Below are 46,598 nucleotides of genomic sequence, written 5' to 3' on the forward strand. Positions count from 1 at the left end.
GTGCACGGTGTCACGTCGTGGCTGCCGGTGCACCGTGACGGCCAGGTCGTCGGCTGGACCCTCGACTTCATGAGGCGACGCTCCGAAGGGTTCCGGCCCGCGATGGAGTTCCTCATCGCTTCTGCCGCACTGAAATTGGAGGAGGAGGGTGTCGAGTTCCTCAGTCTGTCCGGTGCACCGTTGGCAACAATCGCCGCCGACTCCACTACGGACGCAGCCGAACCTGCGGCCACGACCTTCTCGGCGATGATGGACAGCGTCCTCGATCTACTCGGTCGCACACTGGAACCGGTGTACGGCTTCCGATCGCTGCTGGCCTTCAAATCGAAGTTCCAACCCCGGTACGTGCCGATGCACATGACTTTTGCCGATCCGGCCGCGCTACCGAGCATCGGCAACGCGGTCGGGCGGGCGTATCTGCCGACCGTGTCGATCGGTCAGGGATTCAAACTCGTTCGGACGATTCTGGGTCGCTGATTCGCGATCTTCAGGCGGGCTTGGCCGGCCCGCCGACAGCGCCGAAGACGTGTCGGGTGCCGATCGGGACGATCAGGGGCCGATCCGAGACCGGATCGTCGATGACTGCAGCTTCGAGACCGAAGACCTCGAGCAGAAGTTCCGCGGAAATGATGTCCTTGGGGACGCCCGAAGCGACGACGGCGCCGTCGCGCATCACGATCAGATGATCGCTGTACCGGACTGCGAGATTGAGGTCGTGCAGAACCATCACCACGGTGCGCCCCATTTCCTCGTGGAGTTGATCCACCAGGTCGAGGACTTCCATCGAGTGCGCAAGGTCGAGGTACGTGGTGGGCTCGTCGAGGAGCAGGATGTCGGTTCCCTGGGCGAGAGCCATCGAGATCCAGGCCCGCTGACGTTGGCCGCCGGACAATTGATCGACCGGCCGATCCGCAAGGTCCGAGACTCCGGTCAGCTCGAGTGCTTCGGCGACCTCGCCCTCGTCGTCCGCAGACCACTGCCGAATCCACGACTGATGCGGGTGGCGTCCACGTGAGACCAGATCGGCGACGGTGAGCCCTTCAGGCGCTACCGGCGTCTGGGGGAGCATGCCGAGGACCCGCGCGACTTCCTTGGTCTTCATCGAACTGATCGCTTTGCCGTCGAGGATGACCGATCCGCCCTTGGGCTTGAGTAGACGGCCCAGCGCGCGGAGAAGTGTCGACTTGCCGCATCCGTTGGGTCCGATGACCGTCGTAATCACGCCGGTGGGGATCTCGAGATCGAGTCCGTCGACGATGATGCGATCCCCGTACCCGAGCGTCAGATTCTGCGCGACGAGACGCGAAGGAGCATCGGTGGACTGGGCGATGGTGGTCATGCTGTGACCTTCCGATTGTTACGAACCAACAGGTAGAGCAAGAACGGACCACCCAGTGCGGAAGTCACGATTCCGACGGGGAGTTCCACAGGCAGAATTGTTCGAGCGATGACGTCGCTGCCGACCACCAGTACAGCACCGGTCAGCGCAGAAGCCACGATGGGCGGGCCGGCAGAGCGCACCAGACGCATGGCGACCTGAGGCGCAGCCAGGGCGACAAAGCCGACCGGACCTGCTGCGGCGGTTGCGATGGCGGCCAGCGCCACGGCGGAGAGCAACAGTTTGGCCTGCGACGATTGCAAGCGAACACCGAGTGAGGTGGCGTTGTCGTCGCCCAACCGCAACGCTCCCATGGTGAACGAGGCGATCACCGCGTAGCCGCCGACCACCGCGACAGCGATGGCTACCGGCCACATCTGATTCCAGGTGGCACCGTTGAGCGAACCGTTGAGCCACACCTGTGCTCGGGAAGCATCGTTGATGTCCGCCGAGATGAGGAGCCATCCCGTCGCTGCCACGAGCATGGCGTTTATGCCGATGCCGATCAGGATGAGGCGGAACCCCTCTACGCCTTTACGCCATGCCAAGGCGTAAATCACCACTGCTGTCAGCAGTCCGCCACAGAGTGCCGCCAGCGGAATCCCCAGTGTGGCAAGCAGTCCCACGAACGACCCGCCACCGCCGAGCACGATGAGAGCAACTGCGGCAGCACTCGATCCGGCCGTGATTCCGAGGATGTCGGGGCTGGCGAGGGCGTTGCGAGCGATCGTCTGGGTGACCGCACCGGCAATGCCGAGTGCCATACCGATGAAGAGTGCGGTGAGCGAGCGAGGAAGTCGGAGGTCGAAGACGATCAGGTTCTGTGTCTTGCTTCCATTGCCGAGCAGGACGGAAATGACATCGGGGATCGAGATCGGATAGTCGCCGCGTCCGATGTTGATGCAGAGCAGAAGGAAGAGTGCGACCGCGAGTGCAATGCTCACCGACACCGCGAGTGGACGGTAGACGAGCGAGAATCCACCGATACGAATCGACTTACGGGAGGGGACGGTCCGGGGCAGTACCCGGAGTTCTTGCTTGAGCGTCACAGACTTGCCAACTTCCTGCGGCGTACGAGAGCGATGAAGAACGGAGCGCCGAAGAGGGCCAGGATGATTCCGACCTGCAACTCGCCGGGGCGCACGACCACGCGACCGATGATGTCCGCGGTGATCAGCATGACCGCACCGAGCAAGCCCGCGTACGGGACCAGCCATCGGTAGTCGGGTCCGGTGATGGCTCGGGCCACGTGGGGGACCACCAATCCGATGAACGCGATAGGTCCACACGCTGCAGTCGCGGCGCCGGTCAGCAGGGTGATCGCGATGATGCCGAGTGTGCGACTGAACGCGATGTTCGTTCCCAATGCTTTTGCGACGTCCTCACCCAGGCTCAGGACGTTGAGACCAGGCGTACTTGCCAGGGCGATGACCAAGCCGAGTATCAGGAAGGGGAGGACCTGCCAGAGAACGTCGAACCCGCGACCGGACACCGACCCGACTACCCAGAAACGGTAGGCGTCCAGGCTGGTCTGGTCGAGGATGATCACGGCATTGGTCATGGCTTGCAGGAAGAACGCGACGGCTGCGCCCGCCAGAGCCAAACTCAGAGGACTTGCGCCGCCGTTTCCAATGGAGGACAAGCCGAAGACGACGATGCTGGCGACGAACGATCCTGCAAACGCGAACCAGAGATACTGACTCGGTGCGGTGAAGCCGAAGAGATAGATCGCCATGACTACGAAGAACGCCGCGCCGGCGTTGAGGCCGAGCAGACCGGCATCTGCCAACGGGTTACGCGTGTGTCCTTGAATCAGGGCGCCGGCGATACCGAGTGCGATGCCGACAACAAGACCCAGGATGGTCCGAGGCGCACGCAACGTTCGCACGATGATGTCCGTCTGGGTGCCGTCCGAACTGAAGATGGCGTGGAAGATCTCGGCAAACGTCAGCGGCCGAGCGCCCACCGCGATGCTCGCGAGCATGACGAGCGCGAGAAGAACCGTGAGCACCGCGAGACCGATCAGCCGGCGTCGACGAGTTGCCCCGACGCTGTTGTCGCGCGCGAGTTCCTCGAACCCTTCTTCGCGCGCCGTGCTTTCACGCACCACCTCGATACCGGTTCGATCGAACGGCCTGCGCAGAGCCCGGCGAACACCGATGGGCTGCTTTGTCTTCGCGTCTCGCGTGACCAGGCCTACCCATCCCTTTCCCGAGGTCCGGCCCGTGGCACCTTCGCGGAATCCGAGGTTCCACACAAGGAGACCGACGGCAATGGCTATTGCCGTCCCACCGAATACGGCGCGGTCGGCTTCGCCGCCACCGTTCTCGTCTCGGAGCGACTGAACGATGTACCAGCCGACGAGCAACGGAAGCAGGAACACCCCCGCGTCGAAAATGCCAGCTAGAACACGCATTCGGACAGGAGCCGGGCCGCGCGGCACTATGCGCCGTCCGTACGTCTCGCTGGGTCCTCGGGGATGTCCGTTCCCGAGAGGTTTGATCATCGTCACTGGCGGTTCGAGCTCCTGGTCTTTGTGCGCAGGGAATTCGCATCTTAGGTTACGGAACCCTATGTGGGTGTGCTCCCCGCGGGGCAAGTTCCTGTGAATATGCGGTGCCCAGCGTCACAGTTCTTTCCTCTTGAATTATGGTGAGGCTAACCTACATTAAGAACCACAAGACAACTTCGGCCGATTGGAATGCACGGTGACAATCACCTTGACCACCCAGCATGCGGATGTTCGTGAATTCGAACTCCGGTCGAACGCATTGAGCCGCACCAGCGTTCGCCTACGAGCACTCAACCCTGACTATCCGCGTGTCTATGCGGTTGCCGCCATGGCGGGCGAAGGCAAACGGCGCTGGTGGCAGCTCAGTGAAGGCTTGTGTGGGGATCGGGTGCAACAGATGTTCGCCCGGTCACTTCAAGATCTCGACAGTGCTGAAGCTGCCGCGATACAGGTTGCGACGTCGCTCATTCATGCCGTGGTCGGCAGAGTTGCCGCATCCATCGTCTCCGAGGGGTCCGCCTGGGACCCGGGGCTCGAGAACCTGTTCATCCACATGGACAGCGACGGCGGAATCGATTGGGCAGGCGTAGTCGACGAAACGCTTCGTGTGGCACCCAACGGGCGAGAGTGCGGAAGTGACGGCGTCGTCGACATGCCGTGTGAAGAGGCGCTCCTCATCTGGACTGCGCACCGTTGCCTGACGTCGCTGCGCGCCATCTACGACGCCGTGGCCAGATGTGCGCCCGTCGACCAGTTCAGATTCTGGGGACTGGTGGGGGAGTCGATCCTGGGTGCAGCTGCTTATGTCCCCATCCTGGCCGGTGAAGGCGAATCGGTAGCGCAGCGCCGTGGACAGGGCCTGCTCGACGCCTTTGTCGCAGCCGGGTTGCCGGTTCGCGCGCGCCGCAAGGTCTCGCTGCGCCCTCGCTGGAACCAGTTCGACGAAGGGCTTGCTAAATTAGGTCAGCCTTGCCTATGATTGTGGAACACCTCGCGGAGAGTTACACACCGCGAGAGTGACGAAACTGCCGGACCGCGCCGGAGTCCTGAGGGCTGCAGAGACTCCCGGTCCTTCCCACGGCGGGTTTCACATCGATTGATGTGAAACCCGCCGGTTCTTTTTCCAGACCTGATTCCAAGCTCGAGTTACCTCTCGTGTAATCAAGTAGGGAGTGGCAGCCACACCGGCGCCGGAGAATCACAGATGGAGATGGCATGGTCGACACTGCTGAGACCGCAGAGATGATGAAACGGCTCGGAACGGGCTTCGACGCCACCATCGGCCTCGAATACACCGAACTGAGCCCAGATCGTGTGCGGGCGCAATGGACGGTCAAGCCCACGCTGCACCAGCCCGCGGGGATTCAGCACGGAGGCGTGTACTGCTCGGTGGTGGAGTCTCTCGCCAGCGTCGGTGGCACCGTGTGGCTGGGCGAGCGAGGTCACGTGGTCGGCGTCAACAACAACACCGACTTCCTGCGTGCAACGAGGGAAGGCACACTCACCGCAGAAGCCACCCCGATTCATCGTGGACGCACTCAGCAGCTCTGGGAGGTTCGCATCACCGACGAGAACGACAGACTCGTCTCCAAGGGACAGGTTCGCCTCGCGAACATCACCGAGGTGGCGAAGATCGGAAACTGAGAACACGGGAAAGGGTGGCAGTGGAGTTGAACTCCACTGCCACCCTTCGCCGTTCACTCAGGTACTGATCAGCCGGCAGCCTTCTGTTGCTTGCCTGCCGTCTTCTTCGACTCGCCGTTGGAAGCACTGCCGGACTCGGTCGCTTCCTTGTTCTTCTTCTCCAATTCGCCCATCGCGTTTCGCGCGAAGACCTGCTGCTCGGTGGACGCCATCTGAGCACGGCCACGCCCGAAGAACGTCACAGCCCATGACAAGAGCGTCGAGGCGCGCGAACGGAACCCGACCAAGTACAGAAGGTGAATTGCCAGCCAGGCAACCCATCCGATGAAGCCACTGATCTCGAGCTTGCCCACCTTGGCTACCGCGCTGAAGCGCGAGATCGTTGCCATGCTGCCCTTGTCGAAGTACTTGAACGGAACTCGCGCCGAGGGGGACTGACCATTCAGTTCCGCCTTGATCTGCTTGGCCGCGTACTTGCCGCCCTGCATGGCGACCTGAGCCAAACCGGGAAGCTTGTCGAGCGACATCATGTCGCCGATGACGAAGACATTAGGGTGTCCGGGAAGCGACAGGTCGGGATTGACCATCACGCGGCCGGCGCGGTCGGTTTCTCCGCCGCTCTGCTCTGCGAGCTGCTTGCCGAGAGGGCTCGCCTGAACTCCGGCAGACCACACCTTGCACTGCGACTCGATACGGCGAAGCGTGCCGTCCTTCTCCTTGATGATCAGACCGTCGTTGTCGACGTCGGTGACCATCGCGTCGAGCTGGATCTCTACGCCGAGCTTCTCGAGGGTCTCGGCTGCCTTACGGCTGAGCTTGCCGCCGTACACGGGCAGGACTGCAGGAGCGCCGTCCAGGAGCACAACACGTGCCTCACGCGGATCGATCTTGCGGAAAGCGCCGTCGAGCGTTCGGCGGGAAAGCTCGGCGATCTGTCCGGCCAACTCCACGCCGGTGGGGCCGGCGCCGACCACGACGAAGGTCAGCAAGCGCGCGCGCTCGGCAGGATCGTCCGACAGCTCAGCTTGTTCGAACGCGCCGAGGATACGTCCACGCAGTTCGAGGGCATCGTCGATTGTTTTCATGCCCGGGGCGAACTCTGCGAACTGATCGTTACCGAAGTACGACTGACCGGCACCTGCTGCCACGATCAGACTGTCGAATGGCGTTACCGTGACGCGTTCGAGCAGGCGCGAGGTCACAGTCCGGTTCTCGAGATCGATCGTCTCGACTTCACCGAGCAGTACCTGGGCGTTCTTCTGCTTACGCAGCACGAGCCTCGTAGCGGGAGCGATGTCCCCGACCGAGAGGATGCCGGTGGCAACCTGATAGAGGAGCGGCTGAAACAGATGGTGGGTTGTACGCGCGATCATCGTGATGTCGGCATCGGCTTTTTTGAGAGCCTGAGTGCCGAACAATCCTCCGAAGCCGGAACCGATCACCACTACGCGGTGGCGGTGCGGTTCAACCGACTGGATGCTCATTCCGTACTCCTCGAGTTCTAGGCGACAGTCCTACGGTAGTCCCACCGCGGCCGAGCTTCTCTGCGAGCAGGCCGTCGAACGCAGCAGGGTCCGAATCGATCAAGCGGCCTCGGAGGTGATCACTCCCGATGCGATCGGCTTCGCCGAACCGGGGGTGATCACCACTTTGTCGAGGTGTCGGCTACTGGCGGACCGACAAGATGAACAGTGCGATGCACCCGCCGACGAAAACCAGTATCGACAGGGCCACCGACGCGTACCCGACACCTACTCCAATTGCTGCCCAGTCCATGTGCCCAACCTCTCGTCTGCTGCGATCCGGGATTCAGATCACATTCACCTAGTGACATCACACCTCATCGATCCCCACTTTCGAAACCCGGCACGCCCAACCATTGACATGCAAGTAAGTGCTTGCATATTGTGAAGTTGTGGACGACCGGATGAATGCAGTGTTCAAAGCTCTTGCCGATCCGACACGGAGGCTTCTTCTGGATCGCTTGTTCATAGCCAACGGTCAGTCGCTCGGCGACCTGTGCGACAGCCTGGACATGAGTCGACAAGCTGTCACGCAACACCTCACAGCGCTCGAGGATGCAAATCTGATCAGCACGGTTCGGCAGGGGAGATCCAAGCTTCATTATCTCAATCCCGTTGCGCTCGAAGAAATTCGAGAGCGATGGATCAACAAGTTCGAGGTGCCGCGCCTGAACGCGCTCAGTACCGTCAAAAAACTCGCGGAGGAAGCCATGACCGACAAGCCCAGCTTTGTGTATGTCACCTACATCGCCAGCACAGCCGAGAACGTCTGGAAAGCACTCACGGATGCACAGGCCACTGCAGAGTATTGGGGACACAGCAACGTCTCCGATTGGCAGCCGGGATCGACGTGGGAGCATCGCCGGATCGACGGCTCGAACATCGCGGATGTAGTCGGCACCGTGGTCGAGAGCAACCCGCCGTCGAGGTTGGTTACCACCTGGGCCGATCCGAACGGTGAACCAGGCGTCGACATCTCGCGGGTGAGTTTTGACATCGAAGCCTTCGGCGCGATCGTGCGCCTGACCGTCAAGCACACCGATTTGGCGGACGAATCGGCTCGCATGGAGGTAGCGGGCGGATGGTCGGCGGTGCTGTCGAACCTGAAGTCCTATCTCGAGACCGGAAACACGCTTCCGGTGGCGCCGTGGGAGATGCCGGTCGGTTGACGGTTGTCGACCACGACAAACGTGTCCCCTGAACAGGAGGAGTTCGCCGTACTTCGGCCCGAATTGTCGGCACGATCCGGTCTCAAATTCGCAAAAAGCCCAAATTCCGGCGCGTTCAGTCTGTAAAGTTGCCAGTTGGATGCTAGCGTTTGCCCCGACATCGGGTGAGGACGACCTCGTCTCGGACGCATGGGAGAAACGCTATGGGCGGCGACGCTTTTCAGAATGTTCCGGTTGATCGGCGCAAGTTCGTCAAGACAGTTCTAGCGGCCTCGGCGGTAACTGTGCCGGTCGTGACGTCGATCAGCCTCGGTGGTGCGGCGCCGGCCTTCGCAGCCGGTGACACGCCGAATCTTTCCGGAGCGCCTAGTCGTGGCCAGCAGAATCCGAATCAACCAGGCGGTGAACAACCGGGCGGGAACCAACCCGGAGGCAATACTCCGGGAGGGAACCAGCCGGGCGGAAACGAGCCGGGCAACCCCGGATCGTCGGGAAGTTCAGGATCGTCGGGAAGTTCGGGGTCCTCGGGTAGTTCTGGTAGTACCGGGAGTTCGGGATCAACTGGTAGCTCTTCAGGTTCGGGTGGAACGACGACCGCAAAGCCCACTGGGCCCACTGGGCCGACTGAGCCGACAGAGCCGACCGTCCCGACTGTGCCAACGGTGCCGACCACTCGCACCGAGCCGACCCTTCCGACCGTCCCGACTCTGCCGACGAATCCCACAGAACCCACGTAACCGACACAACGAAATTGGTTCCGAGTGAGCACACGACGATGACAGAGTTCGACGTCGCGCTACACCGCGCTCTGAAGAAGCTTCAGAGCGCGGGCCCAGTCCAGGTGAGGGAGACGCCGCCGCACGGAGAACCGGCTGATCTGACTATCGCAATCGCGACCTACGACGATTTCGACGGGGCGTACTTCACGATTCATTCGATCCTGGTCCATCATCGCGAAATTCTGGACAGAGTCGAATTCGTCTTGTTGGACAACAACCCCGAAGGGTTGCCGGCACCGATGCTCGAATCGTTTGCCGGTTACATCGATCGATTCCGCTACATTCCGTTCACCGACGTTCGATCCACCGCAGTGCGGGATGTCCTGTTCCGCAAGGCAACCGGGAAGTATGTCCTGGTCCTCGACTCCCATGTGATCCTGGCACCGGGATCGTTGTCGGCGTTGTTGGCCTATTTCGATGCGAATCCGGAAACCGACGATCTGATTCAGGGACCGATGCTCTCCCAGGATTCCTCGCATATCGCGGCCACCCACATGGACCCACAATGGCGCAACGGAATGTTCGGCTCCTGGGGTGTTGATCCGCGCGCGAAGCAACACCCCGACGTGCCTTTCGAAATTGTCATGCAGGGCCTCGGCTCATTTGCCTGCAGGCGTGAGGCGTGGCCCGGATTGAACTCGCATTTCACCGGATTCGGAGGTGAAGAGGGGTACATCCACGAGAAGTTCCGAATCAACGGCGGCAAAGTCGTCTGCCTTCCGGCATTCGGTTGGCACCATCGATTCGAACGCCCGGCGGGTGTCCCGTATCGAATAAATTGGGAAGATCGCGTTCACAATTACCTGCTCGGTTGGAGTGAAGTCGGTTGGGACCTCGACTCACTCCATCGTCAGTTCTCCAGGTACCTCGGTGATTCGTATCCTGAGATTCGCCGCCGTGCCGAACTGAGCGTCCAGCGACCGGAACTGGCCTTCGGTGGGGTGATCGTTCTCAGCGATGACAGCCGAGTCGCTCCGTGGCGTTCGTGCTTGGCGGAGGCCGAGTCCATCGAACTGACCGTTCACCGTGCCATTCCGTCTCGAGAGGACGGTCCGGAAGTGTGGAGGACGGCGTCCGCGTTGCTCGCCGGAATCGACAAGGCAATTCTGCTGGGCTGGAAGTCGGTGGTTTTCCTTGACGAGGCTCGCGTGATCGAACCCGCCCTTGCGTACAAACTGCGGAACATAACCGACGACCTCCCCGCTGAGGCCGATACGGCCGTTATCCACGCACACGGCGACACCTTGGCCGGGGCAGCACTGATCGTTCGAGCGGCGGCGTACCGAACTTTGCGTGACGAACTTTCTCGCAACATCGACGGACCCGTACCCTCCGACTTTTCACTGGCGGCGTATCTGCTCGAGCGGGGCGCAGTCGACGTTGTGCTCGATCGTCCCCTGTCGCCCGCCCGGTCAGTGGGAGAACATGACTCGGATATCGAGGATTCGAACTCGGAACTCGGCGTTGTCGTCGTGAATCTCGACCTCGACATCGACAGATGGAAGGCGTCCTGGCATAGATTCATTCGCCTGCCGGGCGTAGCCGCGGTGGAGAGGGTCTCAGCTTTCGAGGACGTGATGAATCAGGAAGCGGCCTTTGCCGTCTCGTGGCGTCGCGCGGTCTCTCGGGCGACCGAGAAGGGCTGGGATTCGGTCCTCATCGCTGCTGACGACGTGAGTTTGCTCGATGCGGCTACCTCGATCCTGGACCATGCCCGCGAAGAGCTCGATCACCGCGATTGGGATGTCGTCCAACTAGGACACGACCCGAAATCGAGGGACGGAGCTCTGCTCGACGGTTCGGCACTCTTGCGCACCAGCCCCGAGAACCGTGGTGTCCACGCCGTTCTCGTCCATTCGCGCGCCTTCGAGCGAATTCTCGACGAGATTGCGGATCCGGAGTCAGATCCCGAAGCATTCGGAAAATGGGCGGGTCACTACCGAACTCTGGGCGACTACCTGGTGGATGCGAGTGCCGGGGGAGCGCTCACGTGCCTGACGGTGGCACCCGGAATCGCCTCCACACGCAGTCTGATTCGTTCGGGTGCAATCGAATCCGAATACTCACGACGCTTCGCGCTGTGAGACCACCACCAAAACGAAAATCGGATTCGCTGAATCAAGGAGATATCTTGACCGAACTACTCGAAGATGTGAGACCGCAACGCTCTCAGACGGTGGAGAGCAACGATCTCACCGACGGGGTTGTGCTGTACGACAGTTCCAGCGAGGTTGCCCATCACCTCAACCCGGTCGCGACGTTGGTGTGGGAACTGTGTGACGGCCGGACCGTCAGCGAGATCGTCCAGGCTGTGGCAGAGGTGCTCGAGATCCCTGGCCACGACGCGGAGTCGGTAGTCACCGAGACGTACGGACAGCTGAGCACCTCGCGTCTGCTGGTGTGAGAATTCCGTGATCGGGAACGACGTACTGCAATTCCGGGCGCACTATCTGTGGGTTGACGCGATTGTGCGCGGTTTCGGCATACCAGAGGTCGGCGTCGTCGAGCATCGGATTGCCAGCCCCTGGCCTGCGGACAACAACGTCGACGTTCGGATTCAGCGGAATCGAGCGACATTCGGTCGCTGGGACGTCACCATCGAATCTTCCATCGGTGGGGGCAATGAAATGCTGGTCGGTCTGGACGGTCTACTTCTCGCGGAGAGCGTGTATCGGACGGTGCACCGGGATGTCATGACAGCCGCACAGGCCCAACAGTGGACACGCTTGCACGCCGCTCTGGTCGACTGCGACGGTGTGAGAGTGGCGATCGCCGGGCATTCCGGGGCGGGCAAGACCACCTTGGCGCTCGCCCTTGCCCTGCGGGGTGCACAATTGCGTGCTGACGAAGGCGTCTTCATTCGTGGTACCGACGCTGTGGGCCTACCGCGGCGGGTTCACCTCAAAGCCGGTACGTTCGACGTCCTCCCGGAGATCAAAGCGCACGATTCGCTGTATCTTCCGTACGCCCCGCCGGTGTGGGCATTGGACCCGTCAACCTTGCCGGCTGAACCGAACGGCGACTCGGCGGTTCGCGGAATCGACCTGGTGCTGATCCTCGCTGGGTGGGACGAGGGTCCGACTCGACTCGCTCCGATGCCCGCACCCCAGGCGATACAGTCGCTGGCCGAGCAATCCGCGTTGTGGTCCGACAATCACGGACTGACCCTGAGAAACATCGCTGCCCTACTCTCGAATGCCCCGTGCTACAGACTGATTCGGCACCACGGCGACACCGGCGCGGACACTGTGGAGGAACTGGTGGCGTCATGCGTGACACCCGGTATCTGATTTCCATGTTGGAACCCGAGTGTGGGGCCGATGTCATCCGCTTGTGTTCACAGCAGGATTGGCCCAGAGTCATCGACGCCGCTGCCAGGCACAAGGTGTTGCCGCTGCTCGCCTCCCGAGCAGTCGAGGCCGGCTTCGCATCGGTCCTGACTGCGAGCTTCGCGGAAATGCTGTCGGAATCCTCGGCCACCGCATCGAGTCCGGAATTGACGCTGAGCCTTGTCCATCACCGAAACACCATTCGGATCTCGGACCTCGACGCACAGCGAGTGGAACTGCAAGAGTTGTTACACAGCAACGGATTTCCGACGGTTGCGCTGAAGGGTGCCGCCCTTCTCGAGCGAAGTGTCTGGCCGAACCCGGCAGCACGACGGATGACGGACATCGACCTCTTGGTCGTCGACCCTGCACACGCCGTTCCGGCCAACGAAGCGATCCTCGATTTCGGCTATCGAATGGTCCGCCCGGACGAAGTGGACTCCGACGCCATCGATCACGACGATCATCAGGAGCCGGCACTACTTCGCGACGACCGTCATGGCTCCGTCGAAATCCATTCGCACTTGCTTCCGCGGTTCGCCCGTCACGCACTGACCCGAGAGGCCGCGGTCCGAGGAATCAGCGCAGAGGCGAAAGGATCCCGGCTTGCGATTGCCGACGTGACACTGCACGTCATCGCTCACGCGCGGCTGGCTGATCGGGCCTTGATTCGAGCCGATTTGTCGATGAACAGCGTTTTCGACGTGGGGTACCTGCTCGCTTCCGAACCGGCACTTGCTGTGACGCTATCTCGGCGCCAGTTGCCACGCGATGTCCGTCGGGCGGTGAACGTCCACTGGGCCGCCGTGGAATCGATCTTCGGCGTGAGCACCGGAGTGAGCACCACCTCCGCGCGTTGGTGGTGGCAATGGACGTTGTGGTTGGCCGATCGCCCACGTCTGCACTCGCTCTACCGCGACCTGGTCATGGTGCCGCTCTTTCTCGACCGTGATCGGCTCTCGATCCGGGACGGGCGGGACCTACGGGGATGGGCCTTGGCGCGCGCACGCGTGTCTCACTTCGTCCGTCGTGCGAGGACTGCTGTCGAAGATGCCGGGGGAGCAGCATGAAAGTCCTGATCACCGGTGGAGCGGGATTCATCGGAAGCACCGTGGCGTCGAAGTGCGTCGACGCCGGGATCGATGTCGTGATCCTCGACAACCTGCTGACAGGCCGTGCCGAATTCGCCCATCGATTCCCGTTCTACTGTGGCGACATTGCGGACGAGAAACTACTCGACAAGATATTCACCGACCATCCCGATATCGGTGCCACAGTTCATTGTGCTGCTCTGATCGTGGTCGGAGATTCCGTCAGTAGCCCGGCGCGGTACTACGAGAACAACGTCTCCAAATCACTGGCGCTGGTTTCGAGTGTCCTTCGGAACGGGTGTGGGCGCTTCGTATTCAGTTCCTCTGCCGCGGTGTACGCGCCGGGCGAGGGCGGGTGTGTCGACGAATCCTCGCCGATCGAACCGCAGAGTCCCTACGCGCACAGCAAAGCTCAGTTCGAAACCATGCTCGACGACATCGTGGCAGCAACAGATTTGTCGGCGATATCCCTCCGATACTTCAATCCGGTCGGAGCAGATCCGGAACTGCGAAGCGGAACACCATCGGCACGCCCGACGCACGCACTCGGAAAGCTCTTCGAATCATATTCGACAGGAACACCTTTCAAAGTGACCGGGACGGATTGGCCGACGCGCGACGGGTCCGGAGTGCGTGATTACGTTCATGTCTGGGACCTTGCAGATGCTCATGTTCGAGCACTGCAACGGTTCGACCGGATCACCGCCGATTCATCGGGAATGACTGTCGTCAATCTGGGCAGTGGGCGGGGGACCACTGTGTGGGAGCTGGTTCGCACGTTCGAGAATGTGCTCGGTGAAGATATCGACGTGGTCGTTGCCGACCGACGCACCGGTGACACTGCCGGCGCTTATGCGTCGAACGACCGTGCGTTGCGACTACTCGGGTGGGTTCCGACATTCACCCTGGAACAGGGGATCGAGGACACCGCACGGTGGCTGGCCGTGCGGTCGCACTTACTGAATTCGGTGTCGCCGAACGTCAGCCTGTCGGGTCGTCGTCGAGGGTGATGTTGTTGCTACGTAGCCAGAAGGTGGTGTCGGGATTCCACCCGGCGAGCACGGTGGCACCAGAGTTGGCCGACAGCGGTATCGCGATGCCTGGAGTGGTCAGGTACGCCATCATCGTCAGGTGGACGGCGTCGTAGTCGTCGGCCACCGAGACCCAATCCGGGATGAACCAGTTGCGGAATTCACCGGTCGTGTCGTACCACACGGAGCGACGTGAAGCGGGCACTGCCAGGGGATAGGTGTCGACCAGTTTCGCCCAGTCCGATGGACCGGCGATTTCATAGATGCGGGGCGTGCCATGGATCCTTACAGGCTGCACCCGAGCCTCGTTCGACGAGCTGTCTTCTTCGAGAAACACTCCGAGGGCTCCGATACCGTCGCGAGCCCTGGTCGTTTCAGTTGTGCCGTTGGCAAATGGGGTGGACCACCATTCGCCTCCGATATGACGGTCCGGATCTGCGTTCTGATACTCCAGAAACTGACGTTCGGTATCGAGCGCCTCAGCGCGCCACTGTTCAAGGCCGTCTTCCGTACGGTAAATCCGCAAGGGTAAGTCCGACCAGCCGTAGATGGGATTTCGCTTCTCAACCAGATGCTGGTTCAGGAGGTCAATCGGCTCGGTCCACCAGGCAGAGTGTGGCGAGCCGAGAAGGGTCCGGGCGATCGGGTGTAATGCCGCAATGACCGCGGGGCGCACGAAGATCAAGTCTTCCTCGTCGGGCGGCTCCCAATAGCGTGCACAATCCACGGCATACGCGAGACAGTGCAGAATCTCGAGTTCCGACATTTCGGTGATTGCTCGGACGTCAACAGCGTCGAGTACTTCGAGCGCATGTTCGGTCGATTGAGGCCAATGTCTACCGGAGCGTGCGGCGGCGTGGCTCGCGTACCCGACGTTCGCGCAGAACCGACGACCACGCGGTGAGCCGAGGACAAGCGCCACAGAATCCATGTGGGTAAAGCTAGCGGACGAGCTGACGGGGGACGTTCGAATATCCACTACTTGACATAATGTAGATTATCGGCAAATTGTCGACCTGGCGATATTCGGCCTATGTGCCGTTTCTTGCATTCGTCTTCGACGTCGCCCACTCATGTCGATCTGTCGGTTTCATCTGCCGTCTGTTCACACATTTCCGTCCGAGATCACAGTCTGCCTTGGGCTGACTTGATCTGATCATTGCGACTCGACTGTCGCCGGCCGAGTTGCCGGCGATCGCCATCTGGCCTTGCCGGCGACTGCGGCCGCGCCGAGTGGCCTAGTTGCTCACGAAGCAAGATCGTCCAATAAGCGCTCTGATGTGGATTGATGTTGATGAATGCGGCTCGCCCACTTCCAGCCACCCGCCCTTAATTCGTCACTGTGACGTATTTAGGGCGACAGGCTGGACGCGAGTGCAGTTCCATTGTCATTGCCACGGACTACTATCGCCGCATGTGTTGTATTCGACCGGCCGCTTCTCATGGTCAGTGGCCGCGATGAGCGACACACCCAAGGTCGTGCACCGGTGGCTCGCAGTGCCAGACCAGTTTGACCGATTCACGCGATTCTTGCGCGACAACGGAATTCTGATGCCGACTCGGATAGGCATCGGCGTATTGGTTTTCCTCCTGGGTGTCACGATTCTGCTGAAGCGACTGGGCACCCACTCGGTACAGACCATCGGATTTCCGTTGGACGTCGTCGTCGCAGTGCTTGTGATGATCGGTGGAATTGCTCTGCCTGTCATTGCGACCACCCGTGATAGGTCGTATTTCTTAGTCGTTGTCGGGGACTTCGCTGTTGCGGTGATCGTGCTAGCCGAGGCGAATCCGGATCAGCGATTGCTCGGATGTCTCGTCTTCGGGCTCGTCGGCTCGTATGTAGCCTTCTTTCACAACCTTCGAGCGCAACTGTGGCACCTCCTGTGGTCCGGGGCGATTATCGTTGTCGCCAGCATCGGGGTTTTCACGGATGCGCCTTCGTCAGCCTCAGACGTACTGGGACGCATCGCCTTTGCCATCCCTGTCATCACTGTCATACCGGTCGTCACACAGATTGCGCTGGCGCTCCTGAGCAACGACGCACAAAGCTCCGAACTCGATCCATTGACGGATCTGTTGAATCGGCGTGGATTGGCGCGGCGGACTTCCGAACTCCTACAGGCGAAATCCAGCCTCGATCAGTCTTTGCTGGTTGTGGTGATCGACATCGACAATTTCAAACACTTCAACGACACCTACGGTCACGACGTGGGTGACCGCGTCATCCTGCGGACCGCGTATCGACTCCACGACTGGGCCAGATCGGACGCAGCGATCGCTCGTATCGGCGGTGACGAGTTCGTCGTCGTTCAGATGATGCCGTTGCCCTATGTCGGCGACTTGCTCGCGCGGATTCACCCCGTCATGAACTCCCCTACGGGCGAACCACTCTCGACGACGAGCATCGGCATAGCCGTACACAACGGCGGCTGGCCGGACGTGCAGGCAGCAGAAAGCGGCCTGCACGATCTACACCGCCTAGCCGATTCAGCGATGTACGAAAGTAAGAGGATGGGCGGAAATCACGTTCATTCCATCGTTCTCACGGATCAGCAGCCACAACAGGTCGGCGGTCGTTCAGTCCTCTGAGTCGTCGATCAGATGCATCGCGGCTTCCTCTGCCGACGCTGCGCCGCCGTCGATTCCGACGTCTCCGGCGATGAGTTCGCTTTCCTCGTCTTCGTATCGGCCCTCGTCTTCGGCAACGAGACGCCCGACGCGGCGGTTACCCACTTCGTCACCGTTCGGGAATTCTTCTTCCCGTTCGAATTCGTCGGCATCGGCGGGATCCTTCAGCGGATCACCCAGCGACGCGTACGGATCGGGTTCTTCCTCGGCCAGGCGCTCGTCGAGGGTCTCCCCCGCGGATTCCTCGCTGCCGGTCAACCCGTGGGCATCAAGTCCCAGTGGTCGTTCCGGTGGTGAGATTCCCTCGTCGAGAATGTCGTCGACGCCTCGATCGATCAGAGTGTCTTCGGGTTGAAGCTGGTCGTCGGGATCGAGACTGTAATCGCCATTGCCGGACGCGCCGGTGTCATCCGTGTCGCTCATGCACTCAACGATGCCACGGGCACACGGAGTTGGCCACGCGCCGCGCCTGCTCGATACATCACGCCGGAGATCTTCAGCACGACCGTGGCGCGGGCATTCCGTCGAATCTGTCCTGTAGATACTCGAAAGCGGTGGGCAGACCGAGGACAGCGGTGGTGAGGTGGTCCGGGCTGGGGAACAGTTGGGATTGAATCGTTGCTCCTGCGGCGCAGTACCTCGAAATGGTATTGACCACCGAATCGATGGGAATCAGCACGTCGTCGGGCGTGTGCCATTCGAACACCGGGGCGGTCGGTACTCCTGGATAGAGTTCGACGCTGTTGTCGTCCATCACCTTTCGCACTTCAGGACTGGACAACAGGGAAGTCGACGTCGACACCTGGGAAGCACTGCGCCCGGCGCCGACTCTCAGGATGTCGTTGGTGCAGGCATTGGTGAGTTCGGACCGCATCGACCGACCGAGGTCGTTGAGTTGGTTACCGAGCGGCAAGAGGTCGGGATACTCCCGCTCGAGGCCCATCGCTGCGGCGAACGCGAGACCGAATGCCGGGTGCGGATCTTGCCCGAGTCCATTGGCCATCTTGGACAGATTCATCGGAACGCCGCCTTCGGCAACACCTACGAGGTTGACCTCGGGTGCGTAGGTCGGCGCCAGGGCAGCTGCCCACGCGGTCGCCATACCGCCACCGGAGTATCCAGCGATGCCGACTGGGCTGGCGCCGCTACGCAATTCGGGGACTTTCTGGACGGCGCGTATGCCGTCGAGCGTGATCTGTCCGCCCAGTCTTGCGGCGCCGTATGCGCTGTTGGGTCCGAGATGGTCGGGAAGCGCGATAGTCCATCCGCGCTGCAGAGCGACGTTGAGGATGGGTGCTTCACGGATGACGATGTTGGGATCCGATGCGTAGAGCGCTCGCGATGGCGCACAACCCGTTCCGAGTGCGTTGACGATGTGCTGATAGGAGAGCAGGGGGCCGTCTTGCGTTTGATTCGGCGGGACCAGGATAGTGCTGACCGCGGCAATCGGCTTGTTCTCGGAGTTCGTGGACCGATAGCTGACCTGCCAGATCGCGACGCCAGGAAAGGTCATCAGGTCTGGGGCTCGCCGTACGGAGATCGGCGTGCCGGCACTCCCCTCGGCTGCTGCTTGCGAATAGAACGGGTCCGGGTCAGGTGCGGGATACGCGGGATCTGCCTGTGCAGTCCACCCGGAGAGCAGTGTGGCGGTCAGTGCCGCGGCAGTCAGCATCGATCCGGTAAACACGCGTTTGGTTCGCAGTTTCAACGTTTTCCCCTCGTCCGGACCCACGCGGGATCCATCACCCTGTGTGTTTCACTCATACCCATGTCGAACCTGGTTCAGACACCCCACTGAGCGATAACTTCTCGCAATCGTACAGCTATGGTTGCCGCAGGCCCCGGTTCGATCATCTGGTTGTGTTCACAGTCGACTTCGACGACGCGGATGTCACCCGAAACGAAGCGGCGCCATTCGGCCACATCGTGTCCGTTTGCGGTAGATCTTCCGGCTACGAAGAACTCGATGTCTCCGGAGTGAACCGGCGGTTGGTGCTGATTCGTCAATTCGACGGAGTGGGAGTAGCCGCGACTGATCCGCTCCAGATGCTCCGCTTCGATTCCGATCCCGGCACCCAGGGTCCGCTCCAGCAATTTCGCCGCTTCTTCGAAAGTCTCGACTGTCTTGGATCCCGCAGGCATCGCGAGCCCCGCCAGTAGTTCGGAGACCGAGAGTTCAGCGGGCTGATCGGAATCCGACGACGGATAGCTGTCGAGGATCGACAGCGTCACGTCACGTCCGCTCCGAGTGAGATTGTGCGCCACGGCGTGTGCGATGACGCCGCCGAGCGACCAGCCGGCCAGATGGATCGGGCCGGTCGATGCCACCGCTGCAATGCGATTCGCGTAGTCGTCGGCGAGTTCGGTCAGCGAGTCGAAGCTGGGCCCGCCGCTCAGTGACGGTAGCTGAAGACCGTATACGGGTTGATCCAGCTCGAGGTGCTTGACGAATTCCGCGTAGCCCCAGGACAATCCGATACCCGGGTGGACGAAGAACAGTGGTGCACGATCGGATCCGGCGCGCAGCGTGATCATCGGAGCGAGCAGATCCGACGAATCATCCGGCGAGTGTGCGTCCATTCCGTCGGCCGCACGGGCGACACCGCCAGGCGTCGGATCCAGGAACAGTGCCTGCAACGGCACTCGCATCCCGAGGCGTTTCTCGAGTTCGATGGTGATCCGGGTGGCCACGATTGACGTTCCTCCCAGTTCGAAGAAGTCGTCGTCCACGCCGATGTGTTCGTGACCGAGCACGGTCTCGAAGATGTCGACGACCGTTCGTTCGGTGCCGTTGGTAGGCGGTGCGTACGGGACCGTACGACGCTCGAAGCTCGGCGTCGGCAGTGCTTTGCGGTCCAGCTTGCCGACCGGTGTCACCGGAATACGGTCGACGACAACGATCACGCCGGGAACCATGTGCGCAGGTAGGCGAGAAGACAGGTGGCGTCGGAGCTCCCAGTCGTCGACGGTCTGTCCATCCACGGGCTGGATGTAGGAGGCGATCATCGTCTCCCCCGACGGCGCTTCGTGCCCGAGTGTCGCGGCGAAGTAGACGGAGGGGTGTGCCATCAGGACGGAGTCGATTTCGCCGAGCTCGATGCGGAATCCGCGGACCTTGATCTGGAAGTCGCTGCGGCCCAGGTATTCGAGGGTGCTGTCGGAGCGCCAGCGCACCAGGTCGCCCGTGCGGTACATCCGCTGGCCTGGTTCGCCGAACGGATCGGCGACAAATCGGTCGGCGGTGAGGTCGGGACGATTGTGGTATCCGCGGGCGAGTCCGGGGCCGGTCACGTACAGCTCCCCGATGACTCCCACGGGCACGGGCTTGAGGTGCCCGTCGAGGACCAGGCCGGCGAAGCCGATGGCCGGACGGCCGATGTTGATGTCCTTGCCCGGCCGCATGGGTTCACTGACGCTGGCCTGGATGGTGGATTCGGTGGGTCCGTATCCGTTGAACATGCGACGGTCTCGGCCCCAGATGTCCACGAGTTCGGGTGGGCAGGCTTCGCCGCCGACGGCGAGCACGCGGAGTTCTGGCAGCGCGGAGCTTTCGATGGAGCTGAGCGCGGTCGGTGTGATGAACGCGTGTGAGACGTGTTCATCGGCGAAGATTTCGGCCAACTCGGATCCGCCGAAGACGGTGGGTGGGATGACGACCAGGCAGGCGCCACTGCCGAACGCCATCATGAGTTCGAAGACTGAGGCGTCGAAGCTCGGTGATGCCAGGTGCGAGATCCGCGAGTACGGCTGGACGTTGAATCTCTTGTGTTCTTCGGCGTTGAGGTTGGACAACCCGAGGTGGGTGACGATGACGCCCTTCGGCTTTCCGGTCGAACCCGAGGTGTAGATCAGGTACGCGGGATGCCCGTGATGCAGGGGGATCGTGCGGTCGCGATCGGTGATCGCGGCGACGTTCTGGCGCTCGATCTCGTCGACGGTCTCCGCTTCATCGAGGACCATCCACTCGACCGTGTCGGGAAGTTGACTTCGGTGAGCGTCGTCGGTGATGCCGAGTACGGCCCGCGAATCGTCGAGCATGTGGTTGATGCGGTCGTCGGGATAGTTCGGGTCGACGGGCAAGAATGCTGCCCCGGTCTTCGTGACCGCCCAGATGGCGACGATCTCCGCGGCGGACCGCGGCAGACCCAAGGCCACAAAATCTTCGGGTCCGACACCGCGCCGGCACAGCGCTCTCGCCAGCTTCGTCGATTCCTCGTCGAGTTCGCGGTAGGTCATCGACCTCTCGCGACTCGAGAGGGCTGGGGCATCCGGGTTCGAGGCGACTGCTTCGGCGAGGATCTCCGGCCACACCCGCGCTCGAGTCGCGGCTGCACCGGATGCCGGCACCAGAGCGGCTGTTTCGTCGGCGGCGAGGATACCGATGTCGGCGATACGTGTTGCCGGTTCACGCCCGACAGCGCCCAGGATCAGGCGAAATCGGTCGGCAAACCGCCGAATGGTGCCGGGTTCGAAGAGATCTGTCGCGAAGTCGAAGGCGGCGGACATCCCGGTAGGGGCGCCGGTCTCGTCGAACTTCTCGTCGACGATCAGCTCGAGGTCTTCCTTCGCGAATTTGGTTTCCACGGTCAGCCCGTCGATGTCGAGGCCGGGCAGGTGGAAGTGCGCGGGTTCGTTGTTCTGAAGTTCGAGGGCTACTTGGAACAGCGGCGAGTACGACGTGGATCTGGTCGGGTTGATCACGTCGACGAGCCGCTCGAAAGGTAGATCCGAGTTCTGGAAGGCGGCCAGATCGATTTCGCGGATGTGTTCCACCAGTTCGGCAAACGTGATGTCGGGATCGACGCTGGTTCGCAGGACCAGCGTGTTGACGAACATTCCGACGAGGTGGTCGAGCGCTGCCTGACCGCGGCCGGCGATCGGAGTGCCGATGGTGACCTCGTCTGCGCCGGACAGTTTTGACATCAGCACGGCCAGTGCGCCGTGCAGTGCCATGAACATCGTGACGCCGTGGGACCTGGACAGGTCCGCGAGCGCGCGGTGAGTGTTCGCGTCGATGTCGAAGGTGAATCGGTCACCGTGGAAGGTCTGTTGCACGGGCCGCGGGTGGTCGGTGGGCAGAGCGATGACATCGTCGAGTCCGGCGAGTTGCTCACTCCAGTAGCGCAATTGGCGGCTGATGACAGATTCCGGATCGTCTTCCGATCCGAGGACCTGATGCTGCCACAACGTGAAGTCCGCGTACTGCACTTCGAGTGGTGCCCACGTGGGCTCGGTTCCGGCCGTACGCGCCAGATAGGCCGCCATGACGTCGCGTGCGAGCGGCGCCATCGACGAACCGTCGGCGCAGATGTGGTGGACGACGACAAACAGAATGTGAACGGGTTCGTCGGTGTCGAGTCGGAAGAGTGCCACGCGCAGCGGTAGGTCGACCGACACGTCGAAGCCGGTGGTGGCGAGCCGTTGCATGCGCTCTGTGAGTTCGTGCTCCCCCAACGTCATTTCACGGATCGGAGGTATTGCCTCGTCGGCGGTGAGGACTTTCTGAATCGGATCGCCGCCGACGGCGGGGAACACGGTCCGCAGTGTTTCGTGGCGCTCGACGACGTCGGCGATCGCCTGTTGCATGGCGGCGACGTCGAGATCACCGGTAAGTCGCACTGCCAGTGGGATGTTGTAGGCGGCCGATCGTGTGTCGAATTGGTTGAGGAACCACATGCGCTTCTGCGCCAATGACAGCGGGACGTTGCCGACGCGCTCCATGGGCGTGAGCGGCACGGTGCCGACGGCAGTGACGGCGCTGGAAAGCCGCTCGGCGAGCTGGGCGGTCGTGGGCGCTTCGAACAGCACGCGTACCCCGACGTCGATGTCGAGAGCGGAGTTTAGCCGCGAGACGACGCGAGTGGCGATCAGCGAGTTGCCGCCGAGTTCGAAGAAGTTGTCGTCCATCCCTACTCGCTCGACGCCGAGTACATCGATGAAAGCGTCGGCTATCCGGCGTTCGAGGCTGGTACCGGGGGCCCGGAATTCCACGGCGGTTCCGGTGAACTCCGGGGTCGGCAACGCTTTTCGGTCGAGCTTGCCGACCGCGGTGCGCGGAAGCTCGTCGACGATCATGATGCTGGCCGGAACCATGTGCGACGGAACGCGGCCGGCGAGATGCGCGGTGATCTCGGTACCTGTCAGCGTCGATCCTTCCTCGACGGTGAGGTAGGACGCGAGCACTGTTGCTCCGGCCGGTCCGTCGACGCCGAGTGTCACGCAGTTCGTGACAGTCGCCATTGCGGTGATCTGGGCGTCCACCTCGCCGAGTTCGATACGGAATCCGCGAATCTTGACCTGGAAGTCGCTGCGCCCGACGTATTCGATGGTGTGATCGCTTCGCCAGGAGGCGATGTCCCCGGTGCGGTACATCCGGTCACCCGGCTTGCCGAAGGGGTCGGCGACAAATCGCTCACTGGTCAGGCCGGGACGCCGGTGGTACCCGCGAGCCAGGCCGATGCCGGCGATGTACAGCTCACCGGGAGCTCCGACGGGTACCGGTTGCAGGCGCGAATCGAGGATCATCTCGTGCACACCGCGGATCGGGCCACCGATAGTGATGGGTGCGCCCACCGTCATGGGTTCGCTGATGTCTGCCATGACGGTTGTCTCGGTCGGGCCGTAGGCGTTGACGAATTCGCGTCCGGGAGCCCACAGACCGACGAGGTGCGGTGGCAGTGCCTCTCCCCCGACGACGACGTGCCGGAATTCGTCCAGGCCGGCCGGGTCGACGGTGGCGAGTGCTGCTGTGGTGACAAACGCATGAGTGACGTGTTCGCGGCGGATCAGACTTGCGAGTTCGGCTCCGCCGTAGATGTCGGTCGGGACGATCACCATGGTTGCTCCGACACCGAATGCCTGCAGGTACTCGAAGATGGCTCCATCGAAGCTCGGGGTGGCGAAGTGCAGGGTCCGAGAGTGGTGATCGGCGTGGAATCGGCGTTGCTGATCGAGTGCGAAGCTGTCGAGTCCGGTGTGGGTGACGACCACTCCCTTGGGTCGTCCGGTGGATCCCGAGGTGTAGACCACGTAGGCGGCGTTGTCCATGGCCACCGGTGCGAGCCGTTCGTCCTGGGCGATCGGCAGTGTGCAACTGGTGGCGACGTCGTCGTCGAAGGCTTCTTCTCCGAGCACCAACCAGGACACGATCGGTGGCAATGTCTCGATGGCGTCGACGACGGTCAACCCGAACAGCACTTCGGAATCGCTGAGCATGTGTTCGATTCGGTCGGCCGGATAGGTGGGGTCGACGGGGACAAAAGCTGCGCCGGTCTTGGCGACCGCCCAGACCGCGAGAACCGATTCGATGGACCGTTCGATGCCGATGGCAACCGACGTTTCGGGTCCGGCGCCGCGGCGGATCATGGCTCTGGCCATCTGGTTCGAGCGTCGGTCGAGTTCGGCGTAGGTCATGGAGCGATTGCCGGACGAGAGCGCGATGCGGTCGGGATATGTGGCGGAAACGTCGGCGAGTATTTCCGGAAGCGTTCGAGCGGAGCGACCCGGGGATCCGAAGACCGGCGCAAGATCGCGGCTTTCGAACTCCGTGAGTACCTGCAGGCGAGCGAGCGGTTGATCCGGTGCTGAGGCCAGATGTTCGAGGACGATGCCGACGCGCTCGGTGATCTTCGCGACTTCGCGCGCCGAGAAGTGCGTGGGCAGGTACTCCATCTTCAAGTTGAGCGTGTGACTTTCCGACGCGACCACGGCGATCGGGTAGTGCGCCGAGTCGCGTCCGTCGATGCCGAGAACGTGCATACCCGCGATGTCGGTTTCGGCGGTCAGGGCTGCCTCGTCGACGGGATACGACTCGAACACCGTCAGTGTGTCGAAGGATCCGGCGGCGCCGACTGCTCCCGCGATGTCCGACAGGCCGATGTGGTGGTGGTCGAGCAGTGCCGCCTGCTCGGATTGGACGCGAATGGCCAGTTCCGCGAGGGTTTCTCGGGCGTCGAGGCGGACTCGCACCGGGACGGTGTTGATGAACAGGCCGACTATCGATTCCACGCCTGACACCTGGGGTGGGCGTCCTGAGACGGTTCCGCCGAAGACGACGTCGTCGCGGCCGAGGAGTTCGGCGAGCACGATTCCCCAGGCCACTTGGACCAGGGTCGCCATGGTCAGACCGCGGGTTCGCGCGAATGCCCGAAGAGTCTCGGCTCGTTCGGTCGGCAGTGAGTACGAGTGAATGTCACTCGCCACGGTTTCGGCGGCGGTGCCTGCCTGCGAGAGTTGGGTGGATGTGTCGACGCCTCGTAGCGCTTCCTGCCACGCCCGCAGCGAAATTTCGGGTTCCTGCTTCGAGATCCAGGTGAGGTAGTCGCGATACGACTGAACTCTGGGCAGAATCTCGGGGTCGCCGTCAGTTGCGTAGAGAGTGAGCAGGTCTCGAAGCAACAGCGGAGTGGACCAGCCGTCGAGCAGGATGTGATGGTTCGTCACGACGAAGCGTGCCGCGTCAGGTCCGTTTCGCACGAGCATGAACCGGATCAGTGGGGCTGTTTCCATGTCGAAACGCTCAGCGCGATCACTCTCGAGCAGCTGAGCGAACGCGAGTTCGCTGTCCTCGGCCCCGGACAGGTCGATTTCGGTCCAGCTGATCTCGACTCCGGACCGGATCACTTGCAGCGCCCGACCTCCCGGCGCGGAGACAAATCCCGCGCGCAGGCTCGGATGACGATCGACCAAGGCCTGCGCGGCGCGGCGCAGTCGCGGCGCCTCGACTCGGCCCCCGAGCTCGAGGGTCAGTTGCACCATGTACGGATCGATTTCCGTTTCGTCGAACTGGGCGTGGAAGAGCATGCCCGATTGCAGAGGTGACAGTGACCAGATGTCGGTCAGGTCGGGGAATCTGTGCTCGAGTTGTTCGATGCTCTGCTGGTCCGCGGTGACGAGATCGAGATCGGTGGGCGTGAGCTCACGCTCGGAGTGTCCGTCGACGTACGAACTCAGCGCGCCGAGTGCAGTGGCCCAGAGCTCCGCCAGTTCGGTGACTTCAGCCTCACTGAGGATGCCGCGGGGGAAGGACCAGGTAGCCCGCAGAATGGGACCGTGTGCGGTGTCGGTGGTGACGGCGTTGACGTCGAGTACCGACGCGGCAGCAAGCTCTCCGCTGTGCGCTTCGTCGAGGGTCACTTCGGAGATCGGCAGCCACGGCACTTCGCCGTGCTCGGGATCCGAGCCGGCAAAACGTCCGAGGTAGTTGAACGAGATCTGCGGTGTGGGCAGCTCCCGCAGGTCTTCGTTTCGATCGAGGTACTTGAGCATGCCGAAACCGATTCCGTTGTCCGGAATGTCGAGCAGCGTTTCCTTGACGAGCTTCACGGCCGAGGCCGCGGTTGTTCCACCGGACAGCGCATCGACGACGTTGAGTCCCGTCAGGTCGATCCGCACGGGGAACAAGGTGGTGAACCAGCCGACCGTGCGCGAGAGGTCGGCACCCGGTGCGGCGTTCTCCTCGCGGCCGTGTCCTTCGAGGTTGAGAAGCACTTCGCCGCTGCGCTGTCCGCGCGATCGACGCCAGGCGGTGACGGCAATCGCGAGAGCTGCGAGCAACCCGTCGTTGACCGAGCCCCCGAAATGTCGAGGCACCGTCGAGATGATGTTCTCGGTCACCGAGGTCGGAACGTCGACGCTGACGCGGTCGACAGTGGAACCGATGTCCACGGCGGGGTCGAGTCCGCGTGTTCCGAGCGGTGGCTCGTCGGCCCGCATTCTCGACCACAATTCGATCTCGTCACGTCGATTCGCGGCGGTCTCGGCGAGGGCTGTCGCCCAACGGCGTATCGACGTTCCGCCGGGCGGAAGCATCGGCGTTTCGCCGTCGAACGCCGAGGCGTAAGCGGTGACCAGGCCGGGGACGAGCATTCGCCAGGACACACCGTCGACTGCGAGGTGGTGAAGGACCAGGAGCAACCGGCCGGCCTCGGCCTGGTTGCCGTTCGCGCTGACGGGATCCAACCAGAGTGCGCTGATCATCTTTCCATGCTCCGGATCGAGACGGCTGGATGCGTCCTGCATCGCGGCTTCCGCGGCAGCCACGAATTCTTCGCCGCTGGTGGACACGATGGGGGTTCGGCGCAGGACGTCGGAGGCGGCGACGGTGCCGGGTTCGCGGATCTCGAGTTGGTGAGTCGCGGTGTCCAGACGCGCCCGCAGTACGTCGTGACGATCGAGGATCGTTTGCAGTGCGCGCTCCAGCGCGGGGCCGGAGACATCCGCGGGCAGTGCGATGAGCGCACTCTGGCTGTAACTGCGGATCGTGCTCAGGTCTCCGCGACTGCGTTCGACCAGCCACTCCATGATCGGAGTGAGCGGTAGGGTGCCGACTCCCCCGCCGGGTAGCTCCGCGAGAACCGGTGCAGCTTCCGCTGATTCGACGAGGAGGACCTTCGTCAGGCCGGCAACCGTCTTCGCTTCGAAGACGTCCCTCGGAGTGAAGATGAGGCCTGCGGACTTCGCCCGTGAGACGAGTTGGATCGACATGATCGAATCGCCGCCGAGACCGAAGAAGGAATCGTCCACTCCGATACTGCCCCGCCCCAGCACTTCCGCGAACAGGTCCGCGAGGACCGCCTCGGTAGCGGTGGCCGGTGCCCGCGTCGCCTCCGTTGTTCCCACGACGGCGAAGTCCGGTGCCGGGAGGCCGCGTCGGTCGAGCTTTCCGTTGACGGTCAGCGGAAGTGATTCGAGGACGACGATCGCGGTGGGCACCATGTACTCCGCGAGTTCGGCGGAGACGAAGTCGGTCACCGTTGCGGAATCGACGGCACTGCCTGTCTCGGCGACCACGTACCCGACGATCCGGGGTGAGGCGCCGTCGGTACGCACGAGCGCCACGGAGGCCGCGACGCCGGGGCAGCGGAGCATCGAGGCTTCGATCTCTCCGAGTTCGATGCGGAAACCGCGCACCTTCACCTGGAAATCACTGCGGCCCACGTACTCCAACTGCCCCGCGTCGTTCCACCTCGCCAGGTCCCCGCTCCGATACATTCGATCCCCCGAACTACCGAATGGATCGGGAAGGAACCGTACCGAAGTCAATGCGGGTTTCCCGAGGTATCCCCGAGTCACCTGATCACCGGCGACGTACATTTCGCCGACAACACCTGGTGGTACCAGGTTCAGTCGCCGATCGAGTACGTAGACGGACAATCCTGGTACCGCTCGCCCGATGATGCTCGCCGACGCGTGCTCGCTGTCGTTGCGGTCGAGCGCGATTCGACTGACGTGCACTGTCGTCTCGGTGATCCCGTACATGTTGACCAGCGTCGGCGCCGTGTCGGCGCGCCGGTCGTACCACTTGCGCAATTGGCCGAGATCGAGAGCTTCACCACCGAAGACGACGTAACGCAGGGCAAGGTCGGGGTCCGCGCCGCTGGGTGTGTACGCGCGGTCGGCTTCGGCGAGTTGGTAGAAGGCTGTGGGTGTTTGGTTCAGCACCGTCACTCGCTCGCGGCGGAGCAGTTCGTGGAACATGTCGGGCGATCTGGTCGTGTAGTAGTCGACGACGACCAACCGGCCACCGTGCAGCAGCGGACCCCACAGTTCCCAGACGGAGAAGTCGAATGCGTACGAGTGGAACATCGTCCACACGTCCGAGTCGTCGAACCCGAACGTCGGGGACGTGTTGTCCATCAGAGTCAGGACGTTTCGATGGCTGACCTGGACACCTTTGGGGCGCCCTGTGGATCCGGAGGTATAGATGACGTACGCGACAGCGTCGGGCAGAAGTGGTGTCGTCCGGTCCGCGTCGGTGATGCGATGTGGCGCGGAGTGATCGAGGCGTACGGCGATCTCCGACGATCCGAGTTCGACGATGTCGATGCCGGATTCGATGATCTCCGACGGCAGATCGTTGCGGAAGTCTCCGGTCGTGACCAGGCACACCGGCCGCGCGTCGTCGAAGAGGAATCGCATCCGCTCCGCCGGATAGGTGATGTCGACCGGCAGGTATGCCGCGCCGGTCTTGATGACGGCGACAAGGGCGAGCACGAGGTCGGTCGTTCTGGGCATCGCAACGGCCACCACGGATTCCGGACCGATACCGCGACTGATCAGAAGCCGCGCCAGGCGGTTCGCGCGCCCGTCCAGTTCGGCGTACGTCATTGCGCCGTCGCTGTCGTTGACCGCGGTCGACGACGGATGCGCTGCAACAGCCTCGAAGAAGCGGTCCGCGATGTTGTCCGCTGGAGCCGGTTCGGCGTGAGTGTTCCACTCGGTCAGCATCTGTCGACGCTCGTCGGCGCCGACGACGTCGATGTCGCCGGTAGGAGTCGACGGGTCTCGGGAGACCGCCGCGAGGAGGGTGATCAGCCGGTGTGAGAACGATTCGATCAAATCACCGTCGAACAGGTCTGTGGCGTAGACGAATTCGGCGTCGATACCATCCGAATCTCCGTCCGCACCGTACCTTTCGGTGACCGCGAGTTGGAGATCGAACTTGGCGACAGGAAGGTCGAACTCGACTCCCGAGACCGACAGCCCCGGCAGTTCGAGTTGCGGTAGTGCGTTGTTGCGGAATTCGATGAGTATCTGGAACAACGGAGTGTGTGACGTCGAGCGTTCCGGGTCGAGTGCGTCGACCAACCTTTCGAAGGGCAGGTCAGCGTGTTGGAACGCACCGAGATCACCTTCACGGACCTGGGCGAGTACGTCCTCGAACGATGCGTCGGGCGTGATCTGCGTTCGCAGCACAAGTGTGTTGACGAACATTCCGACCAGGTGATCGAGTTCGGCCTCTCCGCGGCCGGCGACGGGTGTACCGATGGCGATGTCCTCGGTTCCGGCCAGACGCGCTGCAAGCACCGCCAGCGCTGCATGCATGACCATGAACATGGTGCTGCCGTGCTCGCGTGCCAGGTCGGTCAGCGCTCTATGGATCTGCGGTGAGACAGCGAACCGGTGCACCGAGCCCGCCATGGAGGGCTTCGCCGGACGCGGGAACGACGTCGGCAGCGCGATCGGTTCACCAAGTCCCGCGAGACGGTCTTTCCAGTAGTCGAGCTGACGGGTCAGGGCGGAGTCCGGATCTTCTTCGGAGCCGAGTACCTCGTGCTGCCACAACGCGAAGTCGCCGTACTGCACGGCCAGTTCCGACCAGCTCGGCGCGCTGCCGGCGCTGCGGGCCGCATATGCCGCTGCCACGTCCACGGCCAGGGGGTTCATCGAGAACCCGTCGGCGACGATGTGGTGGACGACGATCACGAGCACGTGTCTGCGTGTGTCCCCGTCCACGCGCAGGACTGCGCAGCGGATCGGGACGTCGGCCGAGGCGTCGAACCCTTCCGAGGCCAATTCGAGAATTCGATCGGAAACTTGTGCAGCAGCGACGATCTCCGGTTCCAGGATCGGCATGACCGCCTCGGCGGAGACAACCTGCTGTACCGGTTGTCCGTCGATCGAAGGGAACTTCGTCCGCAAGCTCTCGTGGCGGCCCAGTACGTCCGCTACGGCCTCCTGCAATGCGGCGAAGTCCAGATCGCCGTCGAGGCGCACGGCCAGGGGAACGTTGTAGGCCGGTGACGTCACGTCGAACTGGTTGAGGAACCACATCCGCTTCTGCGCCAGCGACACGGGCAGTGGGTCCGGACGAGACCGTCGAGTCAACGGTGGTCGGGGGTTTTCGCCGCGGCCGACACTCTCGGCCAGACGCGAGAGTTGCCGAACTGTCGGAGACTCGAACAATCCTCGTACGCCGATGTCGGTGCCGAGTAGCGCGTTGACGCGGGCGATGACGCGCGTCGCGGTCAGTGAGTTTCCGCCGACGTCGAAGAAGTGGGTGTCGATGCCGATGGGGGTCACTCCGAGCACGTCCTCGAAGACGCCCGCCACCAGTCGTTCCAACTCGGTGGTCGCTGCCGTGAACATTTCGGCATCGGTGTCGAAGCGAGGCTTCGGGAGAGCAGCCCGATCGACCTTGCCGACGCCGGTGAGTGGCAGTTCGTCGAGCACGACGACGCTCGCGGGCACCATGTGTGCCGGCAGCACGTCTCGAGCCGCTGCCCGGATGTCCTCGGCGGTCACGGGGTGTTCGTCGTCGCAGACGACGTACGCCGCCAGAGCCTGCTCGTCCGACGGTCCGCGCACCGCCAGCGTGACCGCGTACTCGACGCCCGGCAGCTGACCCAATGCAGTGTCGACCTCGCCGAGTTCGATGCGGAAACCGCGGATCTTGACCTGGAAGTCGCTGCGTCCGAGGTACTCGATGGTGCGATCACTGCGCCAGCGCACGACGTCGCCGGTGCGGTACATCCGCTCCCCCGGCTCGCCGTACGGGTTGGCGACAAACCGTTCGCTCGTCAATGGTGAGCGCCCGTGATAGCCACGCGCGAGTCCGACTCCCGCCACATACAGCTCCCCGGGAACACCGACAGACACCGGTTGGAGTCTGCGATCGAGGACAACCTCACTGAATCCTCGGTTCGGCGGCCCGAGATAGACCTTGTCGCCGGCCGGAATGGGGTCACTGAGATTGCAGGAGATGGTGGTTTCGGTGGGACCGTAGACGTTGACGAACGATCTTCCCGGCGCCCAGGTGCGCACCAGGTCTGCCGAGGGGGCCTCGCCGCCGACCGTGATGGTGGTCAGTTCGTCGATTCCCTCGGGATCCACCGATGTCAGGGCCGCGGGCGTGATGAACGCATGGGTGACGTGTCCGTCCCGCAGAACGTCGGCAAGTTCGGTTCCTCCGTAGACGGTGGTCGGAGCTACCACCAATTCGCCGCCGACCGCAAAGGCGAGCAGATATTCGAGAACGGACGCATCGAAGCTCGGTGAGGCGAAGTGCAGTGCGCGCGAATTCTCCGTGAGACCGTAGCGATGGCGCTGTTCGTCGGCGAAGTTCTCGAGGCCGGTATGGGTGACGACAACACCCTTGGGTCGGCCGGTCGAGCCCGAGGTGTAGATGAGGTAGGCGGTGTTCTCCAACCGCGGGGTTCCTCGGCGCTCGTCTTCGCGTAGCGGCGCCGTGGACACTCCGGAGAGCCGAGCGATGCTCGTCGGGTCGTCGAGTTCGAGCCACTGCGTCGCACCAACTTCGCCGGGTCGGTGGGCTGCAGTGGTCAATCCGAGCGAGGATGCCGAGTCCTCGAGCATGAACGAGATCCGGTCACTCGGGTAGCGCGGATCGATCGGCACGAAGGCGGCGCCGGTCTTGGTGATCGCCCAGACGGCTGCCACGGATTCGAAGGAACGTTCCACACAGATCGCCACCCGTGAGTCCGGGCCGGCGCCTTCGGAGATCAGCACGCGTGCCCACTGATTCGAGGCTTCGTCCAGTTCTCGGTAGGTCATCTTTCTCTCACCACAGGACAGTGCGATTCGTTCGGGGAATCTGCTCGCCGTGTCCTCGAAGATGCGATCGAGTGTCCTGACCGAGCGCCCTTGCTTTCCTCGCGCGGGAACCAGTTGCTGCACTTCGGAATCCGGCATCAGACGCAATTTTGCCAGCGGAAGATCCGGTTGCGCGGTGATCAGTTCGAGGGTGCGCAGCAGCCGGTCCGCGATCGCGTCGATGTCGTGATCGCCGAGGACTCCCGGGAAATACTCGAACTTGAGCCGCAAGCGTCCGTCTGCTGCGGAAGCGACGATCGCGAGCGGATAGTGCGCCGCGTCCTCGGCATCGTGGACGTCGAGGACGTGCATTCCGGCGATGTCCGTGCCGGACGAGAGTCCACCGCGGTCGACGGGATACGACTCGAAGACAGTCAGGGTGTCGAATGATGCAGCGCCCCCTACTGCCGATGTGATGTGAGAAAGACCCACGTGGTGGTGATCGGACAGCCGCGCCTGCTCGGTTTGGACACGAACACACAGTGCTGCCAGAGACTCTCGCGGGTCGAGGCGAACTCGCACGGGGACGGTGTTGATGAACAGGCCCACCATCGACTCGACGCCCGGAACCTGGGGTGGGCGTCCGGAGACCGTTCCGCCGAAGACGACGTCGTCGCGGCCGAGGAGTTCGGCGAGCACGATTCCCCAGGCCACCTGGATCAAGGATGCTGTCGTCAGACCGCGGGAGCGGACGAATCCGCGCAGGAGTTCCGTCTCACGTTCTCCGAGCGCGGTGGTGGTCGAGCGTGAGGTTGCACCGTCCTCGTCGACTGCGTGGGTTCCGGTGAGCAGTGTCGGATCGTCGAGTCCGCGAAGCGCTTCGTCCCAGGCCTCGATCGACTTGCTCTCGTCACGACTGCTGATCCAGCTCAGATAGTCACGGTACGGATGCGCGCGCGGGATGGCGCTGTGATCACTGTCCGTGGCGTAGAGGGTGAGTAGATCGCGGACCAGCAGCGGCATCGACCATCCGTCGAGGAGGATGTGGTGGTTGGTCAGGATCAACCGGTATGCGTCGTCACCAGTACGCAGAAGCAGGAACCGCAGGAGGGGCGGTGTGTCCATGTCGAAGCCGCGCACACGATCCGCATGGAGGAGTTCGCGTATCTCGGTCGCCTGTTCGGTGGGAGCCAACGGGGAAATATCGATCTCGGTCCACGGCACATCCACGGCGGCGCTGATCACCTGCACCGATCTCCCACCGGTGTCGGTCGTGAACGCAGCGCGTAGGTTCTCGTGTCTGTCGAGCAGCGCCTGTGCGGCACGGTGCAACCGGGACGCGTCGACGCCGTCGAGTTCGAGTGTGAGTTGGACGGTGTACGCGTCCACGGTGTGTTCTGCGTAGCGGGCATGGAACAGCAGTCCGGATTGCAGCGGCGAGAGGGACCAGATGTCGGTCAGCGTCGGGAACTCGAGCTCGAGGCGATCGATGGACTCCTGGTCCAGGTCGACCAGGTCGATGTCCGACGGTGTGAGTCCACCGTGTTCGCTCTGCTCGGCGTATGTGGCCAGAGCACGCAATGCCTGTACCCAGAGTTCTGCGATGGCGCGCGCATCACCGTCCGCCAGCACGGCGGTGGGATAGGCGATAGTGGCGCCGATGTGCGGTGCACCCGAGATTTCGGTGGTGACGACATTGACGTCCAGTACCGAACCCACGGGCATGTCGGACTGAGCTGCCGCTTCCAGATCGACGTCACGGGCCAGTGCCCAGTCCCCCAGCGACTCTCCGGCTTCGGTGCCGGAAAAACGCCCCAGATAGTTGAACGAGATCTGCGGTTGGCGGAGGTCTTCGAGTACCGCTCGGCCTACCTCGTCGAGGTAACGCAGAACTCCGTACCCGATACCGCTGTCCGGAACACCCAGTAGCTCTTCCTTGACGCGCTTGAGCACCACCGCGGCGTCGGGGCCGCTGCTCATCACGTTCGCGATGTCGATGTCGGCGAGGTCGATCCGCATCGGGAAGACGCTCGTGAACCAGCCGACGGTGTGCAGCACATCCGCTCCGGGGACCACGTGAGCTTCGCGTCCGTGGCCCTCCATCGAGACGAGCACGTTGTCGGTTCGTATGCCCTGTGCCTGCCTCCACTGCGTCAGTGCCAGCGCGAGAGCAGCAACGAGACCGTCGTTGACGGATCCACCGAACAGCGCCGGAAGCGTGGTCAGGACTGTTTCGGACAGTTCGACGGGTACGTCGGCGACAACTCGGCCGACCGAATCGAACGTGTCGAGCCGCGGGTCCAGCGGCCGGGTTCCGATCAGCGGGTCGGCACCTTCGAGTATCGAACGCCACCTGGGCAATTCGACTCTTCGATCGGGCGCGATGTCACGGAGCGCGTACGACCAACGACGAACCGACGTTCCCGAGTACGAAGGCTCCGGTTCCTCGCCTGCATCGATGCGGTGGAAAGCCGACGCAAGTTCCGGTACGAGGACGCGCCAGGAGACACCGTCGACTGCGAGATGGTGGATCACCAGGAGCAACCGGCCGGTGTTGCGCACGCCGGCCAGCCAGACGACACGGACCATTACACCCCGGCTGGGGTCCAGTTCTCGGCGTGCACCGCCCAGGGCGTCGACGATCGCCGCGTCGAACGCTGCGGTGCCCGGCTCGGCCTCCACCTCGAGTACCTGGCAGATGTCCTCGGCTGCAACAGATCCAGGCTCGTCGACGACGAGCCTGCGCTCGCCGTCGAGTTCGAGGCGCGCGCGAAGGATGTCGTGACGATCGAGAACAACTTGAAGAGCCGCGGTCAACTGCTCCACACTGCGAAGCCCGTGCGGCGCATTGAGAAGTGTCGCCTGGGAGAACGAATCGAGCCCCTGGAGATCGGAGCCGAGCCGGTCGAGCCACCACTGAGCCACCGGCAACAAGGGCACGTGGCCCACGCCGCCTCCGGGAAGTTCCTCGAGCACCTCGGGTTCGTCGTCCTTGGTCGACGCCAGCAATACCGCAAGACCGGCGACCGATTTCACCTCGAAGACGTCACGCGGGGTGAACACGAGTCCCGCGTCGCGGGCGCGGGCGACCAGCTGAATCGACATGATCGAATCGCCGCCCATCGAGAAGAACGAGTCGTCGACGCCCACCGATTCGACACCGAGGACGTCGACGAACAGGGCGGCCAGCGTGCGCTCGGTATCGGATTCGGCAGCCCGCGAGCGTGCCTGGGTTACCCGGAAGTCGGGAATCGGCAATGCTCGACGATCGAGCTTTCCGTTGGCTGTCATCGGAAGTTCGTCGAGCACGACCACCACTGCGGGAACCATGTACGGGGCAAGAGCCGAACCCGCGAACGCGATGACAGCCTCGGGATCCACAGTCTGAGCGTCGCTGGCAGGCACTACGTATCCGACGATCCGTGCGGCGCCTCCCTCACGTTCGAGCGTCGTCACCACGGAATGTGCAACGCCGGGATAGCGAGCCAGAACTGCCTCGATCTCGCCGAGTTCGATGCGGAATCCACGAATCTTGACCTGGAAATCGCCACGGCCCTGGTACTCGAGTTCTCCGTTCTTGTTCCACCGGGCGAGGTCGCCGGTGCGGTACATCCGCGTACCGGCACCGCCCGTGGGATTGGGTACGAACCGTTCGGCGGTGGTGCCCGCGCGGTTGCGGTAGCCGCGGGCGAGTCCGTCGCCGCTGACGTACAACTCCCCCGTCACTCCGACCGGGACGCGGTGTAGGCGATTGTCAAGTACCCATGCGGTGATGCCTGTCGACGGCCGTCCGATGGTCACCCGATCGGTCGGTGACATCGGCTCGGTGATGCTGGCTACGACCGTCGATTCGGTCGGTCCGTAGGCATTGATCATGATCCGGTGATCACTGACCCAGGCAGCGACGAGATCGGGCGGGCAGACGTCGCCGCCGGTTCCGATGCAGACCAACTCGTCCAGTCCACTCGGATCGACCGTGGCAAGAGCGGCTGGGGTGATGAAGGCGTGAGTGACGTGTTGATCGGCGATCAGGCTCGTCAGTTCGGTTCCGCCGATGATGCTCGGTGGAGCGATGATCATCGTGGCCCCGGCACCGACCGCCATGAGTAGCTCGAGAATCGAGGCGTCGAAACTCGGTGAGCTGAAATGCAGCGTGCGGGAGGTCGACTCGACTCCGAAGCGACTGCGCTCCTGCTCGGCGAGCGCCGAAAGCCCACGGTGAGTGACCATGACGCCTTTGGGGACGCCGGTAGAACCGGAGGTGTAGATGACATAGGCCGGATTGTCGACAGACGCGGTTCCCAGCAGTTCCGAAGCCTCTATCCGGTGATCACCGGTCTGTTCGAGGGTCGCGAGGATCTCGGCCTGATCGAGCAGAATCGCGTCCGCCTCGTTCGGGACGACACCGGCATGCTCGGCGGTGGTGAGAACGACGCCCGATCCCGAGTCGTTGATCATGTGGTGCACACGATCGACGGGATACGCCGGGTCGACGGGTACGAACGCGGCGCCGGTCCGAGCAACCGCCCAGATCGCCACCACGGATTCCAGGGAGCGCGGCAATGCCAGAGCGACAACGGATTCCGGGCCGGCCCCGCGGCTGATCAACAGTCTCGCGAGCCGGTTGGCGCGGCGGTCGAGTTCGGAGTACGTCAGATGTCGGTCGCCGAAAACCAGCGCGGTTCTCTGCGGTTCGCCAATGTACCTCCGCTCGAGCAACGTCGAGAAGTGAACCTGCTCGGGAAGTTCCGGTGCGAGGGTGCGGATCGTGTCGAGATCGCTGACGAGATCGATGTCTCCGACCGGTGTGTGCGGCGATTCCGTCACGGCATCCAGAATCCGAATCAGATACCGAGCAAAACCGTCGACGGTCGCCTCGTCGAACAGCGCTCTCGCGTAGGTGAACCCGGCCTCGATGCCCGCCGGCTGACCGTCCTCGTCGAAAGTTTCGGCCAGAGTGAGCTGCAGATCGAAATTCGAGACGGCGGATTCGAGTTCGAGGACTTCGACGTCGAGATCTGTCAGACGAACAACTGGTCGAGTGGTGTTCTTGAACTCGAGCATCACCTGGAACAGCGGTGAATGCGACGTCGACCGCTCCGGAGCGAGCGCATCGACGACGCGCTCGAAGGGGACGTCTGCGTGAGCGAAGGCGTCGAGGTCGGTGCTGCGAACCCTGGCCAGGAGATCGGTGAAGGAGGCCGAGGGGTCCACGTCGGCGCGCAGGACCAATGTACCGACGAACATGCCGACCATCGGATCGAGCAGGGCATTACCGCGCCCGGCGATCGGTGAGCCGATTGTTATGTCTTCCATGCCGGACAATCTGGCCAAAAGCGCTGCGTAGGCGGCGTGAATCGCCATGAACATACTGCTTCGATGTTCGATCGCGGTTTCGCTCAGACGACGGTGGATGCCGGCATCGATGTCGAACCGTACGACGCCGCCCGAGAGATCCTGCACACGCGGCCGCGGACGATCTGCAGGAAGCGCGAGAAGCTCGGGCACACTTGCCAGCTGACGTGTCCAGTACTCGAGCTGACCGGCGAGCGTACTGTCCGGTTCGTCGATCCGACCGAGCGCCCGTTCCTGCCAGATCGCGAAGTCCGCGTACTGGACCGGGAGAGGAGCCCAGTCCGGGGTCTCCCCTCGATGCCTTGCCGAGTACGCGCTCATCACGTCGAACGCCAACGGTGCCATCGAGAATCCGTCGGCGCAGATGTGATGGACGACCACAGCCAGGACGTGATCTTCTTCGTCGACCTCGATCAGTTCGGCCCTGATCGGCGGGGCCTGCGTCACGTCGAAGCCCGTCGCGGTGACGCGCTCGATCTCCGTGAGTACCGCTTCGGCGTCTGCGCCGACAACCGGCATCGTGCCCAACGCTTCACCGGGTTCCACGATCACCTGCGCCGGCACTCCCTCGATCATGGGAAACAGCGTGCGCAGCGATTCGTGTCGGGCAAGTACGTCGGTGATCGCGCTCTCCAACGCGGCAATGTCCACCCGGCCTCTGAGCCTGATCGCTATGGCGACGTTGTATGCCGCGGAGGTGACGTCGAATTGATTGACGAACCACATGCGCTTCTGCGCCAGCGACAGCGGAATCGACTGTGGCCTCGGCAACGCCTCGAGCGGAAGGACGGCCGGTCCCCCTCGCGCCGTGGCGCACTCGACCGCCAACTGAGCAACGGTCGGCGCGTCGAACAACTCTCTGATCGACAAGTTCAGCGAGAGCGAATCGTTCACTCGCGCCACGGCACGGGCAGCGACGAGACTGTTCCCGCCGATCTCGAAGAAATTGTCGTGCACACCGACGGCACCGGATTCCAGAAGCTCCTCGAAGATCGACGCCAACTGGGCTTCGACCGGCGTTCGCGGCGCCAGATACGTCTGCGAGCTGTCGAAGCTGGGCGCGGGCAAGGCCTTCCGATCGAGCTTGCCGGTCGAGCCGAGTGGGAAAACATCGAGGTCGATGACCACTGCCGGAACCATGTAGGCCGGGAGGAGGCCTCTCAACTCGGTGCGCAGGCTGTCCGTGTCGATCGAATTCCCGGCTTCGGCGATGACGTAGCCGACGAGACTGTCACCGACCACGTTGTCGTGATGGACGAGAGCAGCAGCTTGCGCGACACCGGTGAGCCTTAGCAGCGCTGCTTCGACCTCGGCGAGTTCGATGCGCTGGCCGCGGATCTTCACCTGGAAATCGCGTCGGCCGACGTAGTCGAGTAGCCCGTCGGCGCGCCATCGGACGACGTCGCCGGTTCGGTACATCCGGGTGCCAGACGGGCCGTACGGATCTGCAACGAATCTGTCGGCGGTGAGGTCACTACGCCCGAGGTATCCGCGCGCCAGTTGCACTCCCGCCAGATACAACTCGCCGTGCACGCCGACCGGGACGGGGTGCAGCCTTCCGTCGAGGACATAGAGCTGGGTGTTCCACACGGGCGCACCGATGGGAACGGTGACGGTCATGTCTGGGGTGAATTCGGCGGCGCTCACGTCGACGGCCGCTTCCGTGGGTCCGTACAGATTGAACAACCCTGCAGGACTCAGACGAGTGAACGCCTCCGCTGTGGTGGGCGCAAGAGCTTCACCACTGCAGAACACCTGGCGCAAGCTCGCGCACTGCTCGGGAGACGCGACGGCGACGAATTCCGCGAGCATCGACGGTACGAAGTGCGCCGTCGTGACTCCCTTTTCGGCGATCAACGCCGACAGGTATCCAGGATCACGGTGCCCCTCCGGTTCCACGATCACCAACTGCGCGCCGGTCTGCAGGGGCCAGAAGAGTTCCCACACCGAAACGTCGAATGTCACCGGAGTCTTGTGCAGCACCACGTCCGACGCGTGAAGTGGATACGCGTCCTGCATCCACAGAAGGCGATTGACGATCGAACGGTGCGATACGGCAACACCTTTCGGTCGACCGGTCGATCCCGACGTGAAGATCACGTATGCAGCATTGTCCGGACGGAGGGGTCCGACCCGATCAGCGTCCGTGATCGGCGCCGTCGTGGACACCGGATGATCCACATCGACGTCGACGATCGGCACCTCTGCGGGAAGGGCGCCACGGTCCTGGGGTCGGCTCAGCACGCAGATCGGTTCCGCGATGTCGAAGACGTAGGCAATGCGCTCGGCAGGATGATCGGGGTCCACCGGGACATATGCCGCACCGGCACGGATCACGGCGTGGACGGCGATCAGCAGTTCGGCCGACCGGCGAATCGACACCGCGACGCGCATGTCCGGGCCGACGCCGCGGCCGATGAGGGTTCTGGCAAGTTCGCTCACCCTCGCGTCGAACTCCGCATACGTCAGCGTCCGCTCACCGAAGATCAGCGCGGCCCGCTCGGGTGTCCGGGCTGCCTGCTCCGCCGCCAGGTCGGCCAGGGTGGTGATCGGTACGGCGTGTTCGGTGGCATTCCAACGCTCGAGGACCAGTTCCGCCTCGCCCGGGGCTGTGAGGTCGACGTCGCCGACGACGGATTCCGGGTCGGCAGCTACCGCGTCGAGGAGCATCGTGAAGCGATCGGCGAGGCCCGACATGGTGTCCGAGTCGAACAGTTGGCTGGCGTAGTTCAACTGGCCGTCGAGATGGTCGCCGCGGTCGGTGAGAATGACCTGAAGGTCGAACTTTGCTGCACCCGTGGAGAGTTCGTCAACAGTGACGTCGAGTTCGGGCAAGGTGACTTCGGTGGGAGCGGCGCCCTGCATCACCAGCATTACCTGGAACAGCGGCGCCTGGTTGTCTGCGAGGGACTCGACGAGTACGTCGTACGGCACTTCGGTGTGCTGCAAGGCCGCCACGTCGACGTCGCGCACACGGGTGAGAACTTCGCCGAAGGTGAGTCCCCCGTCGAGAACCGTCCTCAGCACCACCGTGTTGACGAACATTCCGACGACGTCGTCGAGGGCTCGCTCGCTACGCCCGGCCACCGGGGTGCCGATCGTGATGTCGTTCGCTCCACATTCTCGGCTGAGCAGGACGGCCAGCGCGGCGTGGATCACCATGAAGACGCTGACATCGCTGCGCGCCGCGATCTCGCCGACCCGGCGGTACGTCGCGGAGTCGATGCGGAAATCGAGATCGTGACCGCGCAGCGAGACACCGGCCGGCCGCGGATGATCCATCGGCAGTTCCGCAAGCTCGCCGCGTTCGGTGAGCGTGTGCGACCAGAACCGCAACTGCTCGGCGAGTATCGAATCCGGGTCGGACGCTTCGCCGAGCGCTCCGCGTTGCCATTCGCTGAAATCGCCGTACTGCACTTCCAGTGGCAGCCACGCCGGTACACGTCCGCTCGCCCTCGAGGCGTACGCGACCATCACGTCACGGGCCAGCGGGGCCATCGACAGGCCGTCTGCGGCGATGTGGTGCACGACGAGGACCAAGGTGTGTTCGAGTTCGTTCACTTCGAGCAGAGTCGCGCGGATCGGCACCGATACGCTGACGTCGAATCCCGTTCGCGCCAGTTCGCTCGCCCGTACGGAAGCCGCTGCGGCAGGAACGGTTTCCACCTCGAGGTGATCGAACATCTCGTCCACACCGAGAACGTGCTGTACCGGACCGCGAGCGCTCTCGGGGAAAACGGTCCGCAAGACCTCATGCCGGACGATCACGTCCCGCAGGGCGGTGAACAGGGCATCGACGTCGAGAGCGCCGGTCATTCTCACCGCGATCGGGATGTTGTACGCCGGTGAGTTCGGATCGAGTTGATTGGTCAGCCACATTCGTTGCTGCGCCAGAGATACCGGTATCCGATCGGGGCGATCGATACGCGTCAGTGCAGGCGCGCGCGTATTCCGCGAGTCCGCCAGGTCGGCGCGTGCAGCCAGAGCGGAGACTGTCGGTGCCTCGAAGAGGTCGAGAACGCTCAGCGTCGTCCCGAGCGCTCCGTTGACCCGGGACACGACGCGAGTAGCGATCAGCGAGTCACCGCCGAGGTCGAAGAAGCTGTCGTCCGCTCCCGCCCGGGTGATGCCGAGCAGATCGCAGAACACCGCCGAAATCCGCTTCTCGGTCGAGGTCTCGGGTGCACGGTATTCGGCCGAGCCGCCCGCCGAATCGATGTCCGGCAACGCCTTCCTGTCGATCTTTCCGGCCGGAGTCAAGGGAATGGAATCGAGTACGACGATCCGCGACGGAACCATGTGAGCTGCCAACGAGGATCCGGCGTGGGCGATCAACTCGGAGTTGTCGATGTGTGTACCCGCAGCCGCCGTGACGTACGCCGCCAACAGTGTTTCCCCGCTCGGGCCCGCAACTCCGGCGGCGACGGCCTGGGCGACGCTCGGATGGCGGCGCAGTACGTCGTCGATCTCACCGAGTTCGACGCGGAAACCGCGGATCTTGATCTGGAAGTCGCTGCGGCCGAGGTACTCGAGTTCACCGGCGCCGTTCCACCTCGCGAGGTCTCCGGTGCGGTACATACGTTCTCCCGCAACACCGTTGGGGTCGGCAACAAATCGTTCGGCCGTGATCGTGGCACGCGCGTGGTACCCGCGCGCCAGACCGATACCGCTCACGTAGAGCTCGCCGGCGACACCGCTGGGCACCGGTTGAAGCCGTGAGTCCAAGAGGACGGCCGAGGCGCCGCGCATCGGCTTTCCGATGGTGACGGGAACATCGCTGCTCAGCGGTCCGGTCAGGGTGGCTACGACGGTGGTTTCGGTCGGTCCGTACGCGTTGAACATCGAGCGCCCGTGCGACCACTGATCAACCAGTGCGGGCGAGCAGGCGTCGCCGCCGGTCACGACCACCCGAAGATCCGGCAGGCCGGCGGGATCGACGGTTGCGAGCGCGGCCGGGGTGACGAAGGCATGTGTAACCCGGCCGGCGCGCATCACCTGGGCCAGTTCGTCGCCGCCGTACACCGTCGGTGGCGCGATCACCATCGTTGCTGCGCCGCCGAAGGCAAGGAGAAGTTCGAGGACCGAAGCGTCGAAGCTCGGCGAAGAGAAATGCAGTGTGCGGTCTCCCGGTTCGACTCCGAACCGGTCTCGCTCCTCGTCGGCGAAGCTGCTCAGCCCGCGGTGACTGACCACCACGCCTTTGGGAACACCGGTCGAGCCGGAGGTGTAGATCAGGTACGCCGGATCGTCGTAGTGCACGCGTGAACGACGTTCGGCATCGTCAACCAGTGCATCCGAGCAGTCGGCGTTCAATTCGTCGAGAAGAAGCCAATCCACCGAGTCGGCGAGCCCGCCGTGGTGCTCCCCCACGCTGATTCCGACAACAGCTCCCGAATCGGTGAGCATGTGCCGAATACGGTCCTCGGGGTAGTGCGGATCTATCGGGAGGAAAGCTCCGCCGGCCTTGGCTACCGCCCACGTCGCGGTCACGGATTCGATCGACCTCGACAATGCCAGGGCGACGTAGGTGCCGGGGCCAACCCCGCGGGCGATCAATTCGCGGGCGAGCTCGTTCGACTCGGCGTCGAGTTCCCGGTAGCTCACCTCACGATCGCCGAACACGAGCGCTGGGGCATCGGGGTTCACAGCTGCGGCTCGGCGGAGGATGTCGGGGAGGGTCAGCGGGTCGGACGCAACCTCTCCCCGTGCCGGTACCAGGGACTCACGCTCGAACTCGTCGAGGAGATCGAGGTCTCCGATCGGCGTTTGCGGGGCTGCGGCTGCGCCGGAGAGAACCCACACCAGTCGCGAGAGGAAGCCTCGGACCGTGGATACGGCGTAGTGCTGTGCGGAGTACGCCACCTCGAGGGCATTGGCGTCCGCGTGGACCTCGATCGCCACGTCGAGGCCGGCTATCGTCGTCTCCCGCGATCCGTCGTTGAGACGGACATGCAGCGCGGGCAGCTCGGGGACACCTGTCGCCGATCGAACCAGCAACGTATCGTGTTCTTGCGCAAGAGAACTCACGAATTCATCGAACGGTGCTGCCGGATCGACCTCGCAGCGTAGGGGCAAGGTCCCCAGCTCGGTCCTCGTCCCGATCAACACGTCCCGGCGCTCGGTCGATCTCGACAGCAACGCAGCAAATGCCGCATGGACAACGGCAAAGAGCGAGACACCTTCCGAGCGTGCGAGTTCGGCGACCGCGGGATCGAGCGGGACGCTCAGTCGATTCGTACCGGTCGGCTCCGATTCGGCGTCGATTCGCCCGAGATCCAGTGTCTCGAGACCCAGTGTCGAGCCCTCGTCGGCGTCCCCCAGGTATCTCGCCCAGAACCGCTCGTGTTCCCTCCGCTGTGCACTGCGTGCTCCAGCCTCGGCACTTGCCGGATGAATCCGGTTCATCGGCGTACCGGCGGGCGCTGCTGTCAGTTCAGCGACCAACTCGGTGAAGGCTCGGTGGTGATCAGCCAGTTCGTCGTGACCGTAGCGATTGGGGTTGCCACGAAAATCGATCAACGTCTGGGCCGGATCGCCGCTCTGGTACACGTTGACCAGGAGATCTTCGACCGGCCCCGACGTGACAATGTGGAACTCGCCGGTCAGTGATCCCAGCGTGATCTCCTGCCGGAAAAGCATCACATTCATCATCGGACCGGACAGACGCGCGTCGCCGACCGCCAGGCCTGCATCACGCCGGATGTCCTCGAGACTGCACCGCTGATGACGAAGCGCGCCGAGAAGTTCGAGTTGAACCCGCCCGACCAGATCGTCGACGCTTTCGCCGGCGTCGACGTGGATGTGAAGCGGCGCGACGTTGACCAGCATGCCGCCCGACCGTTGCAGCGGCGCCGTGGTCCTCGCCGAGACCGGCAGGTTAATCAGAACGTCGTCGTGGCCGGTGTTGCGGGACAAGTAGCACGCCAGTGCCGAAATCAGCACCGCCGCCGCAGTGGCACCGGAACGTGTATTCCACTCGTCCAACGCGGCAAGACTGTTCGCCGACATCGCGGCACTGACGAGTTCACTGTGCGCAGTCGGCGGTCCCTCCCGCGTGGCCAACGTAGAACCGTGTTCGACGCCGGACACGCGCTGGGCCCAGTATTCGCGGTCGGCGTCGAATCGGCTTGATTCACGGTACTTCTGGTCGAGTTCGGACAGTGTCGTGACGTCGAGCGCCTTGTTCACCGCAGGCTCTCGACCCTCGACGGCGGCGGTGTAGATCGCCGCGATCCGATTGACGATCGTCATTCCGCTGTATCCGTCGAGTGCAACGTGGTGAATCCTGGTGTACCACAGGTAATCTCGATCACCAGTTTGGAGGATTGTCATTTCGACAAGGCGATCGCGCGTCAAGTCGAGCGTCGTCGCGTAGTCGTTGTCCATCCACTCCGACGCCGCGAGCCTCGGATTCTCGCGCTCACGGAAGTCGAAGTAATCGATGCCCGGATCGATCGTGAAGTCCACGATCTGGCACGGTTCCCCGTCCGGGTACATCAACCGCAGAAATGGCGATTCGAACTCGTGGGCAGCCTCCACCGCAGCGCGGCTGAGCAGCTGCATGTCCAGGTCGCCGTGGAATTCGATGTACTGCGCGATGAAGTACGGGACCGTCGGGTGAAGTTGCTGCGCGAACCACATGCTGCGCTGGACGGCCGAGAGAGGAAATGCCCCGGCCGGCAGACTCCGTGATCCGGTCAGCGGATCGATCCTCTTGTCGGTATCCATCACGACCACCCCCACACAGCGTTACCGCGATCAGCGGTGCCACGATCGGCGTTGCCACGATCAGCGCTGGGAACTGTGGTTCGGGGATTGAAGAGAAACATCGCACCGCCTCGATATCGAGTGGAAACCATGTGGCGATCCTGCGAGAGCGCAGCCGAAGGTCATCGACCTCGACGAAGGGTCGCTTCGAAGTCCGAACCTCCCCGAAGGTCCGAACTCAGGATCAGAATTTGTCGTCGTCAGGCGTCAGGCGCACCGCAGTGATGCGGTGCTCAACGCAAGGCTAGAAACCGGTTGCCCACACCTGCTTCACCGGAAACGTTCGGCTTCGCGGGCAAGTTCGGTCAACCGTTCACACAACTGCGTGAGTTCCGAACTTTCGGCGCCCTCGGCAACAGCAGTCGCCACATCTTCGGCGGCGCAGCGGACCTCGAACATCCGATCCACCAGTTCGACAGCCTCGACGGCGGTCAAGATGACGGCGTCAGCCGGGATGGAGGTGCCTTTGACGGCACTGCGTTGTTCGTAGGCGCGCTGGCGACAAGACTGGCTGCAGTACCGGCGACGACGACCCACTCCCGTCATCGCGACCTCGCGGCCGCACCACACGCACAGGTTTCCGGAACGCGCAGTCTGCGGTGATCCGACGCGTGTGCTCTCAGCCATGAGTCGACACTGTACTCGAGATTCGGACGCCTTCGATGAACGCGCACGGTACCCGGTAAGATGGAGAGGTTGCGTCTTCTCGCCACACGGGAACCAATCGGGTGCTCGTGGCGTTGTAGATGAGTGTGAGCGTCTACTCCCCAAGTCAGGGCGCCCACCAGCGGTGACGAACGAAGAGAGGACACCACCATGGCAGATCGCGTACTTCGAGGTAGCCGACTCGGAGCTGTGAGCTACGAGACCGACCGTGACCATGACCTCGCGCCCCGTCGTATGGCCAAGTACAAGTGCGAGAACGGCGAGATCTTCGACATCCCGTTCGCGGACGAAGCCGAGATCCCCGGTACCTGGTTGTGCCGTAACGGCCTCGAAGGCAGCCTCATGGAGGGAACTGCTCCCGAAGCCAAGAAGGTCAAGCCTCCCCGTACCCACTGGGACATGCTTCTCGAGCGTCGCTCGGTCGAGGAACTCGAAGAGCTCCTCAAAGAG

21 protein-coding genes are annotated in these 46,598 nt (G+C 63.1%); 11 read left to right on the plus strand and 10 right to left on the minus strand.

The genetic code is table 11. The features are described from left to right. Positions 1 to 477: phosphatidylglycerol lysyltransferase domain-containing protein (locus ACFQ6H_RS25740; protein ID WP_378649408.1), on the plus strand; the 477-nt coding region annotated here is incomplete at its 5' end. Between the two features lie 10 nt (positions 478 to 487). Here ACFQ6H_RS25740 and ACFQ6H_RS25745 read toward each other — a convergent pair. Genes ACFQ6H_RS25745 through ACFQ6H_RS25755 form a run of 3 tightly spaced genes read right to left on the minus strand, consistent with a single transcriptional unit; the run spans position 488 to position 3,884 of the window. Further along, entirely contained in the window at positions 488 to 1,339 is an 852-nt protein-coding gene (locus tag ACFQ6H_RS25745) for an ABC transporter ATP-binding protein (protein ID WP_020907760.1), read from the minus strand. Then, positions 1,336 to 2,427 (minus strand): iron chelate uptake ABC transporter family permease subunit, encoded by a 1,092-nt coding sequence (locus ACFQ6H_RS25750; RefSeq protein WP_230815623.1) that lies wholly within the window; start codon positions 2,425 to 2,427, stop codon positions 1,336 to 1,338. The genes ACFQ6H_RS25745 and ACFQ6H_RS25750 overlap by 4 nt, the downstream gene beginning before the upstream one ends. Further along, positions 2,424 to 3,884, minus strand: a complete 1,461-nt coding sequence (locus tag ACFQ6H_RS25755; RefSeq protein ID WP_230815749.1) for an iron ABC transporter permease — start codon at positions 3,882 to 3,884, stop codon at positions 2,424 to 2,426. Before ACFQ6H_RS25755 ends, ACFQ6H_RS25750 begins: the two co-directional genes overlap by 4 nt. A gap of 202 nt (positions 3,885 to 4,086) precedes the next feature. On the opposite strand from ACFQ6H_RS25755, the gene ACFQ6H_RS25760 reads away from it, so the two are divergent. Together ACFQ6H_RS25760 and ACFQ6H_RS25765 are read left to right on the plus strand one after the other, a co-directional pair. Continuing rightward, entirely contained in the window at positions 4,087 to 4,869 is a 783-nt protein-coding gene (locus ACFQ6H_RS25760) for a hypothetical protein (protein ID WP_378544190.1), read from the plus strand. A gap of 236 nt (positions 4,870 to 5,105) precedes the next feature. After that, positions 5,106 to 5,534 (plus strand): PaaI family thioesterase, encoded by a 429-nt coding sequence (locus ACFQ6H_RS25765; RefSeq protein WP_003945020.1) that lies wholly within the window; start codon positions 5,106 to 5,108, stop codon positions 5,532 to 5,534. Positions 5,535 to 5,602: 68 nt separating this feature from the next. Here the strand turns inward: ACFQ6H_RS25765 and ACFQ6H_RS25770 are convergent, their stop codons facing one another. Continuing rightward, positions 5,603 to 7,018: an NAD(P)/FAD-dependent oxidoreductase gene (locus ACFQ6H_RS25770; protein ID WP_378533029.1), complete on the minus strand. Its 1,416-nt coding sequence runs from the start codon at positions 7,016 to 7,018 to the stop codon at positions 5,603 to 5,605. Between the two features lie 443 nt (positions 7,019 to 7,461). Between ACFQ6H_RS25770 and ACFQ6H_RS25775 the strand changes: the two genes are divergently transcribed. The 6 genes from ACFQ6H_RS25775 to galE all read left to right on the plus strand — a co-directional run bounded on the left by ACFQ6H_RS25775 (position 7,462) and on the right by galE (position 14,435). Beyond that, on the plus strand, positions 7,462 to 8,226 hold the full coding sequence (locus tag ACFQ6H_RS25775; RefSeq protein ID WP_378630141.1) for an ArsR/SmtB family transcription factor: 765 nt from the start codon (positions 7,462 to 7,464) through the stop codon (positions 8,224 to 8,226). A gap of 775 nt (positions 8,227 to 9,001) precedes the next feature. Continuing rightward, positions 9,002 to 11,089: a glycosyltransferase gene (locus ACFQ6H_RS25780; RefSeq protein WP_378649410.1), complete on the plus strand. Its 2,088-nt coding sequence runs from the start codon at positions 9,002 to 9,004 to the stop codon at positions 11,087 to 11,089. A 47-nt stretch (positions 11,090 to 11,136) separates the two neighbouring features. Beyond that, entirely contained in the window at positions 11,137 to 11,409 is a 273-nt protein-coding gene (locus ACFQ6H_RS25785; protein WP_378649412.1) for a PqqD family protein, read from the plus strand. 7 nt (positions 11,410 to 11,416) lie between these two features. Beyond that, positions 11,417 to 12,295 (plus strand): hypothetical protein, encoded by an 879-nt coding sequence (locus ACFQ6H_RS25790; RefSeq protein ID WP_378649414.1) that lies wholly within the window; start codon positions 11,417 to 11,419, stop codon positions 12,293 to 12,295. Beyond that, a complete protein-coding gene (locus ACFQ6H_RS25795; RefSeq protein WP_378649416.1) occupies positions 12,274 to 13,404 on the plus strand; it encodes a nucleotidyltransferase family protein in 1,131 nt (376 codons plus the stop codon). Before ACFQ6H_RS25790 ends, ACFQ6H_RS25795 begins: the two co-directional genes overlap by 22 nt. Continuing rightward, positions 13,401 to 14,435 (plus strand): UDP-glucose 4-epimerase GalE, encoded by a 1,035-nt coding sequence (gene galE, locus ACFQ6H_RS25800; RefSeq protein WP_378649418.1) that lies wholly within the window; start codon positions 13,401 to 13,403, stop codon positions 14,433 to 14,435. The genes ACFQ6H_RS25795 and galE overlap by 4 nt, the downstream gene beginning before the upstream one ends. Here galE and ACFQ6H_RS25805 read toward each other — a convergent pair. Continuing rightward, complete coding sequence (locus ACFQ6H_RS25805; protein WP_378649420.1) at positions 14,407 to 15,387, minus strand: hypothetical protein; 981 nt, start codon at positions 15,385 to 15,387, stop codon at positions 14,407 to 14,409. The two genes, galE and ACFQ6H_RS25805, sit on opposite strands and share 29 nt — an antisense overlap. Before the next feature lie 620 nt (positions 15,388 to 16,007). On the opposite strand from ACFQ6H_RS25805, the gene ACFQ6H_RS25810 reads away from it, so the two are divergent. Beyond that, the gene (locus tag ACFQ6H_RS25810; protein ID WP_378649422.1) at positions 16,008 to 17,048 is read left to right on the plus strand and encodes a diguanylate cyclase domain-containing protein; all 1,041 of its coding nucleotides are present in this window, start codon (positions 16,008 to 16,010) and stop codon (positions 17,046 to 17,048) included. Here ACFQ6H_RS25810 and ACFQ6H_RS25815 read toward each other — a convergent pair. The 5 genes from ACFQ6H_RS25815 to ACFQ6H_RS25835 all read right to left on the minus strand — a co-directional run bounded on the left by ACFQ6H_RS25815 (position 17,037) and on the right by ACFQ6H_RS25835 (position 46,109). Beyond that, the gene (locus ACFQ6H_RS25815) at positions 17,037 to 17,510 is read right to left on the minus strand and encodes a DUF5709 domain-containing protein (protein ID WP_378649423.1); all 474 of its coding nucleotides are present in this window, start codon (positions 17,508 to 17,510) and stop codon (positions 17,037 to 17,039) included. The two genes, ACFQ6H_RS25810 and ACFQ6H_RS25815, sit on opposite strands and share 12 nt — an antisense overlap. Before the next feature lie 73 nt (positions 17,511 to 17,583). Further along, entirely contained in the window at positions 17,584 to 18,789 is a 1,206-nt protein-coding gene (locus ACFQ6H_RS25820) for a lipase family protein (protein ID WP_378446122.1), read from the minus strand. An 80-nt stretch (positions 18,790 to 18,869) separates the two neighbouring features. Then, entirely contained in the window at positions 18,870 to 45,443 is a 26,574-nt protein-coding gene (locus tag ACFQ6H_RS25825) for a non-ribosomal peptide synthase/polyketide synthase (protein ID WP_378649425.1), read from the minus strand. After that, a complete protein-coding gene (locus ACFQ6H_RS25830) occupies positions 45,443 to 45,574 on the minus strand; it encodes a hypothetical protein (RefSeq protein WP_378446015.1) in 132 nt (43 codons plus the stop codon). The genes ACFQ6H_RS25825 and ACFQ6H_RS25830 overlap by 1 nt, the downstream gene beginning before the upstream one ends. 178 nt (positions 45,575 to 45,752) lie before the next feature. Continuing rightward, positions 45,753 to 46,109 carry a hypothetical protein gene (locus ACFQ6H_RS25835; protein WP_378649427.1) on the minus strand — a complete coding sequence of 119 codons (357 nt, stop codon included), beginning with the start codon at positions 46,107 to 46,109 and terminating at the stop codon, positions 45,753 to 45,755. 189 nt (positions 46,110 to 46,298) lie between these two features. On the opposite strand from ACFQ6H_RS25835, the gene ACFQ6H_RS25840 reads away from it, so the two are divergent. Further along, positions 46,299 to 46,598, plus strand: a 300-nt coding sequence (locus ACFQ6H_RS25840) for an RNA polymerase-binding protein RbpA (protein ID WP_378649429.1), incomplete at its 3' end; no start/stop codon positions are given.

Source organism: Rhodococcus sp. NPDC056506, assembly GCF_042794945.1.
Taxonomy (GTDB): Bacteria; Actinomycetota; Actinomycetes; order Mycobacteriales; family Mycobacteriaceae; genus Rhodococcus_F.

Coding starts and splice junctions, on each gene's coding strand:
- ACFQ6H_RS25770 (WP_378533029.1), bottom strand. CDS start 7,018: ATGAGCATCCAGTCGGTTGAACCGCACCGCCACCGCGTAGTGGTGATC.
- ACFQ6H_RS25755 (WP_230815749.1), bottom strand. CDS start 3,884: ATGATCAAACCTCTCGGGAACGGACATCCCCGAGGACCCAGCGAGACG.
- ACFQ6H_RS25745 (WP_020907760.1), bottom strand. CDS start 1,339: ATGACCACCATCGCCCAGTCCACCGATGCTCCTTCGCGTCTCGTCGCG.
- ACFQ6H_RS25810 (WP_378649422.1), top strand. CDS start 16,008: ATGCCGACTCGGATAGGCATCGGCGTATTGGTTTTCCTCCTGGGTGTC.
- ACFQ6H_RS25780 (WP_378649410.1), top strand. CDS start 9,002: ATGACAGAGTTCGACGTCGCGCTACACCGCGCTCTGAAGAAGCTTCAG.
- ACFQ6H_RS25830 (WP_378446015.1), bottom strand. CDS start 45,574: ATGGTTTCCACTCGATATCGAGGCGGTGCGATGTTTCTCTTCAATCCC.
- ACFQ6H_RS25765 (WP_003945020.1), top strand. CDS start 5,106: ATGGTCGACACTGCTGAGACCGCAGAGATGATGAAACGGCTCGGAACG.
- ACFQ6H_RS25795 (WP_378649416.1), top strand. CDS start 12,274: ATGCGTGACACCCGGTATCTGATTTCCATGTTGGAACCCGAGTGTGGG.
- galE (WP_378649418.1), top strand. CDS start 13,401: ATGAAAGTCCTGATCACCGGTGGAGCGGGATTCATCGGAAGCACCGTG.
- ACFQ6H_RS25815 (WP_378649423.1), bottom strand. CDS start 17,510: ATGAGCGACACGGATGACACCGGCGCGTCCGGCAATGGCGATTACAGT.
- ACFQ6H_RS25805 (WP_378649420.1), bottom strand. CDS start 15,387: ATGGATTCTGTGGCGCTTGTCCTCGGCTCACCGCGTGGTCGTCGGTTC.
- ACFQ6H_RS25835 (WP_378649427.1), bottom strand. CDS start 46,109: ATGGCTGAGAGCACACGCGTCGGATCACCGCAGACTGCGCGTTCCGGA.
- ACFQ6H_RS25825 (WP_378649425.1), bottom strand. CDS start 45,443: ATGGATACCGACAAGAGGATCGATCCGCTGACCGGATCACGGAGTCTG.
- ACFQ6H_RS25775 (WP_378630141.1), top strand. CDS start 7,462: ATGAATGCAGTGTTCAAAGCTCTTGCCGATCCGACACGGAGGCTTCTT.